The sequence below is a fragment of the Rhodococcus sp. SG20037 genome, assembly GCF_031763325.1.
Classification (GTDB): Bacteria; Actinomycetota; Actinomycetes; order Mycobacteriales; family Mycobacteriaceae; genus Rhodococcus_F; species Rhodococcus_F qingshengii.
Map to the genome: position 1 here is coordinate 4,928,239 of NZ_CP134497.1, position 56,106 is coordinate 4,984,344.

Below are 56,106 nucleotides of genomic sequence, written 5' to 3' on the forward strand. Positions count from 1 at the left end.
AGAAGATTCCGTACTCGAGTCCCTGCGCCGCGAGCGCCGACAGGTTCTCGATGATCTGCTCGGGCGTACCCACGGCAGGCATTCCGCGGAACGCATCGAGCGACGCATCGGCGGCAGCTTCGCCGACCAACGGCGTCAGTCGGGCCTTCAGTGTCTCCAACCGCTGAGCCACCTCGGATTCCGTCGCGCCGATGGCCACGTTGTAGTTGGCCGAACGGACGATGGCGTCGAAATCGCTACCGACGGTGTCGCAGTGCTTCTTCAGGATTTCGGACTTGTGCGCGAAGCCGGCCGGGGTGCCGTCGAAGTTCGTGTACTGCGCGTACTTGGCCGCGATCTTGAGTGTGACCTTCTCGCCGCCACCGGCAACCCAGATGGGAATTCCGCCCTCTTGCAACGGAAGTGGACGGCACAGCGCTCCGTCGACCTGGTAGTACTTGCCGTCGAGCGTCGAGCTGCCGGTCGACCACGCCTGCTGCATGATCTGGATTCCTTCGTCGAGGCGGCCCAGACGCTCACCGGCAGAGGGGAAACCGTAGCCGTACGCACGCCACTCCTGCTCGTACCAACCGCCGCCGATGCCCATCTCGACGCGTCCACCCGTGATGAGATCGGTGGTCGCGGCGACCTTGGCGAGGTACGCCGGGTTTCGGTAACTCATGGCGGTACACATCTGGCCCAGTCGGATACGCGAGGTCGACGCACCGAGTGCGGCCATCAACGTCCACGCCTCGTGAGTCGCTTCTTCCGTCGGCTGGGGAACGGTGTGGAAGTGGTCGTAGACCCACACCGACTCCCACGGCCCTGCCTCCGCGCGCAGCGTGAAGTCTCGCATCACCTCCCACTGCTTCGCGGGGTCGATGCCGACCAGGTCCAGACGCCAGCCTTGAGGTACGAACAGTCCGAATCGCATGTAGCGAGCCTACCTACAGTTTCCCGACGCGCGACCGGGGTGACACCCGCGGAGAGTAGACCGGAATGAAGCGGAACATCATCGCCGCGCCGGCGAACGACGTCGCGCCCAGAGCGGCGAATGCCCACCCGAGTGGGAGCACCGCGGCGAGTAGACCGATCGCGAGCGGCCCACCGAACATGCCGGTGTCGTGAGTCAATCGCCATGCAGCGAGGAACTCGGCGCGTTCTTCGGGCGGGGCGATATCGGCACCGAGGGTCATGATCACGCCGTTGCCCAGCCCGTTGCCGATCCCCATCACGACAGCGACCACGGTCAATCCCACTGCACCCGTCGAGAACGGCAACAGTAGGTACGACACACCGATCACCGTCAGCGAAGGCACCGCGACCAGCCTGCGGCCGTATCGGTCCATGATGTGTCCGGCCGGGTACGAGCACAGCAGGTCCACGGCCGCACCGATACCGAAGATCACACTCACCTGGGCTGCATCCAATCCGAGGTGCAATGCCCACAATGGAAGAACGGCCTCACGCGAAGCGCGGGCGGCGCCCATCAGAAGGGAGCCTGTCCCGAGCGTCGACAGAGCGGCACGATGACGGCGAAGGATCTCCGGGAGCGTAACGTGTCCGTGATCGCTGTTGCCTGCCTGCACCTTTCGTGGCGGGTCGGGAACGCGGGCCATCAGCGCCCCGGCGAGCACGACGCCCACCAACTGGACAAGGAATCCTCCGCGCGCTCCCACCAGGAGAATCACGCCGGCCCCGATGAGCGGTCCCAGGAAGAAACCCAACCGCCACATCGCAGCGAACGACGCCATTGCTCGGGCCCGTAGACCGAGTGGCACGGTCTCGGCGAGGTAGCTCTGCCGCGCAAGGCCCCACACCGCATTCGCCAATCCGGTCAACAGTGCGCCGATACCGAGCATCCACGGAGTCTGCGCAAGGAGACAGATCACCACTCCTGTTGCACCCAAGGAACTTCCGCCGATGATCGACCTGCGCTCACCGAAACGCGACACGATCCTGCCGGCGGGGAGGTCACCGAGTACGGCGCCCAAACCACCGAGTGCAACGATCAGGCCGGCGACGGCAACCGAGGCACCCAGGGCGCGCGCGGTGACGGCCATGATGGGGGCAGCCGCACCCTGACCGATCCCGAAGATGGCCGCCGGTACGAAAACCGTTGTGACCAGTGGCTTGAGACCGGCAATCGCCGGCTGTTCCTTGGGCAGTGTTTCCGTCACGCGCTCACTTCTGCCGCGTCAGCGGCCCGCGAGAACCGATTCGCCGGACGATCGAGGCCGTAGTGACCCCGCAGGGTGGATTCCGTGTATTCGGTCCGGAAGAGCCCACGCGCCTGCAGAATCGGCACGACCCGGTCGACGAACACCTCGAGCCCTCCGGGCAGATAGGGCGGCATGATGTTGAAGCCGTCCGCGGCGCCCTTGTCGAACCATTCGGTCAACTCGTCCGCGACCTGCTCCGGTGTCCCGGCAAATGTCCGATGCCCACGGCCACCGCCGAGTTTGCCGATCAGTTCACGGACGGTGAGGTTTTCGCTCTCCGCAAGGTCTTTGACGAGCTGGTATCGACTCTTGTTTCCTTGGATGCGATCGATGTCCGGCAACGGGGGCAACGGGGCATCCAGCGAATGCTCGGTGAGGTCGACGCCCACCATGTTCGAGAGTTGGCGCAGCGAGTACTCAGGTGAGATGAGATCCGTGAACGACTGCTCCAGTGCCTTGGCTTCTTCTTCCGTATCCGCGATGAAGGGAACGATGCCTGGCAGCACCTTGATCTCGTCGGGACTACGCCCGTACTTGATCAGCCGCGCTTTGAGGTCGGTGTAGAAATCCTGCCCCTGCTCGAGTGTTCGTTGAGCGGTGAACACGGCCTCGGCATACTTCGCCGCGAAGTCCTTACCGCTCTCGGAGGAACCGGCTTGCACGAGCAACGGACGTCCCTGTGGAGACCTCGGCGAATTGAGCGGGCCAGCCACCGTGAATCGTTGACCGTCATGGTCGATGCGATGGACACGATCAGGATCGGCGAAGATTCCGGTCTCTTCGTCCAGGACAACTGCCCCCTCTTCCCAGCTGTCCCAGAGTCCGAGCGTCACGTCGAGAAACTCCTCGGCGCGCTCGTAACGACCGCTGTGCGTCGGTACCGCATCGAGGCCGAAGTTCGCGGCCTCGTCGGCGCCGGCCGACGTCACGATGTTCCACCCGCCTCGTCCACCACTGATGTGATCGAGGGAAGCGAACTTCCTTGCGAGAGTGTACGGATCGCTGTAACTGGTCGACGCGGTTGCAATCAGTCCCACCTTGTCGGTGGCCGCAGCGATCGCCGACAGCAAGGTGACGGGTTCGAAGATCGCCTGGGTGTTGTACTTGACCCGCGGGCCGACTGCTAGACCGTCGGCGAAGAACACCGAGTCCAGCTTTCCACGCTCGGCGATTCTCCCCAATTCCTGGAAGTGCTTGACGTCCAGGAGGTTGGCCGCGTTTGTGCGTGGGTGGCGCCACGCCGCCTCATGATGGCCGACGCCCATCAGGAAGGCGTTCAGATGAAATTGTCGTTCGGACATGAGTTCGCAGAATCTTTCCGTGAATGTGTGGTCAGGTGGTGACGCGCCAGCGCGAGAGCCGACGTTCGATCAGGACCAGAATCGCGTTGATTGTCAGACCCAACAACGAGATCGCGACGATGCCCGCGTACATGTTCGGGATCTGGAAGTTGAGTTGTGAAGCGGTGATCAGATACCCGAGACCGGCTTTGGCCCCGACCATTTCGGCGGCGATCAGCACGAGAATCGACGACGCGGCTGCCATGCGGATACCCGTGAAGATCGTGGGAACAGCGGCGGGCAGAACCACCTTCTGAAACAGCCGAATCGAGGAGAACCCCAGCGAGGCAGCGGACTTGATCAGCAGCGGATCGACCGTGCGCACACCCGAAATGGTGTTGAGCAGGATCGGGAAGGTGCAGGCGTAGATCACCAGGGCGATCTTCGATTCCTCACCGATTCCGAGAATCAGCACGAAGACGGGAAGCAGCGCCAAGGCTGCTGTGTTGCGGAACAATTCGAGAATCGGGTTGAGGAAGTCGGAGACCGGGCGGTACCAGGCGATCGCAATTCCCAACGGAATCGCGATCGCGATGGCCACGAAGAAGCCGGTCAGCGCACGCGTCAGACTGGCGGAAACATGCTCTTGCAATTGTCCGTTCTCGGCGAGGGTGAAGAATGCGGACACAACTTCGGTGAAGGGCGGGAGGAAGACCTTGTCCACCAGCCCGAGCCGAGGTGCCGCTTCCCAGATCCCGAGGAAGATCGCGATCGCAATCGACGGCTTGGCAATCCGCCAGGCGGTGGAACCAATGTAGCGCGCCGCCTTGCCGCCGGCCTGGCTCCGCTGCGCAACGTCAGGTGTTTTGTCGGCCAACGGTTTCGGGGTGGCGACCACCTCCGGCGTCGCCAATGCGCTAGACATGTGCAACCTCCTTGGCAGGATCGAGTTCGCCGGCCCGAGCGCGCTCGACTTCACCGTGCAGCAGCGTCCAGATCCGGTGCCGGAACACACGGAACTCCTCACCTGATCGCACGTCGTCGCCGGACCGGTCGATGTCGATGTCGACGATCGTCTTGACGCGCCCCGGGCGCGAAGTCAGTACTGCAACACGTTGCCCGAGGTAGATGGCCTCGTCGATTCCGTGGGTGATGAACAGGATCGTCTTGCCGGTGGCCTTCCAGATGCGCAGAAGCTCGTCCTGCAGCGACTCTCGCGTCTGTGCGTCCAGCGCTGCAAATGGTTCGTCCATCAGCAACACTTCGGGGTCGAATGCCAGGCTGCGGGCGATCGCGACTCGCTGCTTCATTCCACCGGACAACTCGTGCGGATAGCGATCCGCGAAACCTTGCAGACCGACCAGTTCGAGGTAATGCTCGGCGAGCTCGCGTCGCTCGCTCTTCTTCACGCCCTTCGCTTCGAGTCCGAACTCGATGTTGTGACGTGCAGTTCGCCATGGAAGCAGCGCGTATTGCTGGAAGACGATTCCCCGATCCAAGCCTGGGCCCGTGATCTGCTTGCCGTCCAGAAGGATTCGACCGGAAGTGGGCGAACTGAGTCCTCCGAGGAGGTCCAGCAGAGTCGACTTGCCGCAACCACTCGGCCCGACGAGGACCAGGAACTCCCCCGGCGCCACGTCGATGTTGATGTCCTCGACCGCGGTGAAAACTTCGTCGGTCCCACGAATGTCGAACTGTTTGGTGACGTGCTCGAGCCGTAGTTTCGGTTCTGTGCTCATTTTGCTGCCTCCAGTGCCTGTCCGTCAGCGCCGCTGTCGGGTGAATACGTTCCGTTGGCGTACGGGTTGAATTCGTTCGTGTAGATGTCCGACGGCTTCAACTTTCCTTCTTCGAGTTCGCCGTTACGGGTGAGCCAGTCGATCCACGTGCTGATCTCGGCATCGGTGATCGTTCCGCCTGGACCGGCGACCCCCGGGCTCTTCCAGTAGCTGATGAGCTTGGTGTCCTCGTTGCGTCCGCGGCTGTTGATGATCGACGTCAGCTTCGCGACCACTTCTTCTCGTGGGTGTGTCTGCGTCCAGCGGATGGCCCTCGCTGTTCCCTGCACGAAATCGGCGACCGCCTCCTTGTTCTGCGCGATGTAGTCGTCACGGAACACCAACGTGCCGTAGGTGAACGAGCCGAACAACGATTCGTCCGTGAACAGCTCACGAAGGCCACCACGTTCTAGCGCGGAGTCACGGAAGACCGAGCCGAGGGTGGCGACGTCGATCTGTCCCTGCCGCAACGCTTGTTCCGTGTTGACCGGCGGAACGACGATCAATTCAACCTGCTTGATCTCGTCCGGCGTAAGTCCCTGCCGCGCAAGCCATTCACGGACGACGAACTCGTGGTGCGCACCGAGGGTGTTCATCCCGACCTTCTTGCCGATCAGGTCCTTCGCCGATTTGATCGGACTGTCGTCGAGTACGTAGTACCCGTTGAAGCTCTCCTTGTCCGAGCCGTAGTACCCGATGACCGAGGTGATCGGTGAACCCGCGGAAGCCAACTTCACCACCGCCCCGTTGAACGCTCCGCCGAACTCGGTTTGACCGGTCGCTGCGTTCTGAATGCTCTGAGGGCCGCTGGTCGTATCGCCGATCCAGTTGAGCTCCACGTCGTTGAAGTAGCCGAGGTCAGCGGCCAGTTCGGGGTAGATGACCTGTCCGGTGCTGCCCTCGTACCGCAGGACGGTCTTGCCGTCGGCGGTCTTGACCACTTCGTCGGAGGAGCCCGAGCAGGCAACGGCAAAACTGGACAGAGTGACAAGAGCGACGACCGCGGCTACCGAGCGCGCGAAACGAGGGCGAATCATGAAGTTGCTTCCTGTAGAAGATGATTGGTTCAGTTCTCGGCTACACCTGTCCGGAGCGCCGTGTGCGGCGCTCGGCACAGGCAGGTGTGGGAATGTCAGTTCAACGACAACAGTTGAGCGACATGAGCGGGAAAGACCGAAACACGTGAGACTCCAATGAATGTGCAGACAGGATCGAGCCGTGAGCAGTGCCGAAACCATACGTCGGCACCCACTACCTGGGTCAACGGTTACATTCATGCCGGATTTAATGTGTGAGGTCCGTATCATGAGGGCATGCTTTCGCCGACGACTGCGCAGGACTTCGAGCAACACCGTGGCCACCTGACGTCGGTGGCCTACCGTCTCACCGGAAGTTTCAGCGACGCTCAGGATGCGGTGCAGGAGGCATGGATACGCTTGCAAGTCGCACAATCGAGACAAGGAAGCGACCTCGAGATCCGCGAGCTGCGCGGATGGCTCACCACTGTTGTCGGTCGGATCTGCCTCGATCATCTCAAATCGGCCGCGGTCAGAAGAGAAAGCTATGTCGGACAGTGGCTTCCGGAGCCGATCGTCACGCCCGTCGACGCCACCTCGGGCACACCCTCAGCGACACCCGATCCGCTGGAGTACGTCGTGACGCAGGAACAGAATCGTTTTGCTGCCCTCGTCGTCCTGGACACCCTTACTCCCGCTCAACGCGTTGCCTTCGTCCTGCATGACGGCTTCGACGTGCCCTTCGCCGAGGTTGCGCGCATCCTCGACATCGAAGTAGCCACTGCCCGTCAGTTGGCCTCGCGGGCCCGTAAAGCCGCAGCGTCGGCGCCGGTCCCGGTCAGTAGCGAGGAGCATGCTGCTGCCGTCGAGCGATTGGTGACGGCTATCGCGAGTCGAGATCTGAACGCCGTGATAGGTGCACTCGATCCCGATGCCGTCCTGATCGGTGACGCAGGCGGAACTACCCGCACGGCTGTCAACATTGTGCGCGGCAGCGATCGTGTCGCGCGGTTCTATCTGGGATTGGCCCGCAAGTACGGACCGGCAGCGGTGTTCTCGATGTCACCGGTTCTCGTCAACGGACAGCTCGGCGGTGTATTCGCCGGCTCACCGGGGGACGACCAGTACCCGCAGTTCGCCGCTCGCGTTGCCGGCTTCACTGTCCGCGACGGAGTTGTGTGCGCAGCCTACGACATTGCGAATCCAGCCAAGTTCAGCGCTGTGCCGATGCTCGATCACACCGAACCCGAACGCAAGTAGCGAGACTCCCATTCCTCGAGGTGTGATCTGGACACCTGCGTGCCGAACCACAGTCGGTGCAGTACATCCGATCCCAGATGATGCAATTCGGTGTGCGTCCTCCACTGCTGCGACGCCCACTCGGGTTCGTTGTGGGCGGCGTCGATCCCGGCCATCGCGCTACCTCGCAGTTCGAAGTCCAGGTCCCGACGAAGCTCCGAAAGCTCCGACCAATTCGCCTGTGGTGCATAGTGCCTCGCGCAAATTTCGGTCAGCAGCTTGAACAGGACGCTACCCGCCCGCTCGTCGACCCAGATCAGAGTGCGTCGATGCGCACCGCGCCCCACCGTCCACAGGACCACCAACGCCACGACGACGCCGATTGCCGTCTCGAGCATGCGGCTGAGGATCAGATGTCGGACGGTCCCGTGCGCACCACCGGCCGCGCCGAGGAGAATCGCGAGGGCGGTGATGAAGATGACGGCTATCCCGTAATTCCGCACCAGGAACAGCTCGATCCCCGCCATCAGGACTGCAAGTACCGCCACCAACCACAGACCGGTCGGACTCCAGGAGTAGATGGCACCCAACAGAATCAACCCGAGGACGGTTCCGCCGATGCGGTGGATTCCGCGATAGGTGCCCAGTATTCGATCCGGTCCTTGATGAAGGACCATCGCCGCGGCGATCACCGCCCAGTCCGGGCGATCGATGCCGAGCAGGACGGTGAGGGTTCCCGCCGCCATACAGGCAATGGACAGCCGAAGTGCCGTCACCGACGCTCGGCTGGACCGATTGCAGGCGCGGAGGAACCGATATCGGATCGTCGGGTCGGGCAGAGGCGGGTGAGCACCGACGTCGTCGACGTCGAACGCGGGGTCGGCCATGAGTTCCGGATCGTGGTCGTCGGAGATCGCCCTGGCCATCGAGATCTGCGCTCGTTCGAGTTCACGGGTCAACGGGTGGTCTTTCCCGACGATTGCGCCGCGGTAGAGGCACTGCCACGCGTCGTGCAGCCGAAGTGCTGCAGCGTGGCGTTTGTCTCGCGTGAGTTCGGGTGGGGCGTACGTCGCCTGAGCGTCCGTGTACTCCGCAACGGCCGAGACGGCTGCCTGTACAGCGCTGCGTTCGACAGCTCTCGGTGCCCACAGGATTCCCGTCATCGAGACGACCACCGCGCTGATCCCACCGATTGCCGTCCACATCGCGACCTCGACCGGCGGCTGGCCGGGAGTGGCGATCACGGAGCTGATCTCGGTGGTGAGCAACAGAAAGAACGCGCCCGGTGGACCCAATCGAAGCGCGTCGACGGTGAAGGCGCAGGTCGACACCACGACGGCCATGATCAGCACGACAAAGACGAGCAGCACCGTCGGCGCTCCCTCGGCGATGGCTCGGTGGACGGGCTCACCCACCGATGCCCCGACGAAGGACAGGATCGTCAGCGCCGTCGCAGCGATACCGACTGCCTTCCACCTGCTCCGGTACGGACGACCCTCACCGTAGATCGATGCAAATGCACCGAGGCCGACCAGGAGCGAAGCAGACCCGAATCCGAGCAGTGTGGCGATGGCCGCCGGAATCGCCAGGGCTAGGGCGACGCGAACCGCTCCGGGGTACCTGTTTCCCACCGGCGGCAATCCGAACAGGACGCTGCGCGCCGGCCGCGGAGCCGGGAGGTTGGACTCGTGACCCGCTGATGTTTCTTCGGGGTCCACTGCCCATCCTTCGCGCCGGCCTGTTCGTGTCTGTGTCGTCCCATTCTTGCGGGCGGCCGACGTGGAATTCGAGGCGGGTCCGGAGGTCGATTCGACCACCCCTTTATTGACACTATGTCAACAGTGTGGATGATAGGTGGAGTCGGATCCGCTCGCGGGTCGCACTTCATCGATCGGGAGAATCACGATGACGCAAGGATCTACCGCAACCCGGACCGCAGAACGACGGTCCCCGTGGATGGACGACGAATTGGAGGCCGTGGCCGACCTGGCAAGGAACTTCTTCGCCAAACACGTCACACCGCATCAGAAACGCTTCGCGTCCCAAGGTTTTCCCGACAAATCCGCATATCGAGAACTCGGGGCGCTCGGGCTCGCCGGCATGTCGATCCCCACCGAGTACGGCGGCGGAGGAGGAACTTTCGCGCACGACGCCGTGCTGTTCCACGAGCAGGTCATGGCGGGTGATCATTCACTCCAACTCGGCGTGCACTCGGGAATCGTGCCGCACTACCTCAATGCCTACGCCGATCACGAGCACAAACTGCGCTGGCTACCGAAGCTGGTGAGTGGCGAGTGGGTGGGCGCAATCGCCATGACCGAGCCCGGCACCGGATCCGACTTGCAGAACATCACCACCCGAGCCGTCCGCGACGGTGACGACTATCTGATCAGCGGCGCAAAGACCTTCATCTCCAACGGTCGCAATTGTGATCTGGTGATCATTGCCGCCAAGACCGATCCCAGCCTCGGAGCGCGTGGAGTGTCGCTCATCGTGGCCGAGGTCGATGACAACACACCGGGTTTCGAGCGCGGGCGAATACTCGAGAAGGTCGGACAGAAGGGCCAGGACACCACCGAGCTGTTCTTCGACCGCTTGCGGGTGCCTGCAACAAACCTGCTCGGGGACCGCGAAGGCACAGGGTTTGCCCAGCTGATGCAGCAGCTACTGCCCGAACGATTGATCTGCGGAGTTGCAGCCACTGCGGCAATGGAGCGTGCAGCCGCCCTCACCGTCGAGTACACCAAATCCCGAAACATGTTCGGGCAAAAGCTCTTCGATCTGCAGAACACGCGCTTCGAACTTGCCGAGTGCGCGTCCATCGCTCGTATCTCACGAACGTTCATCGACGACTGCATCGTCAAATACCTTGCCGGGCAGCTCGATGCGACTACCGCCGCGATGGCCAAGTACTGGCTCACCGATCAGCAGTGCGCCGTGATCGACCGCTGCGTGCAACTACACGGCGGGTACGGCTACATACTCGAATATCCCATCGCTCAGATGTATGCCGACGCTCGTATTCAGCGAATCTACGCCGGATCGAACGAAGTCATGAAGGACCTCGTGGCGAGATCACTCTGAGCAATCAGGAATCCGCCTCGCACGCCGGCAGAACGTCACGCACGATGGCGAGCAAACTGCGTACCAGCAGAAGGTGCACCTGTTCGCGGTCGAGCGCTCCCGTCACCAACCACTGCTTACTGGCAGCCTTGGCCAAGCCTCCGTACGCCACGATCATCGAATGAACAGCAGCCTCGCTGCCTTCACTCGGTCGAATCTCGAGCGCATCCATCATGCGTCGCGCAGCAACGTCGTCAGCATCCTGCAGGATCCGATCCATCTCGGGATCACGGCGGAGGTCGTCGGACATGACTGTCGAGATCCACATGTCGCGATGACGCCAGGCGACGTCGAGCCACCGATCGATCACGGCGCCGATCCGCTTCTCCTGGCTCGCCGATCGCGGAATGCGGTCCACCGCCACTTCGGGAATGAAGACGAACCGCCGCACGACGTCGAGATACAACTCCCGCTTGGAGCCGAAGTAATGATTGAGCAGCGGACGTCCGACCCCAGCCGCCTTGGCCAACTCGGTCATCGAGACGTCGGCAAAAGACTTCTCCTCGAAAACCTTTGCCGCGCTGACAATGATCTGCTCACGCCGGTCTTCGGGACCGAGACGCCTTCCGCCTGTGGCCGACGCGGACGTCATTCTTTTCTCGCGGGCGTGCTGTTGACCGTCGCCTGCGCCTCGACCATGAGCGAAATGTGCTCCACCAAACGCTTTCGAGAGATCTTGGAGGACGGGGTGTGCGCCTGATAGATGAACGCGAGGGCACCGAACAGCCCCACCGAATTGAGTTCGGAGTTCGCGGAGTCGGTTGCCTCGCCGCCGTACATCAGCTCGAGCGACGCGGAAATCGGATTCGTGAACTCCGCCATCAATTCTCGCCCTCGATCCCACAGCGCAGGTTCCGCCTGGGATTCGACGAACATGATGCGTCCACGTCGAGGATCTTTGAATACGTAGTTGGTGAAGGCCTTCACCACGTGGCGGATCAGGGCCGACGGTTCGGAAGGCGCCGCCTCGAGAGCGTCCAGAATAGTGTCACGCGCACCGAGAACGACCTCGTCGAGCACGGCGACCAGCAGTTCGTCACGGTTGGCGAAGCTCTCGTAGAAGTACCGTTCGGTCAGCGCGGCCTCGCGGCAGGTCGCACGCATGGTCGCGGCGGCCGCTCCCTCGGTACCCATGATCTGCAACCCGGCTTCGATCAGCTGTGTCCGGCGCGCGGCGCGGCGATCTTCCGGTTCCTGCCCACGCCACCTGCGCGGGCCGGTGCGCCGAGCCTCGGTATCCGTCATGTCCCCATGTTCTCACTGACCGGCAGCGCTCTCGACCTCAGGTTATCGCGGCGACCTCCGCAAGCGAACTGACATCGCCCGATGTCAATCAGTTGAATTCTGACATCAACCGCTGTTGACATCACTTGATGTCAGACTTACTCTTCGTTCAGTTGTTCACGCACCAATCAGGAGGCGTCACACATGGTCGACATCGACCCAACCTCGGGGCCATCGGCCGGTGACGAGGAAACTCGAACTCGCCGAACACGAGTCGTCGTCATCGGAGCCGGTTTCGGCGGCATCGGAACGGCTGTCCGCTTGAAGCAGTCCGGGATCGACGACTTCGTCGTTCTGGAACGTGCCGCGGAGCCCGGGGGAACCTGGCAGGTCAATACCTACCCCGGTGCACAGTGCGACATCCCGTCGATTCTGTACTCGTTCTCGTTTGCGCCAAATCCGAACTGGACGCGGCTGTATCCGCTACAGCCCGAGATCTACGACTATCTCCGGGATTGCGTCCATCGCTTCGGACTGGCCGGTCATTTCCACTGCAACCAGGACGTGACAGAAGCTTCGTGGGACGAGCAAGCCCAGATCTGGCGGGTACACACTGCGGAAACCATGTGGGAGGCACAGTTCCTGGTCGCGGCCACCGGCCCGTTCAGTGCCCCCGCCACACCCGACCTTCCCGGGCTCGAATCGTTTCGTGGTCAGATGTTCCACACCGCGGACTGGAACCACGACCACGACCTTCGCGGTGAGCGGATAGCCGTGGTCGGCACCGGCGCCTCTGCGGTGCAGATCATCCCCAGACTGCAACCGCTCGCGGACACGTTGACCGTGTTCCAGCGGACACCGACGTGGATCCTGCCGCACCCGGATCAGCCGATGACCGGCTGGCCGAGCGCTCTCTTCGAGCGGGTGCCGCTCACCCAACGACTGGCACGCAAGGGACTTGACCTGCTCCAAGAAGCCCTGGTACCCGGATTCGTGTACAAGCCGTCACTGCTCAAAGGGCTGGCCGCACTCGGCCGAGCACACCTTCGCCGGCAGGTGCGGGACCCGGAGCTTCGCGCAAAGCTGCTCCCCCACTACGCATTCGGATGCAAGCGTCCGACGTTCTCGAACACCTACTATCCCGCGCTGGCGTCACCCAATGTGGAGGTGGTGACGGACGGAATCGTCGAGGTGCAGGAGCGCGGAGTCCTCACCGCGGACGGCGCCTTCCGGGAAGTCGACACCATAGTCATGGGAACCGGCTTTCGTATGGGAGACAACCCGTCGTTCGACATCATCCGGGGCAAGGACGGCCGCAGCCTCGCGCAGACGTGGAACGGCAGTGGCGAGGCCTTCCTCGGCACCACCATCAGCGGGTTTCCGAACTTCTTCATGATCCTCGGCCCCAATTCCGTGGTCTACACCTCGCAGGTCGTCACGATCGAAGCGCAGGTCGAGTACATCGTGAGCTGCATTCTTCAAATGGACGAGGGCGGCATCGGCAGTATCGACGTCCGGGCAGACGTGCAGAGAGAGTTCGTGCGCGCGACCGACCGCCGACTCGCCACCAGCGTATGGAACGCCGGCGGGTGCAGTAGTTACTACCTCGTCGACGGCGGCCGCAATTACACCTTCTATCCCGGATTCAACCGATCCTTCCGCACCAGGACCAAACGAGCCGACCTCGCTCACTACGCGCAAGTACAACCCGTCTCGTCCGAATCACTCACCACTGCCCGAGAAACCGTGAGGAGCCGATAATGCTCGGCATCAACGCCTTCCGAGGCACACCCGTCGTCGCACCGTCCGGCGCGCGCCGCTACACCGACGAAGCACATGCGATCGCCGCCCGTGACGTCGAATTCGACTGGGACGGCGTACCACTGCATTACGTGCCGAACGAACCGATGGTCACCCACGTCATCAACTTCATGCATCTCGTGTTGCCCGAGGGAGAGCGGGCCATGTCCGCAACGCTCGCCGAAGCGCTCCCGCTCATCGAGGACCCCCGCCTGCACGAAGAGGTGGTGGGATTCGTCGGCCAGGAAGCAACACACGCGTCGTCGCACAAGGGTGCACGCGAGCATCTTGCGGACCTCGGCATGGACATGAAACCGATGTCACGCCGGATGGACTGGCTCGTGGACAAGATATTGGGCGACAAAGGATTGACCGGAAAAGCCAAGCACGCCTGGCTCTGTGAACGTCTCGGCTTGTTTGCCGCGATGGAGCACTACACGGCGGTGGTCGGGGAATGGCTGCTCACCGATCCCGCCCTCGAAGATGCCGGCATGCACCCGACGATGCTCGACATGGTCAAGTGGCACGGCGCCGAGGAAGTCGAGCACCGCAACGTGGCCTTCGACGCCTACATGTACGTGGACGGTAGCTACGCCCGCCGCGTTCGCACGGCGCTGCTCGCCAGCTTCACGTTGTTCGTGTTGTTCATCGCCTCGATGAACTACCTCTTCCGGCAGGACCCGTCGAAGGCGAAGGGCCGCCTGTGGCCTCTGCAACTGATCAGCGCCACTCGCCGCGGCCTGGTCCCGAACATGAAATTCCTGATCACCGAGATTCCTCCGTATCTGCGGCCGAGCTTCCATCCGTCCCAGATCGGGGACATGGACGTAGCCATGCGCTACCTCGCTCGCTCACCTGCCGCCAATCGTTCTTCCGAAAAGAGTGAAGGATGAACAAGACGACTGCCGACCGTCCTCACGACGCACAAGACTTCACACCGACCCGGTCGTTGAGGATTGCCGCACAGGCGACGAGCGCATACCGTCGAATCTTTGCGTCAAGTCCTGCAGCGCAGATACTTTCGCGTCCCAACCCGGTCCGCTACAGCGGATTCGACATGACGCTGGACGTGAAGTCCGTCCGGTTCGAGTGCGCAGACGTCCTGAGTGTCACCTTGACCCCGAGGGAAGGAATCACCCTGCCGTCGTGGATTCCCGGCGCTCACCTAGACGTCATTCTCCCCTCGGGAAGGCAACGACAGTATTCGTTGTGCGGAGACCCTGACGACTTGACCTCGTATCGGATCGCCGTCCGGCGGATCGACGAGGGCGGGGGTGGCTCCCGCGAGATACACGAGTCGCTGAAACCCGGAATGGTTGTCGACGTACGAGGGCCGCGGAATGCATTTCCTTTTGTCACTGCTCCGTCGTACCTCTTTGTTGCGGGCGGAATCGGGATCACTCCGATACTTCCCATGGTGCAACGCTGTCACCGCCGCGGAGTCCCGTGGCGATTGGACTATCTCGGACGAACTCGGGCAGCTATGCCATTCCTGAACGAGATCGAGGAGTATTCCAGCGGCCGGGTAACCATCCGACCCGACGACGAGCTGGGTCCGACGGATATCGGAACACTCGTCGCTGCTGCGGATCCAGGTGCCGCGGTGTACACGTGCGGACCGGTTCCGCTGATGAACACGGTGCGTGCGGCAACTTTCGCCGCCAACCCGACCGGATCGGTGCACAGCGAGAGGTTCTCCCCACTCCCGGTAGTCGACGGCAAGGAGTTCACGGTGCATCTGGCGCGCACCGGTCTCACCGTCGATGTGGGCGAGTCCGAAAGTGCATTGGCTGCAATACGACGCGTACTTCCCGGAGTAGCGTATTCATGCCAACAGGGCTTCTGCGGTACATGCAAGGTCCGGGTGCTCTCCGGGACCGTCGAGCATCGAGACACCCTCCTCACCGAATCCGAACGTACTGGTTCGATGTTGACCTGTCGATCACGTTCCACCGGTGGGTCTTTGGTGGTGGACCTGTGAAGGGAAAATTCTCTCTTTCTGCGGCCGACGCAGCCTTCATCCGCTCCGCTCCGCTGGTGATCACTCACCGGATCGAATCCGAAGCGACATGTGAAAGCTTGTGGCAGACGTTGACCTCGGACGGAGCGCTCACGTCGTGGGCGCACGGGATCACCGGAGCCGACTGGACCTCGGACAGACCATTCGGCGTCGGGACTACGCGAACCGTGCGAGCCGGCGCTTTTGCTGCACTGAACGAGCGATTCTTCCGCTGGGACGAGGGGCGCCGGATGTCGTTCTACGTGGAGTCGGCGTCACTTCCGGGGTTCAAACGCTTCGCTGAAGATCTGGTGTTGGAACCGACTTCGACTGGCAGCCGCCTCACCTGGACGTTCGCTTTGCAAGCGCAGCCGTGGTTCGCCCCCATTCTGACTCTGTCCCGACCGATCCTCCAACGCGTCACCCGCGGCTGGGCCGACGGCGCCGTCCACTACACACTTCAAGGAACTCCACGATGACGGCGACCGAGATCGACACGACCACACAGGCGTCCGACGACACAGTGACACAGGCAGTGCGCGACGCCCGTACTGCTTCCGAATGGTGGGCAGAACTGACATTCGAGCAACGCGCTCGTCGACTGGATCGGTGGCGAGGAATCATCGCTCGTCGCGCATCCGAACTCGCCGACGTCGTGCACCGGGACATGGGCAAGCCGCACCCTGACGCAATGCTCGAAATCGCCATGGCACTAGAACATCTCGCGTGGGCGTCGAAGAATGCCCGAAAGGTATTGGGCAGGCGCAGCGTCCGCTCCAGTTTGTTGACGGTCAATCAGGCCGCCTCGGTGGAGTATCGACCTCTCGGGGTGATCGGTGTGATCGGTCCGTGGAACTATCCGGTCTTCACCCCACTCGGTTCGCTCTCGTTCTCGCTGGCTGCAGGCAACGCCGTGGTCTACAAGCCGAGTGAGTTCGCACCGGCAGTCGGGCAATGGTTGGGCCGCGCCTTCGCCGAGGTCGTCCCTGAACATCCTGTGCTGCAGGTCGTCACGGGCGATGGTTCGGTCGGCGCGGCACTGTGCCTGGCCGGTGTCGACAAGATCGGGTTCACCGGATCGACCGCGACGGGCAAGAAAGTCATGGCAGCGTGCGCCGAGACCCTCACACCGGTGTTGATGGAATGTGGTGGTAAGGACGCGCTCATCCTTGATGCCGACGGAAATGTCGGTGCCGCCGCGGATGCTGCGGTGTGGGGAGCATTGTCCAACTCCGGTCAAACCTGTCTGGGCGTCGAGCGTGTATACGTGCACGAACATGTCTACGGCGAGTTTATCGACAAGACAATCACTTTGGCTGCCCGAGTTCATGCGGGTCCGGGTGCCGAAGACAAGATCGGTCCGATCACCATGCCCTCGCAAGTGGCTGTAATCCGGCGCCACATCGACGACGCGATGTCGCGGGGTGGACGTGTCGTTCTCGGAGGGCTCGGCTCGATCTCCGGCCAGTACGTGCAACCGACCATCATGGTCGACGTCCCCGAAGGCAGCCTCGCCGTCACGGAGGAAACTTTCGGCCCGACGATGACGATCACCAAGGTCGCCTCGATGGACGAGGCGGTGGAGTTGGTCAATGCGTCGCCATACGCATTGGGAGCAAGCGTGTTCGGCAAGGACGGAGCGGCTGTTGCCGATCGGCTCCGATCCGGAGGAGCGTCGGTGAACTCTTACGTGATGTATGCCGCGGTTCCCAACCTGCCACTGGGTGGGGTCGGAGCATCTGGTTTCGGACGCGTTCACGGCCCAGATGGTCTGAAGGAGTTCACCTACGCTCGTTCGACGACCCGGCAACGATTCCGTTCGCCCCTACCACTGACGACGTTTCGACGGACCGCCCGAATCGACTGGCTGGTCAAGGTTCTCATCCGCGCACTACACGGAAGGCACTGAAGCAATGACGGGACGCTTGTCCGCAATTGCGGGAACAGTCCGCGATCTGGGCATTCCACTGCCCGGACGCCGACTCGACTACGACGTCGCCGGGAAGGTCGTACTGATCACCGGTGGAGGCGACGGTATCGGTGCAGCGCTGGCGCGCACTCTCCACCGGCGTGGGGCCACCGTGGCACTGGTCGACGTCAACGAGAGTTCATTGGCAACGGCCGAGCGCTCATTCGAGTCACAGCGAGTCGTGACGGTGACGGCCGATGTCCGAGATCGGGACGGCATGACCGCAGCCGTGCAAACGATCATCGAGCAGCTGGGCAGAATCGACGTCGTAGTGGCCAACGCCGGAATCACCCCTCCCCCGGCAACATTGCGCCAGATCGATCCCGACGCCTTCGATCGTGTGCTCGACGTCAATCTCACCGGCGTCTTCAACACCGTGCATCCGACCATCGACGAGGTGATCCGCAACAGTGGGCACATCGTCGTCGTGTCATCGGCGGCGTCGTTCGCCCCCGGTTTGGGCGGCGCTTCGTACATGATCAGCAAGGCTGGGGTCGAAGCGCTCGGCCGGGCGCTGCGTCTCGAGGTTGCCGGCTACGGCGCTACTGCCGGCATCGCGTACTTCGGGATGGTGGATACACAACTTGCACGCGCAACACTCGACGACGACGAGATCGGGCGCAAACTCGACGCTCGACTACCTGGTCCCCTCCGTCATCGAATCTCCCCGGACCGTGCCGCCACCGTGATCGCCGACGCGATCGCGCGCCGCGCCGCCCGGACCCTTGCCCCCGCTGCCTGGGAACCCTGGGCGTGGGGACGCGGATTCATCAATGTCCTTGCCGACGGTTACCTGGCAAAAGACAAACAGGCACACGACCTGATCCGCGAACTCGAAGACAGAACCACCGCTGCGGCCCCGACGAATGCATCAGCCCTGCCAAAGGCATCCAGGAGAACATCATGACTACGTTGTGTGCAGCCTTCCAGCGAGTGTCGGCGGTGGCGCCCGACGCGGTGGCTTTGCGAGACATCGGCGATGCGCGAACACTGACGTGGCGCGCGTACGGCGAACAGGTTCGCGATGTTGCCGCGGGATTGGCCGGAATCGGCGTGGGACATGGCGATACGGTTGCATTGATGATGAGTAACCGCATCGAGTTCTACCCGATCGACGTCGGCGCCCAACACCTCGGCGCGACATCCTTCTCCATCTACAACACGTCGGCACCCGAAGCCATCCAGTACATCCTCGCCAATTCCGGTGCGCGAGTGCTCGTCTGCGAGGCCCAGTACGTGGATATCGTTCGCCGATCCGGTGCCACACTCGACACGATCGTGGTCGTCGACGCGCAACCGTCTGCCCAGCAGTCCGGCACCCTGACGCTGGAGCAGATGAAGTCCTCTGCTGCCGCCGATTTCGATTTCGAGAGCACCTGGCGTGCGGTGAAACCGAACGACGTCGCCACGTTGATCTACACCTCCGGCACGACCGGCAACCCCAAGGGCGTCGAGACGACTCATGCCTGTCTGTTGTTCGAAACCACCGCCGTCAGTGCTGTACTCCCCGTCGAGTTCGGTGACCGCATCACCTCGTACATGCCGTCGGCGCACATCGCCGATCGGCTCACCTGCCTGTACATGCAAATGGTGTTCGGCACCCAGATCACTGTCGTGCCGGATCCGAGCCAGGTAGCGGCTGCGCTTCCGGACTGTCGCCCCACGATCTGGGGCAGTGTCCCCCGTGTGTGGGAAAAGCTGAAGGTTGCAGTCGAATCGGCCGTCGCCAACGAACCGGACGACGCGCGGCGAGCGGCATTGCAGTGGGCACTCGACGTCGGTCGCACTCGGCTCGCACACTTGCGAGCCGGTGAAACAGTCCCCGCCGAACTGGAAGCGGACTACGCCCGAGCCGATGCAATGGTCCTCTCCGCTCTGCGTGCGAAACTCGGTTTTGCCGAACTGAAGTGGGCCATCTCTGGCGCTGCACCGATTCCGCCGGACACCTTGGCATTCTTTGCAGCCCTGGGAGTTCCGATCTCGGAGATCTGGGGAATGTCCGAGCTGACATGCATTGCGAGCACCGCACCGGCCGAGCCGACCCAGCTGGGAACGGTCGGAAAGTTGCTTCCAGGCATGGAAATGCGCATCGAGGCGGACGGTGAGCTACTGGTTCGAGGACCGTTGGTCATGAAGGGGTACCGCGGCGAACCGGCAAAAACGGCCGAAGCGATCAGTGCAGACGGTTGGCTTTCGACCGGAGACATCGTCACGGCCGACGCAGACGGATACCTCACGGTGATCGATCGCAAGAAGGAGCTGATCATCAATGCGTCGGGAAAGAACATGTCCCCCGCTGCCATCGAGACCGCAGTGAAGACGTCGTCGTCGTTGATCGGTGAGGTCGTGGCAATCGGAGACGGCCGAAAGTTCAACACAGCGTTGATCACTCTCAGCGCCGACGCCGCGGTCGGAGCGGCACGCTCACTGGGACTTGCGGCCGAGGCCGCGGTACTCGCCAAGGACGCTCGGATCGTCGACATCGTTGCAACTGCTGTCGCCGAGGGAAACTCGCGTCTGTCGAGGGCCGAGCAGATCAAGCGGTTTCACGTACTCACCACGTTCTGGGAGCCAGGCGGCGACGAGCTGACACCGACGATGAAGCTCAGGCGCAAGCCGATAGCCGAGAAGTACGCGTCCGAAATTGCAGCCCTCTATGCGGATTCGGTCGTAGAGGACGTCTACGAGCCTGCGCCCTGCGCATAGATCAGCGTCTCGGTGGCCTTGACCACAAACGTAGCGGCCGATCCCGGAACCAGATCGAGCTCGGCCGCTGCGCTCGCCGTGATGTCGGCAGACAAGCCCGGCTGGCCGGCTTCGTCCTCGGCTCGGACTCGGACGACATCGCCTCGATTTTCGATCTCCGCGATCGTGACCGCAAACGCGTTTCGTGGGCTCCCGTGAGGCGGATCCAGGTAGACCGACACTGCTCGCGGCTCGAAGACTGCCACGGCGGCACTGCCGGCCGGTAGGTCGGTCTCCGTCTGGCCCGCGATATCCACCCCGACCGGACTTCTGAGCATTCCGTCTCCGGCCATCGTGCCGCTGCGCAAGTTGATCCCTGCGATGCGTGCTGCAAATGCACTACGCGGGCGAGTCAGAACTGTTCGTACGTCACCACGTTCGACGACCCGGCCGCCGTCCAGCACGACAACGGTGTCGGCAAGGGCCAGCGCATCCAGAGCGTCGTGCGTGACGAGCACGGCCGTGCGATCTCCTGTTCGGAGCACTCTACGCAGCAACGACCGCAATGCCGGGGCGGAGGCGACGTCGAGCGCAGACATCGGTTCGTCGAGCAGGAGTAGTTCGGGTTCAGCAGCCAATGCCCTCGCCACTGCGACTCGTTGCGCTTGACCGCCGGAGAGCTGTGACGGCTTGCGGTCAGCCAATTCGGCGGCGTCGACTGCGTCGAGCCAGTGGCGCGCGGAATCGGCGGAATCGCGACGCGACCGCCCTGCACTGCGCGGCGCGAACGCCACGTTCGCGGCCGCACTGAGGTGGGGAAAGAGAAGTGCCTCTTGCGCGAGTAGAGCAGTGCCGCGCCGATGCGGCGCCAACGCGACTCCCCTACCGGTATCGGTGAGAACGCGAGAATTCAGTTCGATCAACCCACGCCGCGGGTGATGTAGTCCGGCAACCGCCGCCAGTACCGTCGACTTGCCTGCGCCGTTCGGTCCGAGGACAGCGGTCACCTCACCGGCCGCGACGTCGAACGTCGCAACGACATCGCGCTCCGGAATCTCGATGTCGACGTGGAGGCCACTCACAACGAACCCGCCGATCCGCGTCCACGCACCGCAACCACGATGACCACCGCGACTACGACCAACACCAGCGAAAGCGCTACCGCTGCATCCGGATCGGTCTCACGCTGGAGATAGATTTCCAACGGCAGGGTACGCGTGACCCCTTGCAGACTTCCCGCGAACGTCAGCGTTGCACCGAACTCCCCCAGTGCGCGAGCGAAAGCCAGCACTGCCCCTGACACCAGACCGGGAAGCACCAGCGGCAAAGTCACCCGGCGAAGCACGGTGGTCGGGCGGGCTCCGAGCGTCGAGGCTACGGCCTCGTATCGTGTGCCCGCAGTGCGTAGCGCACCTTCGAGGCTGACGACGAGGAACGGTAGCGCGACAAACGTCTGCGCCAGGACCACCGCGGTTGTCGAGAATGCTATCTGGATGCCGAGCACTTCCAACTGCTCACCGATCAACCCTTTGCGCCCGAACGTGTACAGCATCGCGATACCGCCCACCACTGGCGGCAGAACCAGCGGGAGCAGAATCAAGGATCGAAGAACGGACAGTCCCCGAAAATGACTGCGCGCCAACACCGCGGCCATCGGTACGCCGAACAGGATGCACAGCAGCGTGCTCATTGCCGCTGTCTTCAAACTCAGTTTCAACGCGGCAACCGACGATTCGGAAGTCACGAGTTCCCAGAACTGCGACCACTGCACGGTGGCCAGCATCGCCGCCAAGGGCGCGATGACAAACGCCCCGCCGATCAGCGCGGGAAGGTAAATCCATACCGGCAACCCGAGCGGGGCTCGGGCTGACGGTCGTAGGCGTGTCACGGAGCAGCGAATCCCGCGTCACCCAGAACTGCCAAGCCCTTGGGGCCCTTCACGAGATCGACGAACTTCGTTGCCGTTTCCGAATTCTTCGAATCCTTCAGCACCGCAATCTGGTACAGGTTGACCACCGTGGTGGCTTCCGGGAACGCGACGGTCTGAACCTTGTCACCAGCGGACTTCGCGTCGGTGACGTAAACGATGCCGGCATCGGCCTGCCCGGACGTCACCTTGTTGAGAACGTCGGTCACCGACGATTCTTCGCTGACGGGCGAGAGGGTCTCGCCTGTGGCCGTCTCGACCTTCTTCGTAGCCGCGCCACAAGGGACCTGCGGAGCGCAGATCACCAGTTGCGTCCCCTCCTTTGCCAGATCGGCGAACGACGCGATGCCCTTCGGATTGCCCGGCGGCACAACAATCGTCAAGGTGTTGCTCGCGAAGTCCGAGGGCGACCCCGCGACGACGCCGGCGTCGGTGGCCTTGGTCATGTTGGCGGCGTCAGCCGAGGCGAACACGTCAGCCGGTGCGCCCTGGGTGATCTGAGCGACGAGGTCCGAGGACCCGGCAAAGCTGAATGTGACCGATGAACCGGGGTTCTCGGACTCGAATTCCTTGCCGAGTTCGGTGAAGCTGTTCTTGAGTGACGCCGCTGCGAAGACGGTGATGCTTCCCGTGGCACTATCACTGGAAGTGGTTGTGGTCGGAGCGGCCGACGACGTCTCCGACGAAGAATTGTCGGAGGAACTACAACCGGTCACCAGGGCAAGCGAAAAGGCACCTGCTGCAACAAGTCCGACTACACGCTTCACGAATTTCCTCCAGTATGTTCAAAAACTACGGCGTTTCCACGATGACCGTGGTGGCCTTCACGATTGCGACTCCGATACTCCCGACCTCGAGTCCGAGCTCCCGAACCGCGTCGGTACTCATCAACGAGACGACAGTGAAGGGCCCACACTGCATTTCGACCTGAGCCATCACCTTGTCGGTGACGACCTTGGTGACGAGGCCGGCGAACCGGTTGCGGGCCGAACTCGCACCCGTGAGCGGATCGGCCGGTGCGGGTCCGGCGTTGGACCGGGCGAAGCCCGCCAACTCGGCACCGTCGATGACCTTGCGGCCGGAGTCGTCCGTCGTCGCGGTGAGAAGCCCACCGTCGACCCACCGCCGGACGGTGTCGTCACTGACACCGAGCAGGCCGGCAGCTTCGCGGATTCGAATGTTGGGCACCAGGTGATCGTAGGTCGCAAGTGCGGACCTAACAAGCCGAAATGCTCCGCAGATGCGTGAACTAGTCAATCATGATCACGTATCTGCGGAGCATTGTCGATAGTTGCCGTAGACGAATCAGCGCATCATTCTTCTGCCCAGGGCACACGGCAGGAGTCGGTGCTGAACCCCTGCTCGGTAATCCCCAACGCCGAATACATCCGGGCGCGCATGTTTTCGAGCCCGATCTGATAGGTCAGTTCCACGACGCCCGCTCGCCCGAACCTGCGCTCGAGATCCGCGACCTGTTCGTCCGTCACCCCGTTCTCCCCATGGGGGTCACCGGTCATGGCGTCGGCGTAGGCGATCGCGGCCCGCTCGTCTTCGCTGTACTTCGATGAATCCCGGTAGTTCGCGATCTCTTTCAACTTGTCGATGTCCAAACCGTCCAAGCGCGAGAGCATCGTCCCGAAGTCGACACACCACGAGCAGCCGACAGTCCAGGCGACGCGATAGACGGCCAGTTCACGAATGTTCGACGGCAGCACCTTCGACGCCTTCTGCACAGCCATTTCGTGGCGGGCAGCCGCTACGAACAATTTCCGATGGTTGGCCAGGACGGCAAAGGGCTCGGGGACTTCGTCGTACTGCCTGGCGGCGAATTTGTATGCCACTTTGATCAACGGACTGGCTTCTGACGGTGTCACTGCGGGAATGCGAGTCATGGCAAGCCTCCGTATGTTCTGGGGCACCGGATTCGATGCTCTCTACAGAGTTGGACGATGGCGGCGATTCAAACGTGACAAGCACCGCGTCCGAGCGGATGTGAGGATGCGGTGTCAGCCGACTAAGCTGCAAAGATGCCTTCGACGCCCCGCAACCGCACCGTCTCGCGTCTGCAGCCGTTCGCATCTACGATCTTCGCCGAGATGACAGCGTTGGCCACACTTCACGACGCGGTCAACCTCGGTCAGGGCTTTCCGGATACCGACGGTCCTGCGGCCATGCTCGAGGTAGCGCGCCGAGCCATCGCCGAGGGCGTCAATCAATACCCGCCCGGTCCGGGCATGCCCGTCTTGCGTCAGGCCATCGCGGAGGATCGGCGCATCCGCTACGGACTCGACAGTGATCCCGACTCCGAAGTTCTGGTCACCGTCGGCGCCACCGAGGCGATCAGTGCTGCGATTCTCGGACTGGTCGAACCCGGCGAAGAAGTAGTGCTGATCGAGCCGTACTACGACTCCTACGCTGCATCCGTCGCGTTGGCAGGCGCTGTACGTCGCACAGTTCCGTTGGTAACCGCGGGAGACGGATTTGCGGTCGATCTCGATGCATTGCGCGGCGCGATCACCGCCAAGACGAAGATGCTGATCGTCAACAGTCCTCACAACCCCACCGGCACCGTATTCACCGATCACGAACTTCGAGCGATCGCCGAACTCGCGTGCGAACGCGACCTGATCGTGTTGAGCGACGAGGTCTACGAGCACTTGGTCTTCGACGGCCTCACCCACACACCGATGGCGTCGCTCCCGGGCATGCGTGAGCGCACCGTCACGGTGTCCAGTGCCGCAAAGACTTTCAATGTCACCGGCTGGAAAACCGGCTGGGCGATCGGCCCGCGCGAACTCATCGACGGAGTCCGTGCCGCCAAGCAGTTCATGTCATTTGTTGCCGGTGCACCGTTCCAACCGGCCGTTGCCTACGCGCTCACCAACGAACAGCCGTGGGTCGTCGAACTTCGACAGAGCTTGCAAGGCAAACGCGACGTGCTCGGTAAAGCTCTGACCGAGGCCGGTTTCACGGTGCATTCCGGTGGCGGCACGTACTTCCTCCTTGCCGACATCAGACCGTTAGGCGAAACCGATGCGGGAGATTTCTGCCGCGCACTGCCCGAGCGGATCGGCGTCGCGGCCGTTCCGGTCGACGTGTTCGCGGACAACCGCGACGATTGGAAGCACCTGGTGCGCTTCGCCTTCTGCAAGCAGGACCACATTCTGTCCGAAGCTGCACGCCGTCTCCACCTGCTCCAAGGAGCAGCGCACCCATGACAGCGCGGACCATCCCGACCGCATTCGTCCACCGCTATCTCGCGTTCTCGCCGGACAACGACGTCGACTTGTCGGGTGCACTGCGCGCTGCCGGGATCGACCTCGAGACACTGTCCGACCCGCGCGCCCGGCTGACCCCGACTCAGGTCACCACGTTCATCCAATCCACCTGGCAGATCACCGACGACGAATTGTTCGGCCTCGGATCCGCCCCGGTCCCCCGTGGCACTTTCCGATTGATCTGCCTGACGTTGATCCATTGCCCTGATCTCGGATCGGCCTTCGCTCGAATGTCCGACGTGATCCGTGCGCTACCGGCTCTGGCCCCACTGTCGATCGAGAAGGGCGAGGAAAGCACTCGGGTGAGTTTCGCTGTCCGAGCTCGCGAAGGCGTCGCCGAACCTGATGTCGCAGAACGTGTCACAACCGATTTCGTCCTGATCTTGCTGCACCGATTTTCCGCATGGTTGATCGGAAAGCGCGTCCGACTTCGGGCGGTCGAGTTTCCGTACTCGGCACCGGATGCACGGTTGGCGCAGGACTACGACTACATCTTCGGAGCGCCGGTCACCTTCGGCGCGAAGCGCGCGGCACTGGAGTTCGACAACTCGGCCATGCGTGCACCGATCATCCAAACCGAGGAGACGTTGGAGGAGTACCTCCGAGAATCTCCGATTCAGCTCATGTCCGAACGTGATTACGACAGCACTGCGTCGGCGCAGGTACGACGGGTCCTGGAACTCGGGGTGAAGGGGCGAACCTCCACGGCCGAGGAGATCGCGGAGATGCTCTCGATCAGCGTTCCCCATCTGCGTCGACTGCTGCGGCGTGACGGAACATCACTCAATCAACTGCGCGAGGAAGTGCTCCGCGACGTAGCCATCGCTGGTTTGCGGCGCGGAGAATCCGTCGAAGTACTCTCGGCGCGATTGGGGTTCTCCGAGCCCAGCGCCTTCCGTCGGGCCTTCAAACGATGGACCGGCGACACTCCGAGTTCGTACCGCTAGCTGACGCAGAACTCGTTTCCTTCGGGATCGGTCATCGTGATCCACACGCTCGGCCCCTGCGCTCCTCGGTGCAGGATCGTCGCCCCCACCGTCTCGAGGTGCGCTGCGACATCCTCGCGCTTGTCGCCCACTCGTATGTCGAAATGGAGCCGGTTCTTCACCGTCTTCGATTCCGGAACCAGTTGGAACAGAACGCGGGGACGTTCGGGATGCTCCGGATCGCTGATGGCCGCACCTTCGCGCCAGACGAGGACTCCCTCGAATGTCGTGGTGTCGGATTCCTTGGCGTGACCAGCGGCGACGAGGCCCCTGATGAAGTCTTCGTCGCTGGGCTCCGCTGCCCACCCGAGTGCTGCGGCCCACCACTTCGCCTGTTCGTGCGGATGTGCCGAATCTACTGTGACTTGAAATTCGTATCCCATGTTCCGACGTTAACGCCGACCACCGACACCTAGTGAAGGTTCAGCCGAGCCCGGGAGTCAGTCGACGCTCTTGATGGTCTTCATGGTGATCAACGATGTCACCCGCGAGACAGCCGGAAGCCCGCTGAGCTTGGTGACCATGAAGTTCTCATACGTCGCGAGATCTTTCACCGCGACCCGAATGAAGTAGTCGGGAATTCCGAACAACCGCCGACATTCGATCACTTCGTCGAAGGCGGCGACCTGGGATTCGAAGTCCTCGATGGTGGCCTGGTCGTTGACTCCGATCTCGGCGGTGACGATCACCTGAAATCCTCGACCGAGCGCTTCCTGACTGACGATCGCCCGGTACCCGGTGATGATTCCGTCGGCTTCGAGCTTCTTCACCCGACGCAGGCAAGGTGAGGGTGTCAGACCCACCAGATCCGCCAACTCGGTGTTGGTCAAACTCGAGTCCTGGCGTAGGTGAAACAAAATTGCGTCATCCATGGCATCCATCGCACTATTATTGCGCACTGTTCAATATGTGGGCATTCTGAGCAATCGATCACCTCGATCTTTGTTATAGATTTGCGTCGTGATCGAACCAGCATCGTCGACGGCCGCACCAGCTGTCGAACTCCCACCGCGAACCCCGGCGTGGCGGCACGCCTTCCAGCTGTCGCTACCGGTTGGATTCGGCCTGCTCCCACTCGGGATCGCACTTGGCGTTCTTGTGGTCCAACAAGGGCTCAGCCCTTGGTGGGCAGTCGCTTTCACCTCGCTGATCTACGCAGGATCGCTGGAGTTTCTCGCGGTCGGAATGGTCGCGGCCATGACACCGCTGCCGTACGTCGCTCTGACCGCACTGCTGGTCAACTTTCGACATGTGTTCTACGCCTTGAGTTTTCCGCTGGAAAAGATTCGCAACCCCTTCGCCCGCTTCTACAGCATGTTCGCGCTGACCGACGAGGCCTATGCGATGTCGGTAACTGCCGATCCCAAGGCACTCACCGGACGCGTCATCGTCTACTCCCAGCTGTACCTGCACGGCTACTGGATCGGTGGCGCGATTCTGGGCGCGACAGCAGGACAGTGGATTCCGGACTCGATCGTCGGCCTCGACTTCGCCCTGACGGCGTTGTTCGTCGTCCTCTCGATCGAAGCGATTCGCGCACAAAACGGATTCGCGGTGCCGGTCGCCGCGGTCACCTGCGCTCTGGTCGCCCGGCTCGCCGCGCCGGACCACATGCTGCCAATTGCAATGGGCGCATTCGTGCTCTTCCTGATCGGGCGCTTTGTCTACGACTCACGAAAGGCGAAGATCGATGCCTGACACCTCGTACATCTTTGCCGCGGTCGCAGTCATGGCCGTGGTCACCTTCGCGCTGCGCGCAATCCCCTTCGCCGCGCTCATGCCGCTGCGCTCCTCCGCCCTGGTCGGCTACCTCGGCATCTACATGCCGGCAGGCGTCATGTTGATTCTCGTCATGTATTCACTCAAAGGGGTGTCGATCACCGCCCCTTCTCATGGCCTACCCGAACTGATTGCAGTGTGCGCCACGATCGCCGCGCACCTCTGGCGAAAGAATGCCGTCCTGAGCATCGTCGTCGGAACGACGATCTACGTCGCGCTGGTCAATACCGTGTTCGCCTGAGCATTTCCCATCGACGAGCAAAATATCTTTACTCCCGAATGGGCAATTTGTAACCTCCAGGCGCTTATCTGAACAGTTGAACACTTATACGATTTCAGTAGCGTGGCCGCCGGCCGCGACTGAAGGATCGGTGAGGTTCGATGTCCACGACAATGACCACGACAGGCACTCGAATCGCCGGTGCTTGGCACAGTCTGGATCGAGGCCAGCGTCGAAGCATCATCGGGATGACCGTCACCGTCGTAGCGCTCAACGTCGTCGGGTGGGCAGTTCTTCTCGGCCTGGTTGTCCCCGGCCACTACACGATCGAAGGCAGTGTCTTCGGCGTCGGACTCGGCGTAACGGCGTACACGCTCGGCATGCGCCATGCTTTCGACGCCGATCACATCGCCGCTATCGACAACACCACTCGGAAGTTGGTAGCGGACGGCAAGAAACCGATGTCCGTCGGGTTCTGGTTTTCGCTCGGACACTCGACCATCGTCTTCGTACTCGTCGCCCTCTTGGCTTTGGGTGTGCGGCAACTGGCCACCAGCCTTTCCGACGACAACTCCGATCTGGAGAAGTGGACCGGCTTGTTCGGCACCACCATTTCCGGCACGTTCCTGATTTTGATCGGAATCTTGAACCTTGTCTCTCTCATCGGGATTCATCGGGTGTACACGAAGTACAAGGCCGGAACCTTCGACGAGGAACAACTCGAGAAGGAACTCGACAGCCGCGGCGCCTTGAACAAGATTCTGGGCCCGGTGATGAAGATGGTTCGCAAGCCCTGGCACATGTACCCGGTCGGCCTACTGTTCGGATTGGGATTCGACACCGTCACCGAAGTCGGGCTGTTGGTGATCGCCGGCGGCGCGGCGGCGACAGGGCTCCCGTGGTATTCGATCCTCGTTCTGCCGATCCTCTTCTGCGCCGGGATGTCGCTTTTCGACTCGATCGACGGATCGTTCATGAACTTCGCCTACGGTTGGGCATTTGCTCAGCCGGTCCGAAAGATCTACTACAACATGGTGATCACCGGACTCTCGGTGGCAGTGGCACTGCTGATCGGGACCCAGGAAATCATCTCGATTTTCACCGACAAACTCGACATTCACGACGGGTTTATCGGCGCCATCGGGAACTTGGATCTCGGCGCGATGGGCTTCATCATCGTCGGACTCTTCGTCGCCACCTGGCTGATTGCTCTACTCGTGTGGCGGTACGGCCGCATCGAAGAACGGTGGCAGGCTCAGTCCGGTGCAGCAGTAGCACGACGAGCGACAGCAGACGAAGCGATGTGAGTTCGACTCGGTCTACGCAGAATCATGGGCCACCCGAAAGCGAATAGCTGATGTACGTCTCGCCCCATTTCAGGTACGCGCTCGACGTCGCCTGGCCGCGGATCTGGTCGTTCTGCCACTGGTAGACAGCGCGCCACGGAAATACGGAACTCACTTGTTCCAAGGTGTACTGCTCACGATGGCCCTGCGCGAATCGCTGTTCGAGATCTTCACGAGTGCGCGGCGGGAAATTGCTGATCAGGTAGGTCCGGCCGAGAGCCTCGATGCGCCCTGGCGGCGCAAAGACATCAGCGCTGCGATAAGTGAAGGCCGCATACAGGTAGGCCGCCACCACAATCGTTGCCAGCGCTACCGCGCCGATCTTGAATGCACGTCGAAGCAGGGTCGGCATTACTCACAGTACAATCCAATTCTCCTGTCGAGCACATTCAGTGCGTTTCCCACATTTATCGAAAGACGCATCCCGCGGAGTTGGCGAGATGCAATAGTGGAGTTCGAACGGGGTGAGCCCCGGCTAGGAGAAAACGGTGCGGATACGTCATGCGGTAGTGGGTGTGGCAATCACGGGACTTGTTCTTGCAGTGGCAGGCTGCGGTGGCGGCGACGGCGAAGCTGCCGAAGGACCAGGCATCGCCGTGGCGGCGGAAACCAAGCAAGTTCCCGACCGGGTGACCGTGCATCGACCTGGCCTCATCGACACCAGCATTTCCCCGTTCGACGTGCCTGCATGGCCAGGGCCGCACCCCTCCGAATTCCTCGAGCCCAACCCGCCGTCGGGCGAGAGCGGTGAGATCGCCGGCGACCAAGCTGCGGCAACGTACGCGGCCTCGCTCGACAACCCCGATGCACTATGGAATGTCGGTGGCACGGTGCAGTGGCTGGTTGTCGAGCCGATTCCCTGAAGGTCTTCCATCTAGGTCTCCGCTCTGACCGACTCCAGACGATCTTTGCGAGTTCAGTCCCGCGACAACGCTGCACAGAATTCGCCGGGTTGGTCGACATGCAACCGCAGCCCACCGATCGTGGTGGGAGTGGCCTTCGAGAGCCGTTTCGGGAGCGTGACCGAGAGCGGTTGATCGAAGTCGACATCCACGACAGTGCCGTCGGGCCCCGGCAGAACCAAGCGATCGTCGACAATCGCATTTGCTGTCTCACCGAATCTTCGGACCATGCTCGCCCGCGAAATCCGTGATCGGTCCACCTCGACTCGAATGCCCGTGCCGGAACGAAACACCACCGTTCGAGCGGACACGAGATGCGGGTGCACGACGCGTCCGGCAAGCCAACCGCCAATCGCAATCAGCGACAACACCGTTGCAACGAGCAGCACGACGCGAAGCCACTGCCACGGCACCAGGAAGTGAATCGCCACGGCCTCGATCACACTCGCCGCAACAAATGCCACCGGTATCGACATGGTCCCCCTCGCGTAGCCGAAAGTCGCTGTATCACTGGAACCTCCGTCTCTCCTGCCCGTCGAGAACAACCACAGTGATCGGATCACGCCGTACCGCCTGACATGAGACGTGTTGCGACGCGCGCGACCACTTCACGTTGCGCTGGATCGGGCACCAGGTCCGCGATCCCAACCGAGAATCCCACGCCTGCGGAGTCTCCGTCTGAGTACACATCGCCGAGCACCCCGCCCAGTGATTCCTCCAGTTCGTCCGACAAGTACGCGATCTCGTCTGCAACCTCGGCTACCTCGCGCCCAGCCAGAGCGGCGAAACGACGGTACAGATCCACAATTCTCTTCCGGTCGCCCTCGTCGGACAGCAATCGCGCAGCCGTGGAGAACAGTTCGTGTGGCGCTGCTCCCGAGATCGCCACCAATTCCCACATGTCGCGTTCACGCTCGAACAGACGCCGAACCGAATCCGTCGGGGACGACGCGATCAACTCGTCGAACGCCGACAGCAGCTCCATCGGGAGCGGCGAGACCACCCTCCCAGCACCTCGCGCCGTGAGCATTTCCTCGAGGCGCACTCGCTGGTCTGCGAGGACGCGCTGCTTCCGGTCTATCTCCGCGATCAGGGAGGAAAGATCTTCGGCGAAGTCGTCCGGTTCTCGTGCATCGATCGGCGTCGGTTCGATCATCGCGGCAATGGATCCGAGTGGAATGCCGGCGGCGGAGAGCCAACGAATGCGCATCAGCCTGACCAGATCGGGAAGTTCGTAAGTTCTGTAACCGTTGGACAGTCGTCTCGGCTCGGCCAGCAACCCCAGTCGGTGATAGTGCCGAACGGTCCGCGGAGTGGTGCCTGCCGCACTGGCCACGTCGCTGATTCGCATACGAACAGCCTTGACTATGACGCTACGTCATAGTCAAGGCCCGGCATGTCGGGCCTTGAGGCATAAGGTCCTGTTCTTCCTGTGTGGAGTTTCGCAGACGAATTTCGCGGGTATTGATCACTTGCGGCGGCGATTTCCAGAGCGAGGGGTCAGCCGCGCAAGGTCTGCCCCCGGCTGTCACTCGCCGGGCGGCGGGCCGCCAAAACCAGCGGGCCGCCAGAAACTATCTGTGCCAGGCGATGATTTCGATGCAAACGACACGACTCGACACCATCCTGATTCTGATCGTCGGGACGGCAATCGGACTGAGCGTCTGGCTGGCTACGCAGGAACCATTCGCGTCGATCGGACTCGGAATCGCAACGGTAGTGATCTGCTGGATCTCTTGCTCGATGATCCATGGCTTCCCACACCGATCGACGAAGGACATGCGTCCGCGCGAGAACCAGGATCGCGAGTCACCGAAACGGCGCTGACGCCGCGTAGGGATGAGGCCAACCGTGGAGGCCCGGACACAGCGAAGTTAGTGGTTCACCTACCGCAGGTGAACCACTCACTTCGGTCAGAGGATCACACCTCGTCAGGTCGCCAGGTCGCGACGGCCCAGATCACAGCGACGTCGAGGGCGATGATCACGATCGACCACAGCGGGTAGTACGGCATCCACAGGAAATTCGCCACGATCGAAAGTGCCGCGATGACGAATGCCATCCCGCGGGCCCACGCCATGCCGACGAACAATCCCAGCGACACCGCGATGCCGATGATTCCGAGCACGATGTGGATCCAACCCCATGTCGTGACATCGAATTCGAAGGTGTAATTGACTCCGACGATCAGCAGATCGTTGTCCGCGAGAGCCGCGATGCCCTGCAGCAACGCGACGATTCCCGCGACGAAGAGCAGGCATGCTGCCGCCACCGTGGTCCCGATGGCAAAGCCTTGTCGGACAGGGTGGTTCGCATGAGATTGGTGCGGAGCAGTCATGACATCCCCTTCTTCGGCGAAATAGCGTGAGAACAGTATTCAAAGGTTCACGCCGCCGGACATCACCCAGCAAGGATGAACAGCCGTCCAGCACTGCAATCAAATTTCATGGGAACATATGTTCGATTTCGGTGTACGGTGGAGTCTATGACCGCCACGATGCAACCGTCTCTGTTCGACAACGGTGACCTCGGCGTTTCTTTGGCCGATCTCGACGGCACGGTGCAGCGACGTATTCTCACCGCCGGCGCATGGGTCGACCATCGCCCGGCCTGGCTCACCGGATCGGAGGCCGTGTTCGACAATCTGGAAGCCACGGTGCCGTGGCGTTCCGAACGGCGTCAGATGTACGACCGCGTTGTCGACGTCCCTCGTCTGGTGTGTTTCTACGCAGAGAATCAACCACTGCCGGACGCACTTCTCACCGAAGCCAAAGACGCGCTGAGCAGTCACTACTTCGACGAACTCGGTGAACCATTCGCCACGTCGGGTCTCTGTTTCTATCGCGACGGTTCCGACAGCGTTGCCTGGCACGGGGACGATACGGGACGAAGTCGCACCGAGGACACGATGGTGGCCATCCTGTCTCTCGGTGCGGCTCGCCCGCTCCTATTGCGCCCTCGTGGGGGCGGCGAATCCATCCGCTTCAATCTCGGACACGGAGATCTACTCGTCATGGGCGGATCCTGCCAACGCACGTGGGAACACTGTGTCCCGAAGAGTGCGCGGGCCCTCGGGCCGAGAATCAGCGTTCAATTCCGCACTCGCGGAGTTAGATAGCGTCGCGGAGTTCGTCTCGCAGCGCCTTCCGATTGAGCTTGCCGACGGCCGTCTTCGGTATGGATTCTGCGAAAACAACCCGACGCGGCTTCTTGTACGACGCCAGTCGCTCGCCGACGTGCGCGACCAATGATGCTTGCAGTACGTCGTTTTCGACGGTCCCGTCCTCGAGTACCACCACAGCCGTGACCGCCTCCACCCACTTGGCGTCGGCGGTACCCACCACGGCGACCTCACGGACAGACGGATGCGTCAGGAGTGCATCCTCGACTTCACGGGGGTAGACGTTGTATCCGCCGCTGATGATCATGTCCGAAGCTCGGTCCTTCAAGAACAAGAATCCTTCGGCGTCGAACTGACCGATGTCACGGGTGTGAACCCAGCCGTCTTCGGTGAAGGTGTCCGCATTCAGTTCCGGTGCATTGAAGTATCCGGCGATCGCCGATGGCGAGCGGATCACGATTTCACCCGGTTCTCCCTGGGGCACTTCGTTTCCCTCGCCGTCGAGCAGCCTGATCTCGACGTCGATGGCCGGCTGACCACAGGACAGCAGGCGATCTTCCGTGTGATCTTCGGGCCGTAAGACTGCAATACACAGCGGTGCCTCGGTCTGCCCGTAGTACTGGAGAAAACGGTGTTGCCCCCACGCCTGCATCGCCCGTTCGATGGTGGCCAGCGGCATCGGCGACGCACCGTAGATCACGGATTTCAGACTCGAGATGTCTGCGCTCGCAAAATCAGGGCGTTCGAGAAGCATCTGAATCATCGTCGGCACCAGATTGATTGCCGTAGCCCGATGCTCGGTTATCGAGTCCAAGAAGGTCGACGGGTCGAAACCGGGGAGGATGACGGTCTTACCGCCACGCAGCCAGAACGGAAGCACGAAGACACCGCTGGCATGAATCAGTGATGCCGCGTGCAGCATCGTGTCGTCCTGAGTCGCCGGAAGCAGATTGAGCAGAACATTGCGGCAGATGCCGGCGTAGCTGCGCTGAGTGTGCTGCGCGGCCTTCAATGTTCCCGTGGTCCCGGAGGTGAACAGCGTCAGGATCACATCGTCGGGAGCTAACTCGACGTCCGGTGTGTCCGACGGCATGCTCTGTGCTTGGTCGAGCAGCGAACGCTGCCGCGCCGAACCTGTTTCCAGCCCGATGAACGTACGTTCGGGGAACCTGGCGGACAGTTCAGCGGCGCGGTCGGCGAGGTCACTACCGAAGACGACGTGCGAGGTGTCGGTGTCCTCGAGCATTCTCGCGTGCTCGTCGAGCGAGAGACGCGAGTTGAGCGGAACCCTGTTGATGCCGGCTTTGACACAGGCAAAATCGACGGGGACGCTGGCAAGAGAGTTGTTGACCAGCAATGCAACCCGTGCACCACGCCCGATACCGAGGGCGATGAATGTATGCGCCAATCGGCTGCTGAGTTCGTCCACTTCCGTGAACGTCATCGATCGATCGCCGAAAACGACGGCTGTTCGCGATCCGTGCTGTCGCGCACCACGGGCGATCAGGTCTCTGGTTACGGGCATCATGGTTCAGTTTCCTCGTTCGAATTCGGGTTGTTCTCGAACCGGCCGTGCCGGCCGGCGCCCGCGGCGAACGCAGCAGCGCCGCGCACACCTTCGGCGATGACAATGGGATTTCCCGCGACGCCCTCGGCCCGCAGTGCTTCGGCAAGTGGTAGATCAAAAGATCGGTAGGCCGACGCGCGATCCGCGAGCATGCAGAGTTGAGGGAAAGCGGACAACTGGTGCGCAAGCTCCTTGGCTGCCTGGAGTGACTGCCCCACTGGAACAACACGATTGGCCAGTCCGAAGGCCAGCGCCTCCGGAGCGTCGACCGGGCGACCGGTCAAGATCATGTCGAGCGCTCGCCCCTGCCCGACGATTCGCGGCAGTCGCACGGTCCCACCATCGATGAGAGGAACTCCCCAGCGCCGGCAGAAGACTCCGAACACGGAATCCTCCTCGCAGATCCTCAGGTCCGCGAGCAATGAAAGCTCGAGCCCTCCTGCAACCGCGTATCCGCTGATGGCGGCGATCAATGGCTTGGACAACACCAACCGACTCGGCCCCATCGGGCCGGTGCCGCCGCCTTCCGGATGCAACTCATGCACGCGAGCGGGGTCGGAGACTGCGGTCAAATCCGCACCGGCACAAAATGTGCCGCCCGCGCCCCACAGAATCGCCACCTTCTGACTCTCGTCCGATTCGAACTCCAGGAAGGCATCACGCAACTGCGCCGCCATCGGCCCGTCCACCGCATTCTTGCGATCAGGGCGATTCATCACGATGACGGTGACGCCACCGTCACGCTCCACATAGACATCGCCACCTGGTCGATCGGAGTCGGTCACGATATTTCCTCACTGCTCGCGGATAAGGTTTCCCGGTACCCACCATGCCACTTGTAACAGAATTTGTCAGGAGTTGTTCAAAAGTTGTTACAAACTGATCGAGGAATGTCCGCAACCCGAGTTGTGCTGGACCTCGCAACAGCGAGCCCGGACACCGAGTTCAGCACCGCTGTGCTGACCCGGGCCGGCGAGATCGTCGGCGTCAGCGCATCGAGCATTCGCGTGGCAACGGGCCGCCTGTGCCGCGAGAACAAACTGCGTCGTACCGCTCGTGGAACGTACCTCCTCAACCCGGACGGCATCCCCACCTACAGCGAAGTGGAGGGGTGGCGAACTCGTACCGATCGCATACGCCCCTGGGACGGCACCTGGATCGCCGTCGAGCACTCGGGGCTCAAACGAAGCGACCGCACTGCCGCCCGCCGGCACGATCAAGCGCTGCGACTGGCGGGCTACGAGGAGTGGAAGCCCACACTCGCAGTCCGTCCGAACAATCTCCTCGGCGGCACGGACAGCGCCCGCCGCACTCTCCACCGACTCGGCGCCGCCTCCGGATCGGCCGTCATGGAAATCGCTCACCTTGCCCCCGAGGATGATTCGACAATCCGCACACTCTGGAACTCCGAAGCGCTGTTGGCCGACATCGCGGAGGCCCGTGAAGCACTCACACAGGCGCAAACACGCCTGGCGACAATCAGTCGCGAGGAGGCGGCCCGCGAATCACTTGCTCTGGGCAGCGCGGTGATCGCGGTCATCGTGCGCAATCCGCTCCTTCCGGAAGAACTCGAACCGACGCAGCCACTGCGTGAACTGATCTCGCACATGCTCGAGTACCAGGACGCATCTCGCGAACTGTGGCAGTCACTGCTCGAGTTCTGATCGATTTCTCCCAGAAGGTAATTCAGTATGTTGCGCGGCCACCGCTGGCGTCGTACACGGCGCCGGTCGAGTAACTCACCGCCGACGACGACAGCCAGGAGATCAGTTCGGCGATTTCGTCCGCCGTCCCCATCCGTGCCATCGGCGTCAAAGACTGCGAACGGGCGAGGATGGCCGGATCGGTGCCGGCATTCATAGGACTTTCCACCGCCGCCGGAGCTATCGCGTTGACCAGCACACCGGTGGTGGCGACCTCTTTGCCGAGCGATTTCGTCAGCGCGACGACTGACGCTTTGGACGCGGAATATGCACTCTGATTCGGGTTTCCGTCCTTGGCCGCGATACTCGCGAGATTGACGACCCGTCCCCACCCCGACGCAACCATTCCCGGCACGAACGCCCGGCACATCAGGAAGGTCCCTTCGACGTTGATCCGGAACGTACGCTGCCAAGCCATAAGATCTACGTCGACGAGTGGCGCTGATGGTCCGACGATTCCCGCACTGTTGATCAAGATGTCGACTCTGCCGAGCCTGGTTCGAAGCGCATCGACTGCTGCCGGATCACTCACGTCGAGTTGTTCGTCCGCGCCTTCGGCAAGATCTGCCGTTACCACCCGAACTCCCCTCTCCGTCAACAGCTTTGCACTGGCGGCGCCGATTCCGCTCGCACCGCCGGTAACGAGCGCTGTGACACCCTCTGGGTAACCCTGCATCGCATTCACTCCTGAGTTTCTGTGCGCTACGCACTCAATTTATGTTGCAAACAGGCATAATTGCCATCACACTGTGTAGAAATTCTGAATATATGGCGTTTGTTGTCAACGTCAAATACCTGGAGGCCTTGCCGATGGAAACCCGCTGGTTGCACGCGTTTGTCGCGGTTGCGGAAGAACTTCACTTCGGGCGGGCCGCATCACGGCTCCAGATGGCCCAGTCGCCGCTCAGCCAGATGATCCGAAAGCTCGAAAAGGACATCGGCGTCAAGTTGTTCGAACGAAGCACTCGCAGCGTCGCACTCACATCCGGCGGACATGCCTTTCTCCCCCACGCCTATCGCGTCATCGAGAACATGGAGACGGCACGACACGCTACGCGCGCGTCGTCGGGAGGCGTCTACGGACGAGTCACAATCGGGTTCACCGGAGTGCTCAACTATCAAGCACTTCCGCCACTGACACGCGCGTTGCGTCAGCGTTATCCGGAAGTCGAACTGACACTCCTCGGCCGGATCATGACGCGCGACGCGGTCATCCAACTCGAGAGCGGCGCCCTCGATCTCGCCTTCGTCGGACTACCCGTGGAATCCGCATCACTGTCTACCCGGCTGATCCGACGGGAGGCATTCGGCGCTGTGCTTCCGATCGACCATCCCCTCGCAGAGAGGGACGCGATCGACCTCCGCGAATTGGCCGACGACGGATTCGTGACCACCCCGCTCTCGGCCGGCTCGGCCCTCCAGGAAACCGCGATGCGCGCCTGCATGAACGCAGACTTCAGGCCTCGCGTGGTTCAGGAGATCACCGATCCGTACATGATCCTGATGCTCGTTGCCGCCGGCGTCGGTGTAGCGCTGATGACGTCCGGTATGGCTGCTATCACCCCACCTGGCAGTGTGTTCGTCCCACTCACCGGCGAGCCGACGTTCATGAATCACGGAATTGCCTGGTCACCGCGGCACATGACCGATGCGCTCGCCGTCGCATTGGAGACATCCGAGGAAATTCTGCCGACGCCGGAGATTGAGACCAAAAACGTCATTATCTGAGACTCATTTAGTGTTGGACGCGCCATAGTCCTTCGTGGCACTGTCGTCTCAGCCGCCGAAAGGTGAGGGACGTCACCGATGCGTGGTGCATCACCAAACGTGCCGCCACGGCCGGCCCATCGGGACGAAAGGACTTCACATGGCACCACCGATCACCTCCACCGGTTCCACGCACTCCACTGCGGAGCACCCGAATTCGAATGCGCGCCGCGCCGCCGTTTCGGGCTTCCTCGGCAGCACCCTCGAGTACTACGACTTCTTCATCTACGGCTCCGCAGCCGCGCTCGTGTTCCCCAAGATCTTCTTTCCTGGCGGCGGCTCGACGGCAACGCTGCTCTCGATCAGCACCCTGGGCGTGGCCTACGTCGCCCGCCCACTCGGCGCAGTGCTGTGGGGACACCTCGGCGATCGGTACGGACGCAAGAACGCGCTTCTCGCCTGCCTGCTCCTCATGGGTGTTGCGACGGTCATCGTCGGTTGCCTGCCGACCTACGACCAGATCGGCATCGCCGCGCCGATCATTCTCGTCTTGCTTCGCCTACTTCAAGGGCTCTCTGCCGGCGGTGAATCACCCGGCTCTTCCGCACTGACGCTCGAACACGCGCCGGATCACCGTCGTTCGTTCTTCACCTCGTTCACCATGAGCGGGATCATGTTCGGCATCGTCGTCTCCAGCCTGGTATTCATCCCAGTGGCGAGCCTGCCCGACGAAGACCTCTACTCGTGGGGTTGGCGAGTTCCCTTCTGGCTCAGCATCATCGTGACCGTCGTCGCGCTGTGGCTACGTCGCGCCCTGGATGAACCCGAGGTATTCGAAGAACTCAAGGAACAGGACGAGACGGCCGGAATTCCCGTCGTCGAGATGTTCCGCTCGCACTGGCGCACCGTGATCCGTATCAGCATGAGCTCGACCTTCGCGATGATCAACACCATCGTCAACGTCTTCGCTCTGGCGTACGCCGTCGAATCCGGCTTCGAACGCTCCACGATGCTGTGGGCTATCGCGACCGCCAATTTTGTTGCCGTACTGACTCAGCCGCTGTTCGGCATCCTCTCGGATCGCTACGGACGCAAGCCCATCTTCGTCGTCGGCGCGATCGGAGCCGGCCTGATGATCTTCGTCTTCTTCCATTCGATCGGAACCCAAAGCGTCCCCATGGTCTTCGCTTCGGGAATCGTCATGATCGGAATCTTCTACGCGATGCCCAACGGCACGTACCCGGCGTACTTCCCGGAGCAGTTCCCCGCGAAGGTCCGATACACCGGAATGGCCGTCAGCCTCATGCTCGGACTCCTTGTTGCCGGCTTCACACCGGCTATCGCTCAGGCGATTTCAGCCGGAGACAAGAGCAACTGGACACCGGTCGCCTGGATGTGCCTGGGCTTCGCCGTCGTCTCCGCCATCGCAGCAATGACCGGACCGGAAACGTACCGCACGCCCACAGCAGAACTGGGCCAACCGAAGCCGAGCCTGCCGATCAAGCAGGACTCAGAGCTCACCAGCAACAACGCTTGACCGGACCGGCCCCTCGCGCTGAATTGCCGCGAGGGGCCGTCCCCACTTATGCAGGAGAATGTCATGACCACCGAATACACACGTCACCGTATCGGCCTTGTCGGGTCGGGTATCGCCACCTCACTCTCGCCCGCGTTGCACGCACACGAAGCAGCAGCACTGGGACTCGACGATTACAGCTACGAACTGGTAGATCTCGAGAACCTGAACATCTCGGTCGAGAAAACCGGTGAGGTGGTGCGTGGCGCCGTCGCGGGCGATTTCACCGGACTGAACATCACCCACCCGTGCAAGCAGGTTGTCGTGGACGCGCTCGACGAGCTGTCCGACAACGCGCGGTTGCTCGGTGCCGTCAACACGGTTGTGGTCGACAACGGCCGTTTGATCGGCCACAACACCGACCACAGCGGATTCCTCACAGCACTGCAGCGCGGTTTACCCGACGCCGCCTTGGACCGAGTGGTGCTTGCCGGGGCAGGAGGGGCGGGTTCCGCTGTGGCATACGCACTCGCCGCCGCCGGCACCACGGATCTTCGCATCGCAGATATTGATCCCGCTCGCGCTGCCGATGTGTGTTCTCGCGTCGCCTCGGCCTTCCCTGGCACGCGCACAACGGCTTTGGCGATCGATGAGATCGCCGTCAACCTGACTACGTGCGACGGCGTCGTCAACGCATCTCCGATCGGCATGGTGGGTCACCCCGGAACTCCCTTCGACCCTGCGGCGTTGCATTCCGGATTGTGGGTCGCTGACATCGTTTATCGACCGATGCGCACCGAATTGCTCGACGCTGCAGCTGCTCTCGGATGCGCAGTTCTCGACGGTGGGCAGATGCTAGTGGCTCAAGCCTCTGACACCTTCACACTCCTGACTGGTGTCGAAGCCGATACGGATCGCATGCGCAGCCATCTGAGCGAGCTGCTCTCCGAGACGGCATGCGCATGAGCACAACCGAACACCTACTTTCTCGCGAAGTACCAGGAGCACTGATGAATGTGACTGCGCCGTTCGCCGAACCTCTCGACATGGGCAGCGTCCGCCTCCGAAACCGATTCGTGTCGGCTCCGATGGAACGCAACTACTGCGAAAACGACGGAACCATGACGGACGAGTACATCGCGTACCTCGCTCGCCGCGCCGAAGGCGGTGCGGCACTGATCTTCACCGAAGCGAGCTACGTGCGCGCCGACGGCAAGGGTCGCATCCGGCAGATGGGCGTCGACGTCGACGAACGGATTCCCGGCATCAAGAAGATGGCCGACGCGATCCACGCTCACGGCGCCCTCGTCGGAGTCGAACTCAACCACGGTGGACGTACGGCGCAAGGTTCTGTCAGCGGGTTTGTTCCCGTTGCCCCGACACCGATTCCGTGTTTGGTTGTCGGCGGCGAGATGCCAGAACAACTCGACGGCGACGACATCGAGCACATCATCGAATGTTTCGGTGAAGCCGCGGCACGCTGCCAGCAGGCCGGCGTCGACGTCATCTCCCTGCACGGTGGCCACGGGTATCTGATCCACCAGTTCCTCTCCCCTGCTTACAATCACCGCGACGACGAGTGGGCCGACCCCACCTTGTTCGTCAACAAGGTCATCGCCTCCGTCCACGAGCACGCACCGGGAATCACTCTGGGACTCCGATTCTCAGCCTTCGAAGGCATCGACGGCGGACTCGACGCCGAGATGACTCGCGCTCGCATCGGCGCCATCGACACCGACCGACTCGATTTCCTCGACGTCTCGGCCGGCAACTACGAAGCGGGACAGTGGATCATCCAGCCCGGTGAATGGTCGCGCGGTCTCCTCGCGCCGTACTCCGAGCAGTACCAGCGCGACTTCGACATCCCGGTGGGAGTGGCCGGACGCATCACGTCGCCGGAGATCGCTGCGCGGATCATCGAATCCGGGCAGGCGAACTTCGTCAGCATGGCTCGTACGCTGCACGCAGATCCGGACTTCCCGAATCGCGCCATCGACGGTGGCCGGTACCGCCCTTGCATTGCCTGCAACTACTGCATCGACAGCCTGGCCGCCGGCCCCATTCCCTGCTCCGTCAACCCGTGGGTCGGCCGCGAATTGGATCAGCCTACAAAGCCGGCTGATGCCACCGTGCGGGTCGCCGTCATCGGTGCCGGGCCGTCGGGAATGGCCGCTGCCCGCGACCTCGCACTTGCCGGTCACCGCGTCGACCTGTACGACGAGCGACCCAGCCTCGGTGGCGACTTCGCTCTGGCATCGAAGCTTCACGAGTATCCCGAATATGGACGAATCGTGGACTGGTACGCCGCGGAACTGGCTGAACTCGGGGTCCACTGCCACACCTCGACCCGGGTAGATGCTGCTTTGCTCTCCGGTGTCGATTTCGACGCCATAGTTCTTGCCGCCGGCGGCGTCGGCCCCGTGGTCGATCTCCCCGGAGCAGCAACCCGTACCGTTCGCGACGTCCGCGAATTCCTCGTCTCCGGCGATCCAGCTCCTGCCGCTGTCACCATCTTCGGCGCCGACCGTGAGGCTGCGGCCGTCGCCGACGATCTCCTTCAGAAGGGCACCCAGGTCGTGATGATCGGCCCGCAGGAAACCATCGCGCACGACGTCGGACGCCGCGGAAAGATCGTGCTGCTGCCGCGCCTGGCCGCAAGTGAGAACCTCACGACCTACCTCAGCTCGATCGTCACCACAGTCGCCGCTGACCGCGTCACGATTTCGACGGCCGGTGTGCTGAGCGAGGTCGATGCTCCCGGCGAACTGCTGATCTCGCAAGGCGTCGAGCCGCGTTCGGAACTTCTTGCCGAACTCCGTTCACTGGCACCACGACTCGGAGTACATACCGTCGGCGACGCGAGCGGTGACGGCGGGTCCATCCATGCCGCACTCGTGACCGCAGCCGACGTTGCCGTCGCGATCACCGCCGCCGCTGCGGCACGTCAGGAGGTTCACGCATGACCACACAGGCAGCCACACCCGTGGCAACTGCATTGCCGCCCATTGGACTCGGAACCTGGCCCCTGGTCGGTGCCGACGCCACGAACTCGGTTCTCTCCGGCATCGAGGCCGGGTACCGCCTCATCGACACCGCCGCGATCTACGGCAACGAGGGCGCAGTCGGTGTGGCGCTGGCGGAATCAGGTGTGCCGCGAGAAGAACTGTTCGTCACCACCAAACTTCGTGGCAACGACCAGGTTTCCGGCGACATTCGGGGCGCCCTCGAGCAGAGTCTGGAACTACTGGGACTCGACCAGCTGGATCTGTTCCTGATCCACTGGCCACTCCCGCGAATCGATCGCTATGTCGCGTCGTTCGAGTCGATGCTGGCCTGCCGCGACGCCGGACTGGTTCGGTACGTGGGTGTGTCGAACTTCCTGGAGCTCCACCTGCGCCGCGTCGTCGCCGAAACCGGCGAGGCACCGGCAGTCAACCAGATTCAGATGGACCCGTCGCTCGCTCGGATCCCGGTTCGCCGCGCAAACGACGAACTTGGCATCTTCACTCAGTCGTGGAGTCCGCTCGGCCGGGGTGACGTGCTCGACAACGCCGTTGTGAGCGAGATCGCCGGTCGAATCGGTTGCACACCAGCTCAAGTGGTCCTCGCTTGGCACGTCGCGCAGGGTGTGGTTCCGGTCGCGCGATCAGCGAACCCGACGCGTCAGGCCGAGAACCTGGCAGCACTCGACGTCACCCTCACCAGCGAGGACATCGAAGCACTGAACAGTCTCGACCGCGGCGAATCTGCGGCGCGGGACGTCGAAGCAGAGGAACATTTCGGATGACGTTGAAAGTCGGAATCGTCGGCTGCGGCAAGATCGCCGGCAACCATGCCCGCGCGCTGCAACAAGTCCCCGGTGTCGAGGTGATCGGCTGCTGCGATCCCGATCTCGGACGCGCCCAGGAGTTCGCGGCAGCGCACGGCATTCCCGCAGCCGTGAGTTCAGTGGAGCAACTTCTCGCCCTCGGACTCGACGCCTGCACCGTTTGCACGCCGCACCCGGTACATGAAGAGGTAGTCGTGGCCGCTGCCGAAGCGGGTGTACATGTTTTGTGCGAGAAGCCCATCGCGGTCGATGTTGCTGCCGCCGAACGCATGATCGAAGCCGCCGACCGCGCCGGTATCACGTTCGGGGTGCTCTTCCAACGCCGATTCTGGCCGGCCGCACGTCGGATCCGCGACGCCATCGACGACGGGCGGATCGGACTACCCATGCTCGGTGAGGCGTCGGTGATCCTGCACCGCCCGTCTAGTTACTACTCGGCCGATGCGTGGCGCGGACGCTGGGACACCGACGGCGGTGGCGTGCTCATGACACAGGCCGTGCACCAGATCGACATGCTGGCCTGGTTCATGGGCGAGGCCGTCTCGGTCAGCGGCTTCATCCGCACCCACACCCACGGTGAGCACATCGAGACGGAAGACAGCGCGTCAGCTGTGATCTCCTTTGCCTCGGGCGGCACCGCCACCGTCACCGCGACTACCGGTGCCAATCACAACCTGGGCAACCGCGTCACGGTGATCGGGCGCACCGGTGCCATCGCCAGTGTCCTCGAGTTCCCCGAAGGGCACGAGGGTGTCAACGAAATCTGGACGGTGCCGGGCGAAGTGGAGTTCCGGTCGCCGTACTCCGCGGACATCGATGCGAATCTCGATGTGGGCGCGGTCAATGCGGCACTGACCGACTTCCACACCCTGCAGGTTCAGGACTTCGCCGACGCGGTCCTGACCGGGCGCGAACCCTCCGTCACCGGTCGAGACGCCCGCGCGTCACTTGCCATCATCGCCGCAATCTACGAATCGTCACGAACGGGCAAGGTTGTCGAGCTGACATCGACACCGACCCTCGCAACAACTGCCAAGGAGCAGAAATGAGTAGCAGTACCCCCCTCACCTACGACGTGGTTGTCGTGGGCTCCGGCGCAGGCGGGCTTTCCACAGCAATTGCCGCAGCACATGGCGGCGCGTCGGTACTCGTTGTCGAGAAGGCCGACACCTGCGGCGGCGCAACGGCCTGGTCGGGCGGGTGGATGTGGACCCCACGCAACATGTTTGCCATCGCCGACGGGGTTGTCGAGGATCGCTCGGCACCGCGGACATATCTGGAAAACCGACTCGGCGACAACTTCGACGCCGCCAAAGTTGATGCACTCCTCGACGGCGCCCCGGAGATGGTCGAGTTCTTCGAACGCACGACTGCTCTGAAGTTCGTGCCCGGAGCCAAGATCGCCGATATTCACGGTGACACACCGGGCGCCGGCACGGGTCACCGTTCCGTCGGACCGAAACCGGTGAGTCTGCGAAAGCTCGGACCAGATGTCGCGGCGCTACTGCGTCGGCAGCTGTACGAAACGTCGTTCCTCGGTATGGGCATCATGGCCGGGCCCGACCTGCAGGCTTTCCTGCACTCGACCCGCTCACCAAAAGCCTTTGTGCACTGTGGTGTTCGGGTGACTAAGCACATGTTCGATCTCGCCACCAAGCGTCGTGGTCAGCAACTCGTCAACGGCACTGCGCTTGTCGGCATGATGCTGCGCTCGGCACTCGATCTGGGCGTCGAGTTTCGGGTAAAGACGTCCGCGACCGCGTTGCAGACCGATGACGAAGGCCGCGTTGTCGGCGTCCGCCTCGAAAGTCCGGACGGCGCGTACTCGGTAACTGCCCGACGTGGTGTCGTACTCGCCACCGGCGGCTTCGCCCAGGACATCGACCGACGGCGCGAACTGTTCCCGCGCACCCCCACCGGCAACGAGCACTGGTCGCTCACCCCGAAGACAACCACCGGCGACGGCATCACCCTCGGCGAATCCGTGGGCGGCCGACTCGACCGCACCCTCGCCTCTCCCGTCGCGTACTGCCCCGTCTCCATCGTTCGCTACCGCAACGGCAAGGAAGGTGTGTTCCCGCACATCCTCGATCGCGGAAAGCCCGGTGTCATCGGAGTTCTCGCGAACGGCAAGCGGTTTGTCAACGAAGCACTCGGCTATCACGACTACACACTCGCGATGGTCGAGCAGGTTCCCGAGGGCGAAGAGGTGTGCTCGTGGTTGATTGCCGATCAACAGTATGTGCGATACCTCCCGCTGGGCATGGCGAAGCCCTTGCCGATCCCGATCCAGCCGTACCTGCGCTCGGGGTACCTCACGCGTGGGCGCACTCTTCGGGACTTGGCCGAGAAGATCGGCGTCGACCCCGTGCAGTTGGAGAAAACCGTCGCAGCTTTCAATATCGGGGCCGTGGCCGGTGAAGACCCCGAGTTCGGTCGCGGTACAACACCGTTCAACCGAGGTTCCGGAGATGCTTCCAATCCGTGGCCGAACCCGTCGCTCGCGCCCTTGCAGAAGGGTCCGTACTACGCGGTGAAAGTCGTGCCAGGGAGTTTCGGCACCTTTGCCGGACTGGTGACGGACTCGTCGTCGCATGTGCTCGACGACAACGACCGCCCCATCGAGGGGTTGCTCGCCGTCGGCGTCGATCAGGCGAGCGTGATGGGCGGGCACTACCCGTCCGGGGGCATCAACCTCGGACCGGCCATGACATTCGGTTACCTGGCCGGCCGGGAACTGGCCGGAGCCGAGACAGTTGGAGCGCACGCATGACACTCTCACTCGGACTGGCAGCCCTCACAGTGCTCGACACCGCACCGATGCAGCACGTCGACTTAGCTGAAAAGCACGGCTTCGACACCATCGGTATCCGTCTGATGCCCGCGGCACCAGGGACGACGGCCTACCCTCTGCACGAGGACAAGCAGTCGTTGGACGAACTGGTGCGTCGACTGGGCGATTCACCGGTCGAGGTATTCGACCTCGAAATCATCCGTCTTGCAGCCGACTTCGACCCCACCGACTACGTTCCGTTGCTCGAAGCGGGCGCACAGCTCGGAGCCAAAGCCGTTCTGGTGGGCGGCGACGACCGCGACCGCGCTCGGCTCACGGACTCCTATGCCCGCCTCGCTGAACTGTGCGCGAACTACGGCATCGTCGCCTCGCTCGAATTCATGCCGTGGACTGCGGTGCCTGATGCGCGTGCGGCCATCGAGATCGTCTCGGCGGCAGACGGTCCGGCTCGTAGTGTCCTTGTCGACGCATTGCACACCGACCGCTCGGCGACAACGCTGGAGGATCTTGCGTCCATCCCGCGCGAGTGGCTGCACTATGCCCAGATGTGCGACGGTTCGACCCCCGCTCCCACTGGGGACGCAGAGCTGATCCGTCAGGCCCGCGAGGAGCGTCTGGTGCCCGGCACCGGCGGCATAGCCCTGGCCGACATCTGGTCGACTTTGCCTGCCGGACTGCCGGTCAGCATCGAACTGCCCAACGAACCGCTACGTCAGGCCGTCGGCACAGATGCCTGGCTGGAACGCCTGGTCGAGGCCACGCGAGAAGTGTTGGCCTAGCGGCCCTGTGCGCCTTTTTGGTAGTTGGCGCTACCAAAAAGGCGCACGGGGGCGTCAGCCCCTCCGAGCCGCAACGGCCTGCGCCAGACGGTCCAACTGCGCTGCGGTGGTGGACCAGTCGATGCACGCGTCGGTGATCGACTGGCCGTAGGTGAGCTCGTCCGCCTTGCCCAAGGTCAGGTCCTGACGGCCGGCCTCGATGAAACTCTCCAACATGACGCCGGCGATTCCCTGCTCGCCCTCGGTCAGACGTCGGGCAATGTCGTCGAGCACGATGACCTGACGCTCATGGTCCTTGCTGCTGTTACCGTGGCTCGCGTCGATGACCACGCGCTCGGGCAGGTTCGACTTACGCAGGCGGGCAAGGGTGTCCGCGACTGTCTCGGCATCGTAGTTCGGTCCGTCGCTACCGCCACGAAGAATGACATGGCAGTCGGGGTTGCCCGCGGTACGGATCAAGGCAGCCTGGCCGTCGAGGTCCGTTCCGGGGAACACGTGGCTCGCTGCCGCGGCGCGGGTGCCGTCGACGGCTACCTGCACGTCACCTTCGGTGGAGTTCTTGATACCGACGGGCATGGACAGCGCGCTGCACAGCTGACGGTGAACCTGACTGGCGGCGGTCCGGGCGCCGATCGCACCGTAGCTGACCAGGTCGGCAATGTACTGAGGCATGATCGGATCAAGGAACTCGCAGCCGACTGGCAGGCCCAGGCTCGACACGTCGAGAAGCAACTTGCGGCCGATACCGAGCCCGGTGTTGATGTCGAACGTGCCGTCGAGGTGGGGGTCGTTGAGCAGGCCCTTCCACCCGAGTGTGGTGCGCGGCTTTTCGAAGTAGACGCGCATGACGATGTGCAGATCGTCCCGCAGTTCGTCGGCCTTGGCGGCCAACCGGCGGGCGTAGTCCATCGCCGCTTCCGGATCGTGCACAGAGCACGGACCGACTACGACGATCAAACGATCGTCGTCACCGTTGAGGATGTTGATGGTGTCGGCCCGACCGGTGCGCACAGTGGCGGCGGCGACCTCGTCCGGAGCGTGCTGAGCACGAACAGTCGCCGGTGACACGAGCGGACTGATACTCACAGTGCGCTGATCGTCGAGGCTGTCCGAAGCTGTGGTGGTGTCGATGGTGACAGTCATGGGGTTTTCGGTTTCCTGTTCTCAGGCCGACCCCAGAGATGAAGAGAAACTCCAGCGAGCCGGTCTGTAGTCCGGCTCTTGGGTGGAGGTTGTCAGCGCGTGGTTACGCCGGCAGGCCCACCCGGGGCCGGCCTGCTAAACCAGAAATAGACGCGCTGCATGTCGGCCACGATACCTCGAGTTCGGATCAGATGGGCGCGCCCCTCCACGACGAGCCGAATCCGAGGGGAGCGTCCCGTGGCACGAGTCCGTGACGAATGGCCAAATCCGCTGAGCGATTGGCGCTTTCGAGCAAGGCTCCGGCTACGGAATTCGAATACGTTGGTCAGGCACCTGCCAATGCCCGGAACATCAGATGGAGCTGCGCCTTCTCATGCCTGTGATCGAATCGACCGAAACCTTCCACCCGACGGTGTCCCCTTTTGCGACCGATACCCCCTTGCAGTCGACAAGAGATGTGGACGGCGAGTTCACCCGTCTGATCGATTCCTTGACACGACGCGGATTCCTGGCCGGTGCGGCGGCGCTCGGTGCACTAGGCGCGCTCTCTGCATGTTCGAGCGAATCCAGCGGCACCGAAGCCTCGGACGAGTGGGTCGACATCGTCGTCGCGGACCAGGCCTACCGCCTGCCGCGGGACCCCAAGCGTGTCGTGGTGCTCGAAGCTCGAGGCGCCCTCGATTTTGCACTACTTGCCGAGTACCCGATCGTCGCGACCAATTGGGATCCGAAGTCTCAACTCATGCGCCAGGTACCCGCCGGCGCGGCTCGCCTCGGTGGGACGAACAACGAACCGAATGCCGAATCGATACTGAGCCACGACCCCGATCTTTTGGTCGTCGGGAAAGGCTGGTGGAATTACTACCAGGACAAGGGCCTGCTCGGCACTGACATCGCACCGGTGCTCGTCGTCGACGAGGGCACGACGGGCTCGTCGTGGAAGCAGGCCATGACCGCGCAGCTCACGGCTCTCGATCGCCGCGAAGTCGCCGAACGCGTCATCGCCCGATACAACGCCGAACTTGCACAAGCGCGGGCCAAGATCGGTGGTCTCCTCGAAGGCAAGTCGATTGCGATCGCCGGCGCAGACAGCGGTCAGATCTGGCTGCAGAACAACACGTTCGCCGTCTCGGTTGCGCAGGACCTCGGCTTGAACGTCTTGACCGACGCTGCCCATGCCGCACCTGATCGGAGGGATTCGACTTTCTACAGCCTCGAGGAGCTTGCGATCTTCGACCAGGCCGACTTCGTCTTGCTACAGAACCCCGACGCTGTGGAAGCCGAGTCGCCCACGTGGAAACGAGTCCGCGCTGTCCAGGACGGCCATGTCGGGCATCTGCGATACGACCTCAACAACGGCCTCGCTCTGACTGCGATGGCCCTGGCCGCTGACATCGCCGAGCAGGTACAGGTCATGCGCTGACGTCTTCGGGATCGCCTTCCGAATCAGAAATCGACCGGATTCTCTGTCATACGAACAGTCGATACTGACTCACTCGGAAACGGATTATGTTGTCACCTGCCCGTGCTCTTCGCACGTCAGAGGGTGTTTCTCCGAACGCCCTGTTTCTCCGAACGCTAGGTGACCAATGACGCAGACCCCGTACTACGGCCAGCAACAACCGGTCGGCCCTCCGCCGGACAACAATCTGGTCTGGGCGATTCTCGTGACAGTGTTCTGCTGCCTCCCGCTCGGCATCGTCTCGATCGTCAAATCAAGCCAGGTCAACACTTTGTGGGCGCAAGGTCAGTTCGACGCTGCGCGAAAATCAGCTGACGATGCCAAGAAGTTCGCCTTGTGGTCAGTCGGCGCAGGTGTTGCCGTCGCTGTTCTGTACTTCCTTTTTGTCGTCGTCCTAGCCGGATCGAGTTCCCTGTGACCGCCGACGCCGACCGGCGACACTGATCGACGGCCAAACACCGAACTGCAATGACACCGAATTGTGGTGACACCGAGAACGATGACATATCACGACTCGCCGCACTGAAGGCGCCAGCGGCAGTTGCGTTCACGGCAATTGCGCTGTGCGCCTCCATCTCCTGGAGTGACCCCATCACACCTGGTGGGGTCATTCCCGTTTGTCCGACCAAAGCGCTGTTCAACGTCAATTGTCCCGGTTGCGGTAGCACTCGGATGGTGTACAGCCTCATCCACGGCGATTTCGGTGCAGCGATGCGTTTCAATGCCTTTGGCCTCGTGATGCTGCTTGCACTGGCGTTCACGTACGTCTCGTGGACGACCGCCCGCACCCGTGGAAGACCCGTCGTGCTCTGGCATCAGTTGCGCTGGTCACCGGCTGTGATCTTGACACTCGTGTTGATCTGGACGACGGTCCGCATAGCCCCGATCCCGATATTTGCCGGTCTCCGCGTCTAGGCCGGATCTCCTCACGCGTCCAAACGGAATACACCTCGCACCTGGCGTACGCCGTTGATCTGCACCTCGACGGCATGTTCGCCGGCGTAGTACTTCCGGGTGCTGATCGGTTTGAAGGAATGCCTCTTCGCGATACGGGCCGGCACCCCGGGTTCCAGCGTTCGTGTTGTCAGTTTGAAGACCTTGGGCGTCGTCTGCCCGTTGGCCTTCACGTGGTGGACGATGTAATCGATCACGACGGTGACGGACTCGCTGCCATTGTTCGTGACGGCGAAGTCGAAGGTGAGTTCTCCACCCGCATCAACTGTTTCGCGGTCGATGACGAACCCCTCGACCACGACGTCGGTGGGCGGCGAGAACCCCAAGAGGGACAGAGCATCTGGATCGCCGGCCTTGATCAACGTCCGCAATGCATGTTTGACGATTTTCAGTGTGTTGGCATCCGGTGTCTGCAGCCAACGCTTCGCAGTCGATACTGCGAGCGCAGCGTCAGCACGACTGAGATCGTTGAGATGGTTTGCGACCGAACGTCGTACATATTCCGAATCATCCCGATACAGCTCGTCGAGAATGACGATTGTCGACTCGGGACGCGCCGTCAATTCTTTCACTCGTCTTCCCCAGGGCAAACGAGTACGAGTGCCTTCGGTCGCCAAGCGCCGGACGTGTTCGTCTTCATGGCCGGTCCAGGTGAGTGCGATCGCCAGCGAACGGTCAAGGTTCGTTTCGAGAAATGAGCGAATTGCGAATTCGGCCGTCAGACGCGACGTCAACTCGGCAAGCAGAGCCATTCCCTCGTCGAAATCCGACTCGGAGCCACTTCGTGTCGCCGTGACGGCGACGGCTTCGGTCACCGGCCAGATCATCCAACCGGTGAAGGTCTCTTCTGAAAGCGCACGGCGGATGATCTCGGCGAAGGCCGGAAGATCCTGAGGCAGTTCGGCAGTCATCGCGTCCCGCACAACGCGCGTACGTTCGCCGAGACTCATACCGTCGAATTCGGATGTACTACCCCGAACGAGGGCGAGGCGTGTGTGACCGGAGGCTCGCTCTAGACAGCCTGCCAGATCGGCGACGACGGATTTCCCGAGCAGTTCGTCAGCGGTGGGCATCAGGGGCACACCGTGAGAGCGGAAATCCGATCACCGTCGAGAGTGAAATGGTGATGTAACTGGACGGGGCTTCCGGGAAAATCACCCTCGACCTTCACCGACACGACAACGGCCGAGCCTGGGGTGTTGACCGACTCGATCTTCTGGGTGAAGGTGAACGCCGTCGACACGGCGGACTTCCACGCCACGATTTCTTCGATCCCGACATACGTCCGGCCGTCGTCACGAACCACTGCGTCTTCGGTGAAAACGCCGCGGACGTCGCCGCCGTCGAAATACGCGCGCGCTGCGCCTGGCACCTTCGCTGAGTCGATCATTCGCGAAGAGTACTGCTGGGGTCCGACAGGTTCGGCGAACTCACTGCCCGAGCAGACGCCGCCAACTGAATCTCCATCAACAGCCTGGCCGACGGCTCGGAGAGGTCGGTATCCGTGATCTCCTCGACCCTCTTGATCCGATATCTGAGGGTGTTCGGGTGAATCCGAAGCTGCTCGGATGCACGTCGGACATCGCCCGAATGTGCGAGGTAAACGGAGATGCTTTCGCGCATGTTCGACCCGTTGCGTCTGTCGTAGACGTCCAGGGCGTCGACTCTCGGATCGTGCAGTTGCTCGTCGGCCGCAATGGTGTCCATGATTTCGCCCAGCAGCACCGGTGTGCGCGAGTCCGCGAGGGTGGTCACACGAACATCCCCCGACGTTCCGTCCAAGACCCGATCCACTTCGGCCCGAGCCTGGGCCACCTCCGCAAGCGTCGAAACCGGCGACGAGACCGCGGCCCGTAGCCCCGAAGGCGACACCTTGTCCAAACGCGCGACAACTTCGCGGGTCCACGAGACTGTGGATTTCACGGATTGGGTTCGCGGAAACAGCACATAGATCCGGGTGCCGACGGCACTCACCAGCGATTCACGCTGAAAGGCGCTGGCGTGCAGTCGCAAAGACGACACGAGTTCGCCCGAAGACGGCAGCCCACCGTTTCCGATACTCGCCACTCCGACCACCATCGCCGGTCCGGACATCGGGATGGTCAACGAGGCCGCGAGCGAAGGAACGTCGACACCGCCGCCGCGAACCCCGAGCAACCGCTGAATCTGTATCGCCTCGTTACTCGGCGCGTCTCGGATGCGCGAAATCAGCCGAGCAGCAACGGCCGCGGCACCGCGGAGCACGCTGTCGGCATCGCCGGCAATGGGAACCGGGCCTTCCTGCACCCAGATCGTGCCGAGAAGATCAGAGCTGAAACCGCTCTCCCCCTTGACATTGTCGGATATTCTCCGAATCGGAACCACCAACCGTCGCCTGATCGCGAGGTCGTCGTGAGCGGGCACCTCCACTACGTCGTCGCTTCGCCGCAGGCTTTCGAAGACGCCCCACTCCTGTAGCTTTCGGAGGTATTCGCGAGGTCCTTCGCGGCCGAGGATTGATTGCCGACGTAGCTCGTCCGCAGCATCTCCCGATGCCGAATAGGCCAAGACGTGGGAATGCTCGTCCTCGATGCTGACCATCCCCCGCGTGATTGCGGCGACGTTCTGCGCCAGCTCGAACAAGTCTGTGTCACTACCGAATACGATGTCGTCCGAATCCTGTCGGGACACCGAATGATCGAGCACGCCCCGGATGGTCGTGAACAATCGATCCCAACGAGCATCCGGATGGACCGCTATCAAGGCGATCCCGGCGCGCTGTGCCGCCGCACGCACCGACGTGTCCGAGGCCTCCTTCGACATGACGGCCCGAGGCGCTGATCCCTTCTGATCGAGGCGGTTCAGCCAGGCCGCCAATTCGGCTGCGCCGATACCGACAGCGAGCCAGACCTCAGAGGATTCGACGGCCGCGGTTCTGGGGCGCGTGAGGTCCCCGACCTCTGCGAACACCACGGAGTCGACGAAGACGTCATCACCTGACGGCGCGAGGACGAGCTCGACAAAGGCTCCGCCCAGCGCCCGAAGGACCGCGTCGAGCCTGACCCCACGGATAGACACGTACCACCCACTCTCCGGACCGTCGCAACGCCTCAACTTCGAGAATAGTGCATTTTCCTGCGAAAACGGTTCAGCCGATCGGACAAACACGGACACCGATGTTTGGCCGCTCAGCGGATTACTCGCCGACGTCTTTCGACTTGACTGGTTCACGACACGACAACTGCCCACTCCTGAGTCTGCCGAAGGATCGTCATGGACGCCGTTACCAATGTCCCCCACCCAGCCAACGAACCGGTGAACAATTACGCGCCGGGAAGCCCGGAACGATCGCGCCTTCGTACGAAACTGACCGAACTGGCCGAATCGCCGACCGACATCAGGCAGGTCATCGGCGGCATCCACCGAACTGCGGAAGGTAAGCGAGAGAGCGTTGTTCAACCACACCGTCACAGTTCGGTGCTCGGATCGTATGCGGGCGCAACCCACTCGGACGTTCGTGATGCCATCGACGCCGCCACACTCGCCGCCCCGGCCTGGCGCGACCTCTCGTTCGACGACCGCGCTGCGGTCTTCCTCCGCGCCGCCGATCTACTTTCCGGCCCGTGGCGCGAAACCATCGCCGCCGCAACAATGCTCGGCCAGTCGAAGACCGCATACCAGGCCGAGATCGACGCGCCCTGCGAACTGATCGACTTCTGGCGTTTCAACGTCGCGTTCGCACGTCAGATACTCGCCGACCAACCCGTTTCCGCTCCGGGAGTGTGGAATCGCGTCGAATACCGTCCACTCGAAGGTTTCGTCTACGCGATCACTCCCTTCAATTTCACCGCCATCGCCGGAAATCTCCCCACAGCACCGGCCCTGATGGGCAACACCGTGATCTGGAAGCCGTCACCCACGCAGGCCGTCGCGGCGTACCTGACAATGCAACTGCTCGAAGCTGCCGGCCTCCCGCCCGGGGTGATCAATCTTGTTCTCGGCGACGGCCCCTTGGTGTCCGAGGTCGCGCTTGCCGACCCCCGACTGGCGGGTATCCACTTCACCGGATCCACCGCAACGTTCCAGCGTTTGTGGCGTGAGGTCGGAGCCAACATCTCGAACTACCGGACGTATCCGCGTCTCGTCGGCGAAACCGGCGGCAAGGATTTTGTACTCGCACACAGTTCCGCTGACCCGGACGTACTCACGACGGCATTGATTCGCGGGGCCTTCGACTACCAGGGCCAGAAATGTTCGGCCGCATCACGGGCGTTCATCCCGAAGTCGGTGTGGGCCAAGATGGGCGACACGTTCATCGACACTGTGTCGACGCTGAAGTACGGAGACGTCACCGACCTGACGAACTTCGGCGGCGCCGTCATCGACCAACGTTCGTTCGACCGAAACGCCGCCGCGATCGTCCGCGCCAAGTCGACCAGCAGCCTCACCATCGCAGCAGGCGGCGACTACGACGACCGTGAAGGATTCTTCATCTCACCGACGGTCCTACTCGGTGACGACCCGAGCGACGAAGCCTTCAGCACCGAGTACTTCGGTCCCATCCTTTCGCTTCACGTCTACGACGACTCCGCACCCAATGCCTACGCCGACATCCTCGCGCGCGTCGACAGCGGATCCGCTTACGCCCTGACCGGCGCCGTGATCGCCACCGACCGTGCGGCCGTCGATCAAGCTCATCATGGTCTGCGGTTCGCCGCCGGAAACTTCTACGTCAACGACAAGCCGACGGGAGCGGTTGTCGGACAACAACCCTTCGGAGGTGCGCGGGCTTCGGGTACC

At 62.4% G+C, this 56,106-nt stretch carries 57 protein-coding genes (2 of these 57 cut by a window edge); 30 read left to right on the plus strand and 27 right to left on the minus strand.

Annotated features, from left to right (window positions below; translation table 11 throughout):
* The 6 genes in view from RHP72_RS22530 to RHP72_RS22555 are tightly spaced (at most 31 nt apart) and all read right to left on the minus strand, a layout consistent with a single transcriptional unit that may run on beyond the window.
* A protein-coding gene (locus RHP72_RS22530) for an LLM class F420-dependent oxidoreductase (RefSeq protein ID WP_063315901.1) crosses the window boundary here: on the minus strand, positions 1-913 show its 5' portion. It extends 74 nt beyond the left edge of the window; 913 of the gene's 987 nt are visible here — the first part of the coding sequence; it begins with the start codon at positions 911-913; its stop codon lies off the left edge, out of view.
* Positions 914-926: 13 nt separating this feature from the next.
* Positions 927-2,159 (minus strand): MFS transporter, encoded by a 1,233-nt coding sequence (locus RHP72_RS22535; protein WP_311093818.1) that lies wholly within the window; start codon positions 2,157-2,159, stop codon positions 927-929.
* Positions 2,156-3,502 (minus strand): LLM class flavin-dependent oxidoreductase, encoded by a 1,347-nt coding sequence (locus RHP72_RS22540; RefSeq protein ID WP_007733520.1) that lies wholly within the window; start codon positions 3,500-3,502, stop codon positions 2,156-2,158. Before RHP72_RS22540 ends, RHP72_RS22535 begins: the two co-directional genes overlap by 4 nt.
* A 31-nt stretch (positions 3,503-3,533) precedes the next feature.
* Complete coding sequence (locus tag RHP72_RS22545) at positions 3,534-4,406, minus strand: ABC transporter permease (protein ID WP_050654731.1); 873 nt, start codon at positions 4,404-4,406, stop codon at positions 3,534-3,536.
* Positions 4,399-5,220 (minus strand): ABC transporter ATP-binding protein, encoded by an 822-nt coding sequence (locus RHP72_RS22550; protein ID WP_003940477.1) that lies wholly within the window; start codon positions 5,218-5,220, stop codon positions 4,399-4,401. The genes RHP72_RS22545 and RHP72_RS22550 overlap by 8 nt, the downstream gene beginning before the upstream one ends.
* On the minus strand, positions 5,217-6,296 hold the full coding sequence (locus tag RHP72_RS22555) for an ABC transporter substrate-binding protein (protein ID WP_050654732.1): 1,080 nt from the start codon (positions 6,294-6,296) through the stop codon (positions 5,217-5,219). The genes RHP72_RS22550 and RHP72_RS22555 overlap by 4 nt, the downstream gene beginning before the upstream one ends.
* 276 nt (positions 6,297-6,572) lie before the next feature.
* On the opposite strand from RHP72_RS22555, the gene RHP72_RS22560 reads away from it, so the two are divergent.
* Positions 6,573-7,535 carry a sigma-70 family RNA polymerase sigma factor gene (locus RHP72_RS22560; protein WP_311093819.1) on the plus strand — a complete coding sequence of 321 codons (963 nt, stop codon included), beginning with the start codon at positions 6,573-6,575 and terminating at the stop codon, positions 7,533-7,535.
* On the opposite strand, the gene RHP72_RS22565 is transcribed toward RHP72_RS22560, so the two are convergent.
* Positions 7,511-9,232, minus strand: coding sequence for an FUSC family protein (locus RHP72_RS22565; protein WP_311093820.1), 1,722 nt, complete (start codon positions 9,230-9,232; stop codon positions 7,511-7,513). The genes RHP72_RS22560 and RHP72_RS22565 overlap by 25 nt on opposite strands.
* 187 nt (positions 9,233-9,419) lie before the next feature.
* Between RHP72_RS22565 and RHP72_RS22570 the strand changes: the two genes are divergently transcribed.
* The gene (locus RHP72_RS22570; protein ID WP_311093821.1) at positions 9,420-10,598 is read left to right on the plus strand and encodes an acyl-CoA dehydrogenase family protein; all 1,179 of its coding nucleotides are present in this window, start codon (positions 9,420-9,422) and stop codon (positions 10,596-10,598) included.
* Between the two features lie 4 nt (positions 10,599-10,602).
* Here the strand turns inward: RHP72_RS22570 and RHP72_RS22575 are convergent, their stop codons facing one another.
* A complete protein-coding gene (locus RHP72_RS22575; RefSeq protein ID WP_030535343.1) occupies positions 10,603-11,229 on the minus strand; it encodes a TetR/AcrR family transcriptional regulator in 627 nt (208 codons plus the stop codon).
* A complete protein-coding gene (locus RHP72_RS22580) occupies positions 11,226-11,882 on the minus strand; it encodes a TetR/AcrR family transcriptional regulator (RefSeq protein WP_007733534.1) in 657 nt (218 codons plus the stop codon). Before RHP72_RS22580 ends, RHP72_RS22575 begins: the two co-directional genes overlap by 4 nt.
* Positions 11,883-12,065: 183 nt before the next feature.
* Between RHP72_RS22580 and RHP72_RS22585 the strand changes: the two genes are divergently transcribed.
* Genes RHP72_RS22585 through fadD11 form a run of 7 tightly spaced genes read left to right on the plus strand, consistent with a single transcriptional unit; the run spans position 12,066 to position 20,335 of the window.
* Positions 12,066-13,622, plus strand: coding sequence for an NAD(P)/FAD-dependent oxidoreductase (locus tag RHP72_RS22585; RefSeq protein ID WP_311093822.1), 1,557 nt, complete (start codon positions 12,066-12,068; stop codon positions 13,620-13,622).
* Positions 13,622-14,554, plus strand: a complete 933-nt coding sequence (locus RHP72_RS22590) for a metal-dependent hydrolase (protein ID WP_003940129.1) — start codon at positions 13,622-13,624, stop codon at positions 14,552-14,554. The genes RHP72_RS22585 and RHP72_RS22590 overlap by 1 nt, the downstream gene beginning before the upstream one ends.
* Positions 14,551-15,642, plus strand: a complete 1,092-nt coding sequence (locus tag RHP72_RS22595) for a PDR/VanB family oxidoreductase (protein ID WP_007733536.1) — start codon at positions 14,551-14,553, stop codon at positions 15,640-15,642. Before RHP72_RS22590 ends, RHP72_RS22595 begins: the two co-directional genes overlap by 4 nt.
* Positions 15,639-16,139 (plus strand): SRPBCC family protein, encoded by a 501-nt coding sequence (locus tag RHP72_RS22600; RefSeq protein WP_311093823.1) that lies wholly within the window; start codon positions 15,639-15,641, stop codon positions 16,137-16,139. Before RHP72_RS22595 ends, RHP72_RS22600 begins: the two co-directional genes overlap by 4 nt.
* On the plus strand, positions 16,136-17,569 hold the full coding sequence (locus tag RHP72_RS22605; protein WP_311093824.1) for an aldehyde dehydrogenase family protein: 1,434 nt from the start codon (positions 16,136-16,138) through the stop codon (positions 17,567-17,569). Before RHP72_RS22600 ends, RHP72_RS22605 begins: the two co-directional genes overlap by 4 nt.
* A gap of 4 nt (positions 17,570-17,573) precedes the next feature.
* Positions 17,574-18,536: an SDR family oxidoreductase gene (locus RHP72_RS22610; RefSeq protein ID WP_064073968.1), complete on the plus strand. Its 963-nt coding sequence runs from the start codon at positions 17,574-17,576 to the stop codon at positions 18,534-18,536.
* On the plus strand, positions 18,533-20,335 hold the full coding sequence (fadD11, locus tag RHP72_RS22615; protein ID WP_311093825.1) for a fatty acid--CoA ligase FadD11: 1,803 nt from the start codon (positions 18,533-18,535) through the stop codon (positions 20,333-20,335). The genes RHP72_RS22610 and fadD11 overlap by 4 nt, the downstream gene beginning before the upstream one ends.
* Here the strand turns inward: fadD11 and RHP72_RS22620 are convergent.
* From RHP72_RS22620 to RHP72_RS22640, 5 genes are all read right to left on the minus strand, one after another.
* Positions 20,311-21,396, minus strand: a complete 1,086-nt coding sequence (locus RHP72_RS22620; RefSeq protein ID WP_007733546.1) for a sulfate/molybdate ABC transporter ATP-binding protein — start codon at positions 21,394-21,396, stop codon at positions 20,311-20,313. The two genes, fadD11 and RHP72_RS22620, sit on opposite strands and share 25 nt — an antisense overlap.
* Positions 21,393-22,202 (minus strand): ABC transporter permease, encoded by an 810-nt coding sequence (locus RHP72_RS22625; protein ID WP_083056871.1) that lies wholly within the window; start codon positions 22,200-22,202, stop codon positions 21,393-21,395. Before RHP72_RS22625 ends, RHP72_RS22620 begins: the two co-directional genes overlap by 4 nt.
* Positions 22,199-23,008, minus strand: coding sequence for a molybdate ABC transporter substrate-binding protein (gene modA, locus RHP72_RS22630; RefSeq protein ID WP_042451258.1), 810 nt, complete (start codon positions 23,006-23,008; stop codon positions 22,199-22,201). The genes RHP72_RS22625 and modA overlap by 4 nt, the downstream gene beginning before the upstream one ends.
* Positions 23,009-23,033: 25 nt before the next feature.
* Positions 23,034-23,429, minus strand: a complete 396-nt coding sequence (locus RHP72_RS22635; protein WP_003940157.1) for a molybdopterin-binding protein — start codon at positions 23,427-23,429, stop codon at positions 23,034-23,036.
* A gap of 125 nt (positions 23,430-23,554) precedes the next feature.
* Entirely contained in the window at positions 23,555-24,133 is a 579-nt protein-coding gene (locus RHP72_RS22640) for a carboxymuconolactone decarboxylase family protein (protein WP_007733549.1), read from the minus strand.
* A gap of 135 nt (positions 24,134-24,268) precedes the next feature.
* On the opposite strand from RHP72_RS22640, the gene RHP72_RS22645 reads away from it, so the two are divergent.
* Both RHP72_RS22645 and RHP72_RS22650 read left to right on the plus strand, forming a co-directional pair.
* Positions 24,269-25,459 carry a pyridoxal phosphate-dependent aminotransferase gene (locus RHP72_RS22645; protein ID WP_003939670.1) on the plus strand — a complete coding sequence of 397 codons (1,191 nt, stop codon included), beginning with the start codon at positions 24,269-24,271 and terminating at the stop codon, positions 25,457-25,459.
* Complete coding sequence (locus RHP72_RS22650; RefSeq protein ID WP_003940556.1) at positions 25,456-26,466, plus strand: AraC family transcriptional regulator; 1,011 nt, start codon at positions 25,456-25,458, stop codon at positions 26,464-26,466. Before RHP72_RS22645 ends, RHP72_RS22650 begins: the two co-directional genes overlap by 4 nt.
* On the opposite strand, the gene RHP72_RS22655 is transcribed toward RHP72_RS22650, so the two are convergent.
* Both RHP72_RS22655 and RHP72_RS22660 read right to left on the minus strand, forming a co-directional pair.
* Positions 26,463-26,888: a VOC family protein gene (locus RHP72_RS22655; RefSeq protein WP_003940409.1), complete on the minus strand. Its 426-nt coding sequence runs from the start codon at positions 26,886-26,888 to the stop codon at positions 26,463-26,465. The two genes, RHP72_RS22650 and RHP72_RS22655, sit on opposite strands and share 4 nt — an antisense overlap.
* 57 nt (positions 26,889-26,945) lie before the next feature.
* Positions 26,946-27,386: an Lrp/AsnC family transcriptional regulator gene (locus RHP72_RS22660; protein WP_020970517.1), complete on the minus strand. Its 441-nt coding sequence runs from the start codon at positions 27,384-27,386 to the stop codon at positions 26,946-26,948.
* 79 nt (positions 27,387-27,465) lie between these two features.
* Between RHP72_RS22660 and RHP72_RS22665 the strand changes: the two genes are divergently transcribed.
* The 3 genes from RHP72_RS22665 (at position 27,466) to RHP72_RS22675 (ending at position 29,811) form a co-directional block, all read left to right on the plus strand.
* Positions 27,466-28,203: an AzlC family ABC transporter permease gene (locus RHP72_RS22665; protein WP_003940360.1), complete on the plus strand. Its 738-nt coding sequence runs from the start codon at positions 27,466-27,468 to the stop codon at positions 28,201-28,203.
* Positions 28,196-28,525: a branched-chain amino acid transporter permease gene (locus RHP72_RS22670; protein ID WP_003940007.1), complete on the plus strand. Its 330-nt coding sequence runs from the start codon at positions 28,196-28,198 to the stop codon at positions 28,523-28,525. Before RHP72_RS22665 ends, RHP72_RS22670 begins: the two co-directional genes overlap by 8 nt.
* Before the next feature lie 140 nt (positions 28,526-28,665).
* A complete protein-coding gene (locus RHP72_RS22675) occupies positions 28,666-29,811 on the plus strand; it encodes a HoxN/HupN/NixA family nickel/cobalt transporter (RefSeq protein WP_211920778.1) in 1,146 nt (381 codons plus the stop codon).
* A 22-nt stretch (positions 29,812-29,833) separates the two neighbouring features.
* Here RHP72_RS22675 and RHP72_RS22680 read toward each other — a convergent pair whose 3' ends face one another.
* The gene (locus tag RHP72_RS22680) at positions 29,834-30,202 is read right to left on the minus strand and encodes a hypothetical protein (protein WP_042451261.1); all 369 of its coding nucleotides are present in this window, start codon (positions 30,200-30,202) and stop codon (positions 29,834-29,836) included.
* 136 nt (positions 30,203-30,338) lie between these two features.
* Here RHP72_RS22680 and RHP72_RS22685 point away from each other — a divergent pair, with 136 nt between their 5' ends.
* A complete protein-coding gene (locus tag RHP72_RS22685) occupies positions 30,339-30,713 on the plus strand; it encodes a hypothetical protein (protein ID WP_039973342.1) in 375 nt (124 codons plus the stop codon).
* A gap of 53 nt (positions 30,714-30,766) precedes the next feature.
* Here the strand turns inward: RHP72_RS22685 and RHP72_RS22690 are convergent, their stop codons facing one another.
* The gene (locus RHP72_RS22690) at positions 30,767-31,228 is read right to left on the minus strand and encodes a hypothetical protein (RefSeq protein WP_003940014.1); all 462 of its coding nucleotides are present in this window, start codon (positions 31,226-31,228) and stop codon (positions 30,767-30,769) included.
* Between the two features lie 83 nt (positions 31,229-31,311).
* The gene (locus tag RHP72_RS22695) at positions 31,312-32,103 is read right to left on the minus strand and encodes a MerR family transcriptional regulator (protein ID WP_007733557.1); all 792 of its coding nucleotides are present in this window, start codon (positions 32,101-32,103) and stop codon (positions 31,312-31,314) included.
* A gap of 248 nt (positions 32,104-32,351) precedes the next feature.
* Between RHP72_RS22695 and RHP72_RS22700 the strand changes: the two genes are divergently transcribed.
* Positions 32,352-32,579: a hypothetical protein gene (locus RHP72_RS22700; RefSeq protein WP_020970523.1), complete on the plus strand. Its 228-nt coding sequence runs from the start codon at positions 32,352-32,354 to the stop codon at positions 32,577-32,579.
* 94 nt (positions 32,580-32,673) lie between these two features.
* On the opposite strand, the gene RHP72_RS22705 is transcribed toward RHP72_RS22700, so the two are convergent.
* Complete coding sequence (locus RHP72_RS22705) at positions 32,674-33,090, minus strand: hypothetical protein (RefSeq protein ID WP_007733561.1); 417 nt, start codon at positions 33,088-33,090, stop codon at positions 32,674-32,676.
* A gap of 147 nt (positions 33,091-33,237) precedes the next feature.
* On the opposite strand from RHP72_RS22705, the gene RHP72_RS22710 reads away from it, so the two are divergent.
* Positions 33,238-33,870: an alpha-ketoglutarate-dependent dioxygenase AlkB gene (locus tag RHP72_RS22710; protein ID WP_029256052.1), complete on the plus strand. Its 633-nt coding sequence runs from the start codon at positions 33,238-33,240 to the stop codon at positions 33,868-33,870.
* On the opposite strand, the gene RHP72_RS22715 is transcribed toward RHP72_RS22710, so the two are convergent.
* Both RHP72_RS22715 and RHP72_RS22720 read right to left on the minus strand, forming a co-directional pair.
* Complete coding sequence (locus RHP72_RS22715) at positions 33,863-35,401, minus strand: AMP-binding protein (protein ID WP_165639072.1); 1,539 nt, start codon at positions 35,399-35,401, stop codon at positions 33,863-33,865. The two genes, RHP72_RS22710 and RHP72_RS22715, sit on opposite strands and share 8 nt — an antisense overlap.
* Entirely contained in the window at positions 35,398-36,225 is an 828-nt protein-coding gene (locus RHP72_RS22720) for a crotonase/enoyl-CoA hydratase family protein (RefSeq protein ID WP_047270980.1), read from the minus strand. Before RHP72_RS22720 ends, RHP72_RS22715 begins: the two co-directional genes overlap by 4 nt.
* Before the next feature lie 105 nt (positions 36,226-36,330).
* On the opposite strand from RHP72_RS22720, the gene RHP72_RS22725 reads away from it, so the two are divergent.
* Positions 36,331-37,104 carry a hypothetical protein gene (locus RHP72_RS22725; protein WP_064073964.1) on the plus strand — a complete coding sequence of 258 codons (774 nt, stop codon included), beginning with the start codon at positions 36,331-36,333 and terminating at the stop codon, positions 37,102-37,104.
* Between the two features lie 22 nt (positions 37,105-37,126).
* On the opposite strand, the gene RHP72_RS22730 is transcribed toward RHP72_RS22725, so the two are convergent.
* Positions 37,127-37,819 carry an SDR family NAD(P)-dependent oxidoreductase gene (locus RHP72_RS22730; protein ID WP_063316053.1) on the minus strand — a complete coding sequence of 231 codons (693 nt, stop codon included), beginning with the start codon at positions 37,817-37,819 and terminating at the stop codon, positions 37,127-37,129.
* Between the two features lie 134 nt (positions 37,820-37,953).
* On the opposite strand from RHP72_RS22730, the gene RHP72_RS22735 reads away from it, so the two are divergent.
* From RHP72_RS22735 to RHP72_RS22770, 8 genes are all read left to right on the plus strand, one after another.
* A complete protein-coding gene (locus RHP72_RS22735) occupies positions 37,954-38,871 on the plus strand; it encodes a LysR family transcriptional regulator (RefSeq protein WP_020970528.1) in 918 nt (305 codons plus the stop codon).
* A 139-nt stretch (positions 38,872-39,010) separates the two neighbouring features.
* Positions 39,011-40,387 carry an MFS transporter gene (locus RHP72_RS22740; protein ID WP_007733570.1) on the plus strand — a complete coding sequence of 459 codons (1,377 nt, stop codon included), beginning with the start codon at positions 39,011-39,013 and terminating at the stop codon, positions 40,385-40,387.
* A gap of 63 nt (positions 40,388-40,450) precedes the next feature.
* A complete protein-coding gene (locus tag RHP72_RS22745; RefSeq protein ID WP_047271196.1) occupies positions 40,451-41,332 on the plus strand; it encodes a shikimate dehydrogenase in 882 nt (293 codons plus the stop codon).
* Positions 41,333-41,376: 44 nt separating this feature from the next.
* Complete coding sequence (locus RHP72_RS22750; protein ID WP_047270986.1) at positions 41,377-43,329, plus strand: FAD-dependent oxidoreductase; 1,953 nt, start codon at positions 41,377-41,379, stop codon at positions 43,327-43,329.
* Complete coding sequence (locus tag RHP72_RS22755) at positions 43,326-44,153, plus strand: aldo/keto reductase (RefSeq protein ID WP_311093828.1); 828 nt, start codon at positions 43,326-43,328, stop codon at positions 44,151-44,153. Before RHP72_RS22750 ends, RHP72_RS22755 begins: the two co-directional genes overlap by 4 nt.
* Positions 44,150-45,244 carry a Gfo/Idh/MocA family oxidoreductase gene (locus RHP72_RS22760; protein ID WP_311093829.1) on the plus strand — a complete coding sequence of 365 codons (1,095 nt, stop codon included), beginning with the start codon at positions 44,150-44,152 and terminating at the stop codon, positions 45,242-45,244. Before RHP72_RS22755 ends, RHP72_RS22760 begins: the two co-directional genes overlap by 4 nt.
* On the plus strand, positions 45,241-46,968 hold the full coding sequence (locus RHP72_RS22765; RefSeq protein WP_311093830.1) for an FAD-dependent oxidoreductase: 1,728 nt from the start codon (positions 45,241-45,243) through the stop codon (positions 46,966-46,968). The genes RHP72_RS22760 and RHP72_RS22765 overlap by 4 nt, the downstream gene beginning before the upstream one ends.
* A complete protein-coding gene (locus RHP72_RS22770) occupies positions 46,965-47,768 on the plus strand; it encodes a sugar phosphate isomerase/epimerase (protein WP_073512648.1) in 804 nt (267 codons plus the stop codon). The genes RHP72_RS22765 and RHP72_RS22770 overlap by 4 nt, the downstream gene beginning before the upstream one ends.
* Before the next feature lie 54 nt (positions 47,769-47,822).
* On the opposite strand, the gene RHP72_RS22775 is transcribed toward RHP72_RS22770, so the two are convergent.
* Positions 47,823-48,911, minus strand: coding sequence for a 3-deoxy-7-phosphoheptulonate synthase (locus RHP72_RS22775; protein ID WP_030535319.1), 1,089 nt, complete (start codon positions 48,909-48,911; stop codon positions 47,823-47,825).
* 373 nt (positions 48,912-49,284) lie between these two features.
* Between RHP72_RS22775 and RHP72_RS22780 the strand changes: the two genes are divergently transcribed.
* From RHP72_RS22780 to RHP72_RS22790, 3 genes are all read left to right on the plus strand, one after another.
* Positions 49,285-50,334: an ABC transporter substrate-binding protein gene (locus RHP72_RS22780; RefSeq protein ID WP_230359000.1), complete on the plus strand. Its 1,050-nt coding sequence runs from the start codon at positions 49,285-49,287 to the stop codon at positions 50,332-50,334.
* A gap of 166 nt (positions 50,335-50,500) precedes the next feature.
* A complete protein-coding gene (locus tag RHP72_RS22785; protein WP_311093831.1) occupies positions 50,501-50,791 on the plus strand; it encodes a CD225/dispanin family protein in 291 nt (96 codons plus the stop codon).
* Between the two features lie 50 nt (positions 50,792-50,841).
* Positions 50,842-51,288: a DUF2752 domain-containing protein gene (locus RHP72_RS22790; protein ID WP_311093832.1), complete on the plus strand. Its 447-nt coding sequence runs from the start codon at positions 50,842-50,844 to the stop codon at positions 51,286-51,288.
* Positions 51,289-51,299: 11 nt separating this feature from the next.
* Here RHP72_RS22790 and RHP72_RS22795 read toward each other — a convergent pair whose 3' ends face one another.
* From RHP72_RS22795 to RHP72_RS22805, 3 genes are read right to left on the minus strand one after another with little or no spacing between them, the layout of a single operon-like run.
* Complete coding sequence (locus tag RHP72_RS22795; protein WP_054781709.1) at positions 51,300-52,400, minus strand: hypothetical protein; 1,101 nt, start codon at positions 52,398-52,400, stop codon at positions 51,300-51,302.
* Positions 52,400-52,717 (minus strand): nuclear transport factor 2 family protein, encoded by a 318-nt coding sequence (locus RHP72_RS22800; RefSeq protein ID WP_007733586.1) that lies wholly within the window; start codon positions 52,715-52,717, stop codon positions 52,400-52,402. Before RHP72_RS22800 ends, RHP72_RS22795 begins: the two co-directional genes overlap by 1 nt.
* Positions 52,714-54,384, minus strand: coding sequence for a CdaR family transcriptional regulator (locus RHP72_RS22805; RefSeq protein ID WP_007733588.1), 1,671 nt, complete (start codon positions 54,382-54,384; stop codon positions 52,714-52,716). Before RHP72_RS22805 ends, RHP72_RS22800 begins: the two co-directional genes overlap by 4 nt.
* A 195-nt stretch (positions 54,385-54,579) precedes the next feature.
* Between RHP72_RS22805 and pruA the strand changes: the two genes are divergently transcribed.
* A protein-coding gene (gene pruA, locus RHP72_RS22810; RefSeq protein WP_030535314.1) for an L-glutamate gamma-semialdehyde dehydrogenase crosses the window boundary here: on the plus strand, positions 54,580-56,106 show its 5' portion. It continues 135 nt past the right edge of the window; the window shows 1,527 of its 1,662 coding nt (coding positions 1-1,527); the start codon lies at positions 54,580-54,582; the stop codon falls past the right edge of the window.

Excerpts from the sequence above, each read along its gene's own strand:
- RHP72_RS22540 (WP_007733520.1), bottom strand. The coding sequence starts at position 3,502 with ATGTCCGAACGACAATTTCATCTGAACGCCTTCCTGATGGGCGTCGGC.
- RHP72_RS22545 (WP_050654731.1), bottom strand. The coding sequence starts at position 4,406 with ATGTCTAGCGCATTGGCGACGCCGGAGGTGGTCGCCACCCCGAAACCG.
- RHP72_RS22550 (WP_003940477.1), bottom strand. The coding sequence starts at position 5,220 with ATGAGCACAGAACCGAAACTACGGCTCGAGCACGTCACCAAACAGTTC.
- RHP72_RS22555 (WP_050654732.1), bottom strand. The coding sequence starts at position 6,296 with ATGATTCGCCCTCGTTTCGCGCGCTCGGTAGCCGCGGTCGTCGCTCTT.
- RHP72_RS22560 (WP_311093819.1), top strand. The coding sequence starts at position 6,573 with ATGCTTTCGCCGACGACTGCGCAGGACTTCGAGCAACACCGTGGCCAC.
- RHP72_RS22570 (WP_311093821.1), top strand. The coding sequence starts at position 9,420 with ATGACGCAAGGATCTACCGCAACCCGGACCGCAGAACGACGGTCCCCG.
- RHP72_RS22575 (WP_030535343.1), bottom strand. The coding sequence starts at position 11,229 with ATGACGTCCGCGTCGGCCACAGGCGGAAGGCGTCTCGGTCCCGAAGAC.
- RHP72_RS22580 (WP_007733534.1), bottom strand. The coding sequence starts at position 11,882 with ATGACGGATACCGAGGCTCGGCGCACCGGCCCGCGCAGGTGGCGTGGG.
- RHP72_RS22585 (WP_311093822.1), top strand. The coding sequence starts at position 12,066 with ATGGTCGACATCGACCCAACCTCGGGGCCATCGGCCGGTGACGAGGAA.
- RHP72_RS22590 (WP_003940129.1), top strand. The coding sequence starts at position 13,622 with ATGCTCGGCATCAACGCCTTCCGAGGCACACCCGTCGTCGCACCGTCC.
- RHP72_RS22595 (WP_007733536.1), top strand. The coding sequence starts at position 14,551 with ATGAACAAGACGACTGCCGACCGTCCTCACGACGCACAAGACTTCACA.
- RHP72_RS22605 (WP_311093824.1), top strand. The coding sequence starts at position 16,136 with ATGACGGCGACCGAGATCGACACGACCACACAGGCGTCCGACGACACA.
- RHP72_RS22610 (WP_064073968.1), top strand. The coding sequence starts at position 17,574 with ATGACGGGACGCTTGTCCGCAATTGCGGGAACAGTCCGCGATCTGGGC.
- fadD11 (WP_311093825.1), top strand. The coding sequence starts at position 18,533 with ATGACTACGTTGTGTGCAGCCTTCCAGCGAGTGTCGGCGGTGGCGCCC.
- RHP72_RS22640 (WP_007733549.1), bottom strand. The coding sequence starts at position 24,133 with ATGACTCGCATTCCCGCAGTGACACCGTCAGAAGCCAGTCCGTTGATC.
- RHP72_RS22645 (WP_003939670.1), top strand. The coding sequence starts at position 24,269 with ATGCCTTCGACGCCCCGCAACCGCACCGTCTCGCGTCTGCAGCCGTTC.
- RHP72_RS22650 (WP_003940556.1), top strand. The coding sequence starts at position 25,456 with ATGACAGCGCGGACCATCCCGACCGCATTCGTCCACCGCTATCTCGCG.
- RHP72_RS22655 (WP_003940409.1), bottom strand. The coding sequence starts at position 26,888 with ATGGGATACGAATTTCAAGTCACAGTAGATTCGGCACATCCGCACGAA.
- RHP72_RS22660 (WP_020970517.1), bottom strand. The coding sequence starts at position 27,386 with ATGGATGCCATGGATGACGCAATTTTGTTTCACCTACGCCAGGACTCG.
- RHP72_RS22670 (WP_003940007.1), top strand. The coding sequence starts at position 28,196 with ATGCCTGACACCTCGTACATCTTTGCCGCGGTCGCAGTCATGGCCGTG.
- RHP72_RS22675 (WP_211920778.1), top strand. The coding sequence starts at position 28,666 with ATGTCCACGACAATGACCACGACAGGCACTCGAATCGCCGGTGCTTGG.
- RHP72_RS22680 (WP_042451261.1), bottom strand. The coding sequence starts at position 30,202 with ATGCCGACCCTGCTTCGACGTGCATTCAAGATCGGCGCGGTAGCGCTG.
- RHP72_RS22690 (WP_003940014.1), bottom strand. The coding sequence starts at position 31,228 with ATGTCGATACCGGTGGCATTTGTTGCGGCGAGTGTGATCGAGGCCGTG.
- RHP72_RS22695 (WP_007733557.1), bottom strand. The coding sequence starts at position 32,103 with ATGCGAATCAGCGACGTGGCCAGTGCGGCAGGCACCACTCCGCGGACC.
- RHP72_RS22700 (WP_020970523.1), top strand. The coding sequence starts at position 32,352 with ATGCAAACGACACGACTCGACACCATCCTGATTCTGATCGTCGGGACG.
- RHP72_RS22705 (WP_007733561.1), bottom strand. The coding sequence starts at position 33,090 with ATGACTGCTCCGCACCAATCTCATGCGAACCACCCTGTCCGACAAGGC.
- RHP72_RS22710 (WP_029256052.1), top strand. The coding sequence starts at position 33,238 with ATGACCGCCACGATGCAACCGTCTCTGTTCGACAACGGTGACCTCGGC.
- RHP72_RS22715 (WP_165639072.1), bottom strand. The coding sequence starts at position 35,401 with ATGATGCCCGTAACCAGAGACCTGATCGCCCGTGGTGCGCGACAGCAC.
- RHP72_RS22725 (WP_064073964.1), top strand. The coding sequence starts at position 36,331 with ATGTCCGCAACCCGAGTTGTGCTGGACCTCGCAACAGCGAGCCCGGAC.
- RHP72_RS22730 (WP_063316053.1), bottom strand. The coding sequence starts at position 37,819 with ATGCAGGGTTACCCAGAGGGTGTCACAGCGCTCGTTACCGGCGGTGCG.
- RHP72_RS22735 (WP_020970528.1), top strand. The coding sequence starts at position 37,954 with ATGGAAACCCGCTGGTTGCACGCGTTTGTCGCGGTTGCGGAAGAACTT.
- RHP72_RS22740 (WP_007733570.1), top strand. The coding sequence starts at position 39,011 with ATGGCACCACCGATCACCTCCACCGGTTCCACGCACTCCACTGCGGAG.
- RHP72_RS22745 (WP_047271196.1), top strand. The coding sequence starts at position 40,451 with ATGACCACCGAATACACACGTCACCGTATCGGCCTTGTCGGGTCGGGT.
- RHP72_RS22750 (WP_047270986.1), top strand. The coding sequence starts at position 41,377 with ATGAATGTGACTGCGCCGTTCGCCGAACCTCTCGACATGGGCAGCGTC.
- RHP72_RS22755 (WP_311093828.1), top strand. The coding sequence starts at position 43,326 with ATGACCACACAGGCAGCCACACCCGTGGCAACTGCATTGCCGCCCATT.
- RHP72_RS22760 (WP_311093829.1), top strand. The coding sequence starts at position 44,150 with ATGACGTTGAAAGTCGGAATCGTCGGCTGCGGCAAGATCGCCGGCAAC.
- RHP72_RS22765 (WP_311093830.1), top strand. The coding sequence starts at position 45,241 with ATGAGTAGCAGTACCCCCCTCACCTACGACGTGGTTGTCGTGGGCTCC.
- RHP72_RS22770 (WP_073512648.1), top strand. The coding sequence starts at position 46,965 with ATGACACTCTCACTCGGACTGGCAGCCCTCACAGTGCTCGACACCGCA.
- RHP72_RS22775 (WP_030535319.1), bottom strand. The coding sequence starts at position 48,911 with ATGACTGTCACCATCGACACCACCACAGCTTCGGACAGCCTCGACGAT.
- RHP72_RS22780 (WP_230359000.1), top strand. The coding sequence starts at position 49,285 with ATGCCTGTGATCGAATCGACCGAAACCTTCCACCCGACGGTGTCCCCT.
- RHP72_RS22785 (WP_311093831.1), top strand. The coding sequence starts at position 50,501 with ATGACGCAGACCCCGTACTACGGCCAGCAACAACCGGTCGGCCCTCCG.
- RHP72_RS22790 (WP_311093832.1), top strand. The coding sequence starts at position 50,842 with ATGACACCGAATTGTGGTGACACCGAGAACGATGACATATCACGACTC.
- RHP72_RS22795 (WP_054781709.1), bottom strand. The coding sequence starts at position 52,400 with ATGCCCACCGCTGACGAACTGCTCGGGAAATCCGTCGTCGCCGATCTG.
- RHP72_RS22800 (WP_007733586.1), bottom strand. The coding sequence starts at position 52,717 with ATGATCGACTCAGCGAAGGTGCCAGGCGCAGCGCGCGCGTATTTCGAC.